This is a genomic window from Aliiroseovarius sp. (assembly GCF_965228805.1).
GTDB lineage: Bacteria > Pseudomonadota > Alphaproteobacteria > Rhodobacterales > Rhodobacteraceae > JASBTN01.
Genome location: NZ_CBDDIE010000003.1, coordinates 661,661 through 718,051, shown reverse-complemented (window position 1 = coordinate 718,051; position 56,391 = coordinate 661,661). Strand labels below are relative to the sequence as shown.

General features: G+C 64.3%; 52 protein-coding genes and 1 tRNA gene (2 of these 53 only partly in view). 18 read left to right on the top strand and 35 right to left on the bottom strand.

All coding sequences use genetic code 11. The annotated features are described in order from the left end of the window. The 3 genes from ACO07D_RS04675 to ACO07D_RS04665 all read left to right on the top strand — a co-directional run. On the top strand, nucleotides 1–1,037 hold the 3' portion of the coding sequence (locus tag ACO07D_RS04675) for an acetate--CoA ligase family protein (protein ID WP_421701798.1). The gene continues 1,027 nt to the left of window position 1, outside the view; 1,037 of the gene's 2,064 nt are visible here — the last part of the coding sequence; its start codon lies beyond the left edge, outside the window; the stop codon is at nucleotides 1,035–1,037. Between the two features lie 3 nt (nucleotides 1,038–1,040). Further along, the gene (locus ACO07D_RS04670) at nucleotides 1,041–1,862 is read left to right on the top strand and encodes an enoyl-CoA hydratase/isomerase family protein (protein ID WP_421701797.1); all 822 of its coding nucleotides are present in this window, start codon (nucleotides 1,041–1,043) and stop codon (nucleotides 1,860–1,862) included. Nucleotides 1,863–1,939: 77 nt separating this feature from the next. After that, entirely contained in the window at nucleotides 1,940–2,224 is a 285-nt protein-coding gene (locus ACO07D_RS04665; protein WP_421704987.1) for a LysR substrate-binding domain-containing protein, read from the top strand. Nucleotides 2,225–2,492: 268 nt separating this feature from the next. On the opposite strand, the gene ACO07D_RS04660 is transcribed toward ACO07D_RS04665, so the two are convergent. From ACO07D_RS04660 to tmpA, 10 genes are all read right to left on the bottom strand, one after another. After that, nucleotides 2,493–3,002 carry an NAD-dependent epimerase/dehydratase family protein gene (locus tag ACO07D_RS04660; protein WP_421701796.1) on the bottom strand — a complete coding sequence of 170 codons (510 nt, stop codon included), beginning with the start codon at nucleotides 3,000–3,002 and terminating at the stop codon, nucleotides 2,493–2,495. Nucleotides 3,003–3,362: 360 nt separating this feature from the next. Then, nucleotides 3,363–4,322, bottom strand: coding sequence for a hypothetical protein (locus tag ACO07D_RS04655; RefSeq protein ID WP_421701795.1), 960 nt, complete (start codon nucleotides 4,320–4,322; stop codon nucleotides 3,363–3,365). After that, the gene (locus ACO07D_RS04650; RefSeq protein WP_421701794.1) at nucleotides 4,261–5,454 is read right to left on the bottom strand and encodes a calcium-binding protein; all 1,194 of its coding nucleotides are present in this window, start codon (nucleotides 5,452–5,454) and stop codon (nucleotides 4,261–4,263) included. Before ACO07D_RS04650 ends, ACO07D_RS04655 begins: the two co-directional genes overlap by 62 nt. Continuing rightward, nucleotides 5,451–5,570 (bottom strand): hypothetical protein, encoded by a 120-nt coding sequence (locus tag ACO07D_RS04645; protein ID WP_421704986.1) that lies wholly within the window; start codon nucleotides 5,568–5,570, stop codon nucleotides 5,451–5,453. The genes ACO07D_RS04650 and ACO07D_RS04645 overlap by 4 nt, the downstream gene beginning before the upstream one ends. Before the next feature lie 239 nt (nucleotides 5,571–5,809). Then, entirely contained in the window at nucleotides 5,810–7,120 is a 1,311-nt protein-coding gene (locus ACO07D_RS04640; protein ID WP_421701793.1) for a calcium-binding protein, read from the bottom strand. 213 nt (nucleotides 7,121–7,333) lie between these two features. After that, the gene (locus ACO07D_RS04635; protein ID WP_421701792.1) at nucleotides 7,334–8,437 is read right to left on the bottom strand and encodes a calcium-binding protein; all 1,104 of its coding nucleotides are present in this window, start codon (nucleotides 8,435–8,437) and stop codon (nucleotides 7,334–7,336) included. A gap of 118 nt (nucleotides 8,438–8,555) precedes the next feature. After that, on the bottom strand, nucleotides 8,556–9,791 hold the full coding sequence (locus tag ACO07D_RS04630; RefSeq protein ID WP_421701791.1) for a mandelate racemase/muconate lactonizing enzyme family protein: 1,236 nt from the start codon (nucleotides 9,789–9,791) through the stop codon (nucleotides 8,556–8,558). Nucleotides 9,792–9,803: 12 nt separating this feature from the next. Continuing rightward, nucleotides 9,804–10,406, bottom strand: a complete 603-nt coding sequence (locus ACO07D_RS04625; protein ID WP_421701790.1) for an ureidoglycolate lyase — start codon at nucleotides 10,404–10,406, stop codon at nucleotides 9,804–9,806. Nucleotides 10,407–10,468: 62 nt separating this feature from the next. Then, on the bottom strand, nucleotides 10,469–11,059 hold the full coding sequence (tmpB, locus tag ACO07D_RS04620; protein ID WP_421701789.1) for a (R)-1-hydroxy-2-trimethylaminoethylphosphonate oxygenase: 591 nt from the start codon (nucleotides 11,057–11,059) through the stop codon (nucleotides 10,469–10,471). After that, nucleotides 11,056–12,183: a 2-trimethylaminoethylphosphonate dioxygenase gene (tmpA, locus tag ACO07D_RS04615; RefSeq protein ID WP_421701788.1), complete on the bottom strand. Its 1,128-nt coding sequence runs from the start codon at nucleotides 12,181–12,183 to the stop codon at nucleotides 11,056–11,058. Before tmpA ends, tmpB begins: the two co-directional genes overlap by 4 nt. 101 nt (nucleotides 12,184–12,284) lie before the next feature. Here tmpA and ACO07D_RS04610 point away from each other — a divergent pair, with 101 nt between their 5' ends. Then, nucleotides 12,285–13,163, top strand: coding sequence for a LysR family transcriptional regulator (locus ACO07D_RS04610; RefSeq protein WP_421701787.1), 879 nt, complete (start codon nucleotides 12,285–12,287; stop codon nucleotides 13,161–13,163). A 152-nt stretch (nucleotides 13,164–13,315) separates the two neighbouring features. Here the strand turns inward: ACO07D_RS04610 and ACO07D_RS04605 are convergent, their stop codons facing one another. The 12 genes from ACO07D_RS04605 to fabA form a co-directional block, all read right to left on the bottom strand. Beyond that, complete coding sequence (locus ACO07D_RS04605) at nucleotides 13,316–14,026, bottom strand: alpha/beta fold hydrolase (protein WP_421701786.1); 711 nt, start codon at nucleotides 14,024–14,026, stop codon at nucleotides 13,316–13,318. Continuing rightward, nucleotides 14,019–14,819: a 3-oxoadipate enol-lactonase gene (gene pcaD / locus ACO07D_RS04600; RefSeq protein ID WP_421701785.1), complete on the bottom strand. Its 801-nt coding sequence runs from the start codon at nucleotides 14,817–14,819 to the stop codon at nucleotides 14,019–14,021. The genes ACO07D_RS04605 and pcaD overlap by 8 nt, the downstream gene beginning before the upstream one ends. Nucleotides 14,820–14,855: 36 nt before the next feature. Next, nucleotides 14,856–16,052, bottom strand: coding sequence for an endonuclease/exonuclease/phosphatase family protein (locus ACO07D_RS04595; RefSeq protein WP_421701784.1), 1,197 nt, complete (start codon nucleotides 16,050–16,052; stop codon nucleotides 14,856–14,858). Nucleotides 16,053–16,513: 461 nt separating this feature from the next. Continuing rightward, on the bottom strand, nucleotides 16,514–17,485 hold the full coding sequence (locus ACO07D_RS04590) for a threonine ammonia-lyase (protein ID WP_421701783.1): 972 nt from the start codon (nucleotides 17,483–17,485) through the stop codon (nucleotides 16,514–16,516). After that, nucleotides 17,482–18,303 (bottom strand): alpha/beta fold hydrolase, encoded by an 822-nt coding sequence (locus ACO07D_RS04585; protein WP_421701782.1) that lies wholly within the window; start codon nucleotides 18,301–18,303, stop codon nucleotides 17,482–17,484. Before ACO07D_RS04585 ends, ACO07D_RS04590 begins: the two co-directional genes overlap by 4 nt. Further along, nucleotides 18,300–18,989, bottom strand: coding sequence for a haloacid dehalogenase type II (locus ACO07D_RS04580; protein ID WP_421701781.1), 690 nt, complete (start codon nucleotides 18,987–18,989; stop codon nucleotides 18,300–18,302). Before ACO07D_RS04580 ends, ACO07D_RS04585 begins: the two co-directional genes overlap by 4 nt. A gap of 145 nt (nucleotides 18,990–19,134) precedes the next feature. Continuing rightward, nucleotides 19,135–19,923, bottom strand: coding sequence for a metalloprotease (locus ACO07D_RS04575; protein ID WP_421701780.1), 789 nt, complete (start codon nucleotides 19,921–19,923; stop codon nucleotides 19,135–19,137). 371 nt (nucleotides 19,924–20,294) lie between these two features. Further along, nucleotides 20,295–21,083: an enoyl-ACP reductase FabI gene (locus tag ACO07D_RS04570; protein ID WP_421701779.1), complete on the bottom strand. Its 789-nt coding sequence runs from the start codon at nucleotides 21,081–21,083 to the stop codon at nucleotides 20,295–20,297. 5 nt (nucleotides 21,084–21,088) lie between these two features. After that, nucleotides 21,089–22,318 (bottom strand): beta-ketoacyl-ACP synthase I, encoded by a 1,230-nt coding sequence (gene fabB, locus ACO07D_RS04565; RefSeq protein ID WP_421701778.1) that lies wholly within the window; start codon nucleotides 22,316–22,318, stop codon nucleotides 21,089–21,091. Nucleotides 22,319–22,462: 144 nt separating this feature from the next. Next, nucleotides 22,463–22,618: a hypothetical protein gene (locus ACO07D_RS04560; RefSeq protein WP_421701777.1), complete on the bottom strand. Its 156-nt coding sequence runs from the start codon at nucleotides 22,616–22,618 to the stop codon at nucleotides 22,463–22,465. A 97-nt stretch (nucleotides 22,619–22,715) separates the two neighbouring features. After that, nucleotides 22,716–23,312: a thermonuclease family protein gene (locus ACO07D_RS04555; RefSeq protein WP_421701776.1), complete on the bottom strand. Its 597-nt coding sequence runs from the start codon at nucleotides 23,310–23,312 to the stop codon at nucleotides 22,716–22,718. A gap of 36 nt (nucleotides 23,313–23,348) precedes the next feature. Further along, the gene (gene fabA, locus ACO07D_RS04550; RefSeq protein ID WP_421701775.1) at nucleotides 23,349–23,858 is read right to left on the bottom strand and encodes a bifunctional 3-hydroxydecanoyl-ACP dehydratase/trans-2-decenoyl-ACP isomerase; all 510 of its coding nucleotides are present in this window, start codon (nucleotides 23,856–23,858) and stop codon (nucleotides 23,349–23,351) included. A gap of 188 nt (nucleotides 23,859–24,046) precedes the next feature. Between fabA and irrA the strand changes: the two genes are divergently transcribed. Continuing rightward, the gene (irrA, locus tag ACO07D_RS04545) at nucleotides 24,047–24,448 is read left to right on the top strand and encodes an iron response transcriptional regulator IrrA (RefSeq protein ID WP_421701774.1); all 402 of its coding nucleotides are present in this window, start codon (nucleotides 24,047–24,049) and stop codon (nucleotides 24,446–24,448) included. 261 nt (nucleotides 24,449–24,709) lie between these two features. On the opposite strand, the gene trpA is transcribed toward irrA, so the two are convergent. The 4 genes from trpA to ACO07D_RS04525 form a co-directional block, all read right to left on the bottom strand. After that, on the bottom strand, nucleotides 24,710–25,501 hold the full coding sequence (gene trpA, locus ACO07D_RS04540) for a tryptophan synthase subunit alpha (protein ID WP_421701773.1): 792 nt from the start codon (nucleotides 25,499–25,501) through the stop codon (nucleotides 24,710–24,712). A 77-nt stretch (nucleotides 25,502–25,578) separates the two neighbouring features. Beyond that, on the bottom strand, nucleotides 25,579–25,989 hold the full coding sequence (locus tag ACO07D_RS04535; RefSeq protein ID WP_421701772.1) for a hypothetical protein: 411 nt from the start codon (nucleotides 25,987–25,989) through the stop codon (nucleotides 25,579–25,581). A gap of 46 nt (nucleotides 25,990–26,035) precedes the next feature. Continuing rightward, entirely contained in the window at nucleotides 26,036–26,476 is a 441-nt protein-coding gene (locus tag ACO07D_RS04530) for a VOC family protein (RefSeq protein ID WP_421701771.1), read from the bottom strand. A gap of 23 nt (nucleotides 26,477–26,499) precedes the next feature. Then, nucleotides 26,500–26,916: a VOC family protein gene (locus tag ACO07D_RS04525; RefSeq protein WP_421701770.1), complete on the bottom strand. Its 417-nt coding sequence runs from the start codon at nucleotides 26,914–26,916 to the stop codon at nucleotides 26,500–26,502. A 90-nt stretch (nucleotides 26,917–27,006) separates the two neighbouring features. On the opposite strand from ACO07D_RS04525, the gene ychF reads away from it, so the two are divergent. The 3 genes from ychF (at nucleotide 27,007) to ACO07D_RS04510 (ending at nucleotide 29,479) form a co-directional block, all read left to right on the top strand. Continuing rightward, entirely contained in the window at nucleotides 27,007–28,104 is a 1,098-nt protein-coding gene (ychF, locus tag ACO07D_RS04520) for a redox-regulated ATPase YchF (protein ID WP_421701769.1), read from the top strand. Nucleotides 28,105–28,106: 2 nt separating this feature from the next. After that, nucleotides 28,107–29,168, top strand: a complete 1,062-nt coding sequence (locus ACO07D_RS04515; RefSeq protein WP_421701768.1) for a glycosyl transferase family 90 — start codon at nucleotides 28,107–28,109, stop codon at nucleotides 29,166–29,168. A gap of 221 nt (nucleotides 29,169–29,389) precedes the next feature. Further along, nucleotides 29,390–29,479, top strand: a tRNA-Ser gene (locus ACO07D_RS04510). A gap of 234 nt (nucleotides 29,480–29,713) precedes the next feature. Here ACO07D_RS04510 and ACO07D_RS04505 read toward each other — a convergent pair. From ACO07D_RS04505 to xylF, 3 genes are all read right to left on the bottom strand, one after another. Continuing rightward, a complete protein-coding gene (locus ACO07D_RS04505; RefSeq protein WP_421701767.1) occupies nucleotides 29,714–30,469 on the bottom strand; it encodes an ATP-binding cassette domain-containing protein in 756 nt (251 codons plus the stop codon). After that, complete coding sequence (locus tag ACO07D_RS04500) at nucleotides 30,466–31,767, bottom strand: sugar ABC transporter permease (protein ID WP_421701766.1); 1,302 nt, start codon at nucleotides 31,765–31,767, stop codon at nucleotides 30,466–30,468. Before ACO07D_RS04500 ends, ACO07D_RS04505 begins: the two co-directional genes overlap by 4 nt. Nucleotides 31,768–31,836: 69 nt before the next feature. After that, entirely contained in the window at nucleotides 31,837–32,862 is a 1,026-nt protein-coding gene (xylF, locus tag ACO07D_RS04495) for a D-xylose ABC transporter substrate-binding protein (protein ID WP_421701765.1), read from the bottom strand. Nucleotides 32,863–33,059: 197 nt separating this feature from the next. Here xylF and ACO07D_RS04490 point away from each other — a divergent pair, with 197 nt between their 5' ends. Beyond that, the gene (locus ACO07D_RS04490) at nucleotides 33,060–34,283 is read left to right on the top strand and encodes an ROK family protein (protein ID WP_421701764.1); all 1,224 of its coding nucleotides are present in this window, start codon (nucleotides 33,060–33,062) and stop codon (nucleotides 34,281–34,283) included. Between the two features lie 28 nt (nucleotides 34,284–34,311). Next, nucleotides 34,312–35,796, top strand: coding sequence for a CRTAC1 family protein (locus tag ACO07D_RS04485; protein WP_421701763.1), 1,485 nt, complete (start codon nucleotides 34,312–34,314; stop codon nucleotides 35,794–35,796). On the opposite strand, the gene ACO07D_RS04480 is transcribed toward ACO07D_RS04485, so the two are convergent. The 4 genes from ACO07D_RS04480 to ACO07D_RS04465 form a co-directional block, all read right to left on the bottom strand. Beyond that, entirely contained in the window at nucleotides 35,780–37,090 is a 1,311-nt protein-coding gene (locus tag ACO07D_RS04480; RefSeq protein WP_421701762.1) for a cytochrome-c peroxidase, read from the bottom strand. The genes ACO07D_RS04485 and ACO07D_RS04480 overlap by 17 nt on opposite strands. Then, the gene (gene xylA, locus ACO07D_RS04475; RefSeq protein WP_421701761.1) at nucleotides 37,091–38,401 is read right to left on the bottom strand and encodes a xylose isomerase; all 1,311 of its coding nucleotides are present in this window, start codon (nucleotides 38,399–38,401) and stop codon (nucleotides 37,091–37,093) included. Next, complete coding sequence (gene xylB / locus ACO07D_RS04470; RefSeq protein WP_421701760.1) at nucleotides 38,398–39,849, bottom strand: xylulokinase; 1,452 nt, start codon at nucleotides 39,847–39,849, stop codon at nucleotides 38,398–38,400. The genes xylA and xylB overlap by 4 nt, the downstream gene beginning before the upstream one ends. A gap of 205 nt (nucleotides 39,850–40,054) precedes the next feature. After that, nucleotides 40,055–41,011, bottom strand: coding sequence for a helix-turn-helix transcriptional regulator (locus ACO07D_RS04465; protein WP_421701759.1), 957 nt, complete (start codon nucleotides 41,009–41,011; stop codon nucleotides 40,055–40,057). Nucleotides 41,012–41,172: 161 nt separating this feature from the next. On the opposite strand from ACO07D_RS04465, the gene ACO07D_RS04460 reads away from it, so the two are divergent. Together ACO07D_RS04460 and ACO07D_RS04455 are read left to right on the top strand one after the other, a co-directional pair. Further along, complete coding sequence (locus tag ACO07D_RS04460) at nucleotides 41,173–43,134, top strand: TonB-dependent receptor domain-containing protein (protein ID WP_421701758.1); 1,962 nt, start codon at nucleotides 41,173–41,175, stop codon at nucleotides 43,132–43,134. A 203-nt stretch (nucleotides 43,135–43,337) separates the two neighbouring features. Continuing rightward, nucleotides 43,338–43,835, top strand: a complete 498-nt coding sequence (locus ACO07D_RS04455; RefSeq protein ID WP_421701757.1) for a nucleotidyltransferase domain-containing protein — start codon at nucleotides 43,338–43,340, stop codon at nucleotides 43,833–43,835. Between the two features lie 124 nt (nucleotides 43,836–43,959). Here the strand turns inward: ACO07D_RS04455 and ACO07D_RS04450 are convergent, their stop codons facing one another. Further along, nucleotides 43,960–44,832 carry a LysR substrate-binding domain-containing protein gene (locus tag ACO07D_RS04450; protein WP_421701756.1) on the bottom strand — a complete coding sequence of 291 codons (873 nt, stop codon included), beginning with the start codon at nucleotides 44,830–44,832 and terminating at the stop codon, nucleotides 43,960–43,962. A 107-nt stretch (nucleotides 44,833–44,939) separates the two neighbouring features. Between ACO07D_RS04450 and ACO07D_RS04445 the strand changes: the two genes are divergently transcribed. The 6 genes from ACO07D_RS04445 (at nucleotide 44,940) to ACO07D_RS04420 (ending at nucleotide 55,873) form a co-directional block, all read left to right on the top strand. Beyond that, nucleotides 44,940–46,481 (top strand): trimethylamine methyltransferase family protein, encoded by a 1,542-nt coding sequence (locus tag ACO07D_RS04445; RefSeq protein ID WP_421701754.1) that lies wholly within the window; start codon nucleotides 44,940–44,942, stop codon nucleotides 46,479–46,481. After that, nucleotides 46,481–47,917: an aldehyde dehydrogenase family protein gene (locus tag ACO07D_RS04440; protein ID WP_421701753.1), complete on the top strand. Its 1,437-nt coding sequence runs from the start codon at nucleotides 46,481–46,483 to the stop codon at nucleotides 47,915–47,917. The genes ACO07D_RS04445 and ACO07D_RS04440 overlap by 1 nt, the downstream gene beginning before the upstream one ends. Further along, nucleotides 47,914–49,212, top strand: coding sequence for an aspartate aminotransferase family protein (locus ACO07D_RS04435; protein WP_421701752.1), 1,299 nt, complete (start codon nucleotides 47,914–47,916; stop codon nucleotides 49,210–49,212). Before ACO07D_RS04440 ends, ACO07D_RS04435 begins: the two co-directional genes overlap by 4 nt. Next, nucleotides 49,209–51,593, top strand: coding sequence for a GcvT family protein (locus tag ACO07D_RS04430; protein WP_421701751.1), 2,385 nt, complete (start codon nucleotides 49,209–49,211; stop codon nucleotides 51,591–51,593). The genes ACO07D_RS04435 and ACO07D_RS04430 overlap by 4 nt, the downstream gene beginning before the upstream one ends. Then, nucleotides 51,593–54,004: a GcvT family protein gene (locus ACO07D_RS04425; RefSeq protein ID WP_421701750.1), complete on the top strand. Its 2,412-nt coding sequence runs from the start codon at nucleotides 51,593–51,595 to the stop codon at nucleotides 54,002–54,004. The genes ACO07D_RS04430 and ACO07D_RS04425 overlap by 1 nt, the downstream gene beginning before the upstream one ends. Before the next feature lie 198 nt (nucleotides 54,005–54,202). Continuing rightward, nucleotides 54,203–55,873: a thiamine pyrophosphate-binding protein gene (locus tag ACO07D_RS04420; RefSeq protein WP_421701749.1), complete on the top strand. Its 1,671-nt coding sequence runs from the start codon at nucleotides 54,203–54,205 to the stop codon at nucleotides 55,871–55,873. On the opposite strand, the gene ACO07D_RS04415 is transcribed toward ACO07D_RS04420, so the two are convergent. Further along, on the bottom strand, nucleotides 55,874–56,391 hold the 3' portion of the coding sequence (locus tag ACO07D_RS04415; protein WP_421701748.1) for a carbohydrate kinase family protein. 418 nt of this gene lie beyond the right edge of the window; the window shows 518 of its 936 coding nt (coding positions 419–936); its start codon lies beyond the right edge, outside the window — the gene reads right to left on this strand; it ends in the stop codon at nucleotides 55,874–55,876.

The following is a 56,391-nucleotide window of genomic DNA, read 5'->3' as shown; positions in this document are numbered from 1 at the left end:
CCAACCCTCTGGACATCTCGGACGCGCATGGCTGGGCGCGAGAGGAACAGCTGCCGATCTACCAGGCCTTTGCGCGGGATGATTACGACCTGTTTGTGCAGGTGATGTGCTATCCGCCCGAAGGGGGCTGGGACATGTCGACCTGGGACGCGACCACCGCAGCCATGGCTGAGGCCGCCGGGGGCCGCCCCGTCGCCTTCGTCAACACCCTGGCTGAAGCTCTGCCGCCCCAAGCCCGCGCGCGCATGATTGCCGCTGGCATGGCGCCGTTGCAAGGGTTGGAGGACGGGCTGCGCGCGGTATCCCATGCGGCGGCCTATGGGGCGCGGCGGGACACATTGGACCCCAACGCCATGATCCTGAACACAGAAGACAGTGCCCGGCCTGGCGGGCAAGGCCGGACATTGAGCGAAGCCGAGGCCAAGGCGCGCCTGGCCCGGGCCGGTCTGGACGTGCCACGCCAACGGGTGGTGGCGGGAACAGGGGCAGGGGGCTTGCCCGACCTCCCCGGACCGGTGGCGTTGAAGGCCCTGGTGCCTGGGCTATTGCACAAGACCGAGGCAGGCGCCGTGGCGCTGGATATATCGTCGGCGGACCTGCCCGGCGCGATCTCCGCAATGGCGGACCGGCTGGAGGCGCAGGACCTGACACCTGCGGGTTTCCTGGTCGAAGAGATGATCCCAGCCCCTGTGGCCGAATTGCTGGTCGGCTTGCGTCGGGTCGAGGGGATCGGCCTGGTCCTGACCCTGGCCGTGGGCGGTGTCGCGGTCGAGCTGATGGGCGACAGCGCCACCCTGATCCTGCCCGCCCCGCGCGGCGAGGTCGAAACCGCCCTGCGCGGACTGAAACTCGCGCCGCTTCTGACCGGCTATCGCGGTCGCCCCGCCGTGCCAATGGACAGGGTACTCGACGCGATCGAGGCCCTGGCCGCCCATGTCCGCAGCTATCCGGACATCACCGAGCTTGAAATCAACCCCCTGCTTCTGACCGAAACCCGCGCCGTCGTCGCCGACGCGGTGCTGACCCTGAAAGGCTGACCCATGACCACCTATGACCACCTGATCTACGAGGTCGATGCCGACCATATCTGCTGGCTGACCCTGAACCGGCCGGAGAAGCTGAACGCGATGAACCTGAAGCTGATCGGCGAGCTGCAGGCAGGGCTGGAGCGCGCCGATGCGGATGACGATGTGAACGTGATTGTCATCCAGGGGGCCGGGCGCGGTTTCTGCGCGGGCCATGACCTGGACGAGGATGCGGAAGAGGACCGCAGCTCGATCTATGAGTACCGGGCCCACTATTTTAAACAGTTCGATGAGTTCACCACCCCCTGGCGCGTGACCAAGCCGGTGATCGCCAGCGTGAACTCCATCGCCATCGGCAAGGGGTTCGAGCTGAGCCTCTTCTGTGATATCACCATCGCCAGCGATGACACGCGCATCGGCTACAACGAGGTGCGTTACGGTATCTCGGGCCACTGCATGTTCCTGCCCTGGCTGGTGAACATGAAGACCGCCAAGGACCTGCTGCTGACCGGGCGCGAGCTGACCGCCGCCGAGGCCAAGGAGATGGGGCTGATCACCGAGGTCGTGCCGCTGGCCGAGCTGAAGGAGGCCACGCACAGGAAAGCCCTTCTGATGGCGCGGATGCCGCGTGAGATGCAGCGCATGCACAAGATGTATCTGAACCGGGTCTACGAGATGCAGGGGCTGAAGACGGCCACGGATTATTACCTGGAACAGGTCGCGATCATGGGCGCCCAGCCGGTGCCGGAATACGAGGCGTTTTCCCGTTCCACCATCGAAAAGGGTCTGAAAGCCACGTTGGCCGAAGCCAACGCGCGCTATGAAGGATTGGACTGACGTCCACAGGTGCGTTGGTCCGCGCGTCGGGTCCTGCGTTCGAGCATCTGGCCGATGGGTTCGAAAGCGCCCGCACGGTGGGGCATGCGGCACGAGGTACGCGGACGCTCGCGGTGCCCGAACTTGCTTACCACTTGCTGCTCGTCAAGCATCTGCCGTCCTTTCAACGGCTTTACCCGGAGATCCAGGTGGAGATTTCCCTGACGGACGCACTGTCGGACATCCTGCAGGAGGAGCTGCACGCAGGGTTCCGACTGGGCGGATTGGCGGCGCCCGACATGATTTCCTTCAGCCTGACCGATCCCTTGAGCACCGCGGTGGTGGCCAACCCGTCCTACCTGAACGAACACGGCAGGCCGTAACTTCGCACGGACCTGCTGTCGCATAATTGCCTGCGCTACCGGTTCCAGAGTTCCGGCCAACTGGCCCCCTGGACCTTCTCCGGCACCGATGGTGTCTACCCGGTGGATGCGCCCGGCAGTCTGGTGGTAAATTCCCTACCGGTCACGATCGAAATGGCCGCCGAGGGGCTGGGCCTTGCCTATTCCTTCCGCACCTACTGCGAGGCTGCGCTGATCAGCGGCAGGGGCAAAGGGGGCCTGACCGACCACAGGAAAACCATGCCGGGCATCAATATCTACGTTCCCAAGGATACCGCGCCCATGTGCCGCTGCGCCTACTCATGCAGCACCTCAAACGGGGCAGAATCATGGACTGACACAGCCGTTGCCGTGAGCAGACAGATCTGCCCGGCGGAACACCGGGGCCATCGAGTAGATTTCCTTGTACCGCGAGCGTTACTGCGACTCCGAGGTTGGCGCCACAAGTCGAGTTCAACTGGCCGTTCAGGGTGCGGTCGAAATCGGCGTCCCCCATTGTGGCCAGTGCGGCCATGACGCCGTCGCCCGCCACGCTGATGATCGCATCCAGCGTGGCGGTCTTTGCAAACAGCGCGCGCAGGCTGGCCGGGTCGGGCATGTCGACATGTAATTCGCGCGACTTGCGCGAGGTTGCGATCAGGTCTTGGGCGGTTGACAGGGCGTGCGCGACCGCGCGACCGATCATGCCGGGCGCTCCGACAAGAAGGATCTTCCTAGGGGCGCTCCGATGTGTTGGGCGTGTGCTCGAAGGTTGTTGCAAAGGTTTTCAACGGCGCCTCTTTGGCGCTGCCCAGAAGCGGCGGGCCGTGCGAGGGCAACAGATGCCGGAAGTTCAGCGCCGCTCGGTTTAACGCATCCACCGCGCACTTGGTAATTCTTACTGCTCCGCTTATTTCATCTCCTGCTGGCACACACGTGGCACATGCGGACCTTGCAATCCCATGCAACAGGGTGAAGCTCGAACCCGCATATTCTACTTATAAAACATGGAGATATGATACGCCATGCAAGGCTGTGCGGCGTGGGTGAAATAGCACGCCGACAGGTTTCTAATCAGCAGGTTGAGGGGTCGAGCCCTCCAGGGATCGCCAGTTCACCACGAACGCAAAAGCCTCAAAGCTCAGCGGGCCAGGGTAATCGCAGTTGGATCCAGCCCTGCCGCACCGGCCACTTTCGCGACCTGGAAATCGCCCAAATAGATATCCGCACCCAAGCCATCGGGCCAGGCGACCACGCGCAGCTCGGCGTCGATGTCGTCTCGCAATACATCGTGAACAACCAACTGATCCTCACCTGGGTTGAAGTCGGTGATGGTGACAGGGTCGGGATAGGAACTGCTGGCGGTGAGCGAGTACGTGTCCGCTCCGGCCCCGCCCGTCAGCGTGCCTGCGTAGGCGGACAGGGTGTCATCCCCGTCCCCGCCAAGGGCGATATCGTCGGATCCCGAGCGCCAGCCAAGCTCGATCGTGTCATTGCCAGCCCCGCCGTCGAGGCGCCCCGTGCCCTCGATGATGTCATTGCCTTCGCCGCCGATCAGGTGGCCGTTGCCATCAATCGTGTCATTCCCGGCACCACCGTCGACCACATTGTAGGTCCAGGAGGAGGTGCGCAGGTCGTCATCCTGATCACCGCCGGTGATCGGCGTCGGGTTCGTGCCCAGGATACTCAGGTCCAGACGCACGGCCGCCGGGTCCAGCCCCGCCGCGCCAGTGACCTTGGCAATCAGAATGCCATTCACATAGATATCGGCCCCCGCGCCATCTTCCCAATCGACAACCTGCACCTGGGTGGAGAACGCGCCGAGGTCCCGCACGTCCCACACATCGGAGAACTCCAGCACATCCACGGCCGGGTCGAAATCGGTGATCTCGACTGGACCGCTGTCCGGCCAGGGCATGTAGACGTCGAACGTATCGGCGCCTTCGCCGCCGGTCATCACCAGGCCATGTCCGCCGGAAAGCCTGTCATCCCCGTCCCCACCATCCAGGATGGAGCCCTCGCCGCGCGCATAGAGGTCATCATCGCCCGCCCCCCCCGTCCAACATGCTGGAACCGGTGCCCTTGCTGACAAGAAGGTCATTGCCGTCCCCGCCCAGCATGAGGTCCTGACCATTGCCGCCAATCAGGGTGTCATCGCCTTCGCCGCCGTCCAGCAGGTCGTCACCGTCGGATCCGCTGAGACGGTCGTCGCCGTTGCCGCCCTCAAGCGTGTCATGGCCCGCGCCGCCGTAAAGGGTGTCATCCCCGCCCGTGCCGACCAAGGTTTCGTTCCACGGCAGGTCGGGGACCCCCAGGACAACCGTATCGGGGTCCAGCCCGGCAGCGCCTGTGACCTTGGCCACCAGCGTATCCCCCAGGTAGACGTCGGCGCCTGTGCCATCCGGCCAGTCCTCGACCCGCACGGCGCCGGGGTCGGGCAGGGCACGTGGCGTGTCAATGAACAGTGTATCCTCCGCCGGGTCGAAATCATGGATTTCGGGGACCTGCGGGCTGCCTTCGTGGTCCAGCACGAATGTATCCGCGCCGCTGCCGCCATAGGCCACGACGCTGTCTTCCGGCAGGTCATCCGAGTTCAGGATCAGCATGTCATCCCCGGCGCCGCCACGCAGGGTATTGACCTGGCCGTCCTCCTTGGTGTTGCCCCGATAGCTGTCATCCAGAGCCAGCACATCCGCGCCGTCACCACCATCGAGCTCGCCGCTGCCCACAAGCAGGTCGTTCCCGGTTCCACCATTCAGAATCCCAACGCCAGAAAGGTGGTCGTCGCCCGAGCCTCCATTCATGGTGGCCTCACCATACAAGCGGTCGTCGCCTGCGTCGCCATTCAAAGTTGAGCCGAAACTTCTGGTATACAGCGTGTCGTCGCCATCCCCACCGTTCAGGATATTGGCGTCACTGTCGGAGTCGAGGATGGTGTCGTTTCCACCCCCGCCGTAAACTACGTCATTGCCCTTGTCGCCATCCATCCGGTCATCGCCGTCGCCGCCGTGGAGCGTGTCGTCATCCTCTCCGCCGCGCAGGTCGTCGTTTCCCTCGCCGCCATAAAGGGTGTCTTCGCCCTGACCACCCGTCACTATATCATTGCCTGCGTCGCCGAATACGGTGTCGTCGCCCCGGTACCCCCGCACCACGTCGTTACCGCCCCCGCCATGGACCGTGTCATCGCCGCTGCCGCCGCTTAGATCGTCCCGCCCGTCGCCACCGTCGATCACGTTGTTGCCGCCGGCCCTTCGATCAGGTCATCGCCATTGCCACCCTCAAGGATATCGTGACCGCTTGCGCCGTTGATCGTGTCATTCCCATCGCCCCCCCCGCAGGTGGTCCGCAGCCTCCGAACCTTCCATCGTGTCGTTGCCGCTTGTGCCGTCCTCGGGCTCCGGGGCGGAAGAAGAGGACCCGTCTAGAAGAAAGGCCAGACCGGCCAAGGGAAACAGCAGGAGCAGAAGCGATGACATGAAAATACCAGGGGTGAGATTAAACCATGACGCGAAGATGTGAGGTTAACAAACGTCCGTCAAGGGCGCACCATGCGGCATAGTGCGCTGTTTCTCTGCTGGAAAATACTGTTCAGGATACCGAAACAGTTACGCTTGCCGGATCCATGCCGGCCCCGCCCGTAACCTTTGCCACCAGCACATCGGCCAGGTACACATCCGCGCCGGTTCCGTCAGGCCAATCCACCACCGAAATCTCCAGCGGGCCGGTGTAGTCGTCCGGGTTCAGGCTTCCGTCAATCGCGAGGCTGTCCTCGGCCGGGTTGAAATCGGTGATTGTGGCATGGGTCAGGTGCGGGTCGTATTGCGCGTCCACGACCAGGGTGAAGCTGTCCTGCCCGGAGCCCCCGGTCAGCGTGTCGTTGCCCTGGCTGATGATCTGGTCCCAACCGGCGCCGCCATCCACCGTGCTCCCAGCCTGCAGGTCCGCCAGGTTGCCCTTGCCCGCGGTCGAGATCACGTCGTTGCCCGCGCCACCGCGAATGGTGTTGGTGCCGCGCGAGTCGATGATAGTGTCCGCGCCGCCGTCACCGTTCAACTCGTCATCGCCAGCCCCACCGGCCAGCGTGTCGGCCCCGTCCCCGCCGCTGAGGAAGTCATCGCCTGCCTCGCCGACCAGGTCGTCATTGCCGTCCTGCCCGAACAGGCGGTCATTCCCTTCGCCACCGAATACGGTGTCATTGCCGTCATTGCCGCCCAGCACATCGTCGCCCAACCCGCCCGAGAGCGTGTCATTGCCCTCGTTACCCGAGAGGTTGTCATTGCCGGTGCCGCCATCCAGTTGGTCATTGCCGGAGCCACCGCGCAGGAAGTCATTGCCGCCGCCGCCGTCCAGCCGGTCATCGCCCTCGTCGCCGAACATGGTGTCATTCGCGTCGTCATCGCCGCCGTAGAGCTGGTCATTGCCTTCCCCGCCGTGCAGCCGGTCCTCACCCGCGCCGCCGTCCAGCCGGTCGTCGCCGTCGCCGCCCTGGAGTTCATCAAAGAAATCGCCGCCGTTCAGGATGTCGTTGCCCGCGCCGCCCAGAAGCGTGTCGCGGTCCGCTCCGCCGTTCAGCGTGTCATTGCCTTCGCCGCCCTCAAGCGTATCCCAGCCTTCGCCGCCGGTCAGGGTGTCGTCCCCGTCACCACCCTTCATGGTGTCATCCCCGGTGCCGCCATCGGCCACGTCATCACCACTGCCCGCGATCAACGTGTCATTGCCGTCGTTCAGGTCGTAGATACCGGGGTCGGTTTCGGTGGCATGGTCGAAACTGTCGTCGTCGGCGGTGCCGTCATATTCCTGCGGTTCCGGTTCGGGCTCGGGCTCCGGTTCCACGTCGTCAGACCCGCCGATAAGGGCGAGGCCGAACAGGGCGGGAAGAAGCAGGGCCAAGAACTCCATGACGAACAAACCTTTCAACGCGTTACGCGGCCGCGTCACAGCGCGCCCGGTTCACCCTCACTCAACCATGAAGGTAGGCCGAGGGTCGGGCCGGGGCAAGGAATTTGAAGGGCCGAAGCAGGGCGCGCGCCCAACTGTCGCGCCAAAGGGTTAACGCGGGTGGGCGGATTGGTCGGATTTGTGGCACCAATGGGGCGATGCCAGGCGGGATTGTCACGAATCCCAGAACGTGACATCCGACGGATCGAGCCCCTGGGCACCCGTGACCTCGGCCACGATTCGTCCATCCACCAGGATGTTGGCCCCGGTTCCGTCCTCCCAGTCCTCGACCGTGACCACGTGGTCACCGGCGTCGTCCTTCACCATCAGAACATCTTCGTCCGGCGAGAAGTCTGTGATCTTCACGGCAGCCTCGGGGGCAGCGTTGACCTGGAAGAAGTCGTTGCCCTCACCACCGGTCAGGGTGCCGCCGAAATTGGAGGCCGATAGGATGTCGTTCCCCGCCCCACCGATGCCGGTGTCACCCGCCCAGCCGATCCGGATAAAATCGTCCCCATCCCCGCCATCGACGAGGCTTGCCTGCTCATCGTCATGGCTGTTGATCCGTATGATGTCATCCCCCGCACCACCGTAGATCTGGTTGCTACCTCCGGCGTCGTAAATCTCGTCATCGCCTTCTCCACCGAACAGCTTGTCATCGCCCAAGCCGGCTGTAAGGATATCGTCGCCATCTCCGCCATCCAGCAGGTTATCATGGCTGCCGCCATTAAGTTGGTCCGCGCCATCGCCACCGTATAGCTCGTCGTTCCCGTTGCCGCCGCGCATGATGTCGTTCCCGCCACCACCGATCATGGTGTCGTTGCCATATTCGCCGAACATCCAGTCGCTGGCATCGCCGCCATCCAGCGTGTCATTGCCGTCGCCACCATAGAGATAATCGCGATCCGCACCGCCATAGAGCGTGTCATGGCCTTCGTCGCCGTGAAGGTCGTCATTGCCCTCGCCGCCGTGGATCGTGTCGTGCTGCGCCCCGCCATGAAGCTCGTCATTGCCCCAGCTGCCGTGCAGAGTGTCGCTACCCAGACCGCCGTGGATCGTGTCGTGGCCGCTGCCGCCCAACAGCAGGTCCGCGCCTCGCCCCCCGTCGATCGTATCGCCGCCGCGGCCCCCGTCGATCCTGTCGTCGCCATTGCCGCCTTCCAGGGTATCGGCTCCATCGGTGCCGTCGATTTGCTCGCCATCCGGACCATCGTCGGAAAAGGCGGTCAGGGCGATGCCGACGCCCAGCAGGGCGGGCAGAAGAAACAGGAGCGACATGGCGGCTCTCCAAAGCTAAAATCAACTTATAGTTAAGTTGAAATGAGCGAGTCTGGAAGCGGAAAATGCCCGTGTTTCCGGTCAGGAGACATCGGTTGCCCACCTGCTGGGATTGTTGTCATTCCGTGGCCGGTGCGCCGCCCTGGAAGTCGTTCTCGTCCACGTAATCGCAAGGCGCTTCCTGCATCTCCAGGTGCAGCCCTTCGCCGGTAAAGGGATGGGCGCGCGCCAAGTCCTCGTCGACCTCGATACCCAGGCCCGGCGCGGTGGGGGCGATGATGAACCCGTCCTCCCAGGTGATCGATTGCTTGATCAGCGCCAGGTGGAAATCGCCGCCCTTCTGGATGGTTTCGGCCATCAAGAGGTTGGGGATATTCGCGGCCAGTTGGATGTTCGCGGCCCATTCGATGGGGCCTGCGTAAAGATGTGGGGCCATCTGGGCATTGTAGACCTCGGCCAGGGCGGCGATCTTCTTGGTTTCCAGAATGCCGCCGGACCGTCCCAGCGCCGGTTGCAGGATCGTTGCCGCCCCCTGGCGCAGGACCTCGGCGAACTCGGCCTTGGTGGTCAGACGTTCGCCGGTCGCCACGGGGATCGAGGTGGCAGCGGCGACCTTGGCCATTTCGGGGATATTGTCGGGCGGAATTGGCTCTTCAAACCAAAGCGGCGAATGGGGTTCCAACGCCTGCGCCAGCCGGATTGCCCCGCCGGTCGAGAACTGCCCATGGGTGCCGAACAGCAGGTCCGCGCGGTCGCCCACCGCTTCGCGGATCGCCTTGCAGAAGGCCGCCGAGCGGGAAATGTCGCGCATCGCCGGCATATGCCCGCCGCGCGCCGTGTAGGGTCCGGCGGGGTCGAATTTCACCGCCGTGAACCCGTTCGCCACCATCTGCGCCGCGCATTCGGCGGCGAGATCGGGCGAGGTCCAGAAGTCGCTCATCGACTGGTGGGGCAGGGGGTAGAGATAGGTGTACGACCGGATGCGTTCATTCATCAGCCCACCCATCAGCGCATAGACCGGCCGGTCATGCGCCTTGCCCAGGATGTCCCAGCAGGCGATTTCAAGCCCCGAAAAGGCGCCCATGACGGTGAGGTCGGGGCGCTGGGTAAAGCCGGAGCTGTAAGCGCGGCGGAACATCAGCTCGATGTTCTCCGGGTTCTCGCCCTGCATGTGGCGTTCGAAGACGTCCGTGATGACCGCCCGCATGGCCTCGGGCCCGACCGAGGCGGCATAGACCTCACCCCAGCCCGTGATCCCGCAGGCGGTCGTGAGTTTCACGAAGATCCAGTAGCGGCCACCCCAGCCCGGAGCGGGCGGGGCTGTGACGATTATGTCGAGGTCCTGGAGCTTCATGAGCGGTCCTTTCTACATGTCCTTCACCATGTCTGCCCGAAGCGGGCAGCTCAGGTAAACTCCGAATTCTTTGCCGATGTCGGCGCTGACGCGGGCGTGCACGGCGCCCTGGCGATCCAGGAAGCGTTGGCTGTCCTCGACCGGAAAGATGCCCTCGTGCCAGATGCCGGGGTGGATGTAGAGCCCGCGTGTGCCGTCGCACCAGAAAGCCACGACCTTGTCGGGCGTCAGGTTGTCGCCGGGCAGCGCCGCAGGCACGATGAAGGGCTTGTTGTCCAGCGGCCAGAACATCTGCCCGCCGTCCGGGTGGTAGTTCATGTGCCACAGCAGAACCTGGTCGCGGGGCGCGGTCTGGCGGTCGGTTTGCGCTGTCTGCGGGTCGGCGGACCAGCCCAGAACATAGTGGCCCTTCACCGCCTCGTTCTCGCCGTAGAGCACATCGCCCTGCCAGTCACATTTGAACGTGCCCTCGACCCAGCCACCTTCGTCCCCGGTGCCCTCGTCGATCGGCCGCCAGCCCTGTTGCGGCCAGCGGGTGATCTCGATCTCGAACCCGTCTGGGTCATCGACCAGACAACCGTAGCCTTTCACGCTTTCCTCGGTCGCGCGGATCAACGGGACCTCGTGCCAGGGCAGGGAAGGCTTCGAGGACGCCTCGAAAATATACTCCGGCGCGCTTATGATGACCCCATGTGCTTGTCGACCATGCGCTGCACCATGGGTGCGAAATGGGCGAAATCCGGGGTTTCCATGTCTGCGCGCTTGCCCGCCTCGTCCAGGTAACGCACGGCGATGATCTCCTTGAGGTTGGGGTTCTGTTCGAACTCAGCCACCTCCTCGGCACTCATCGGCCCGCCCTGCAGCTCCAGCGTATGCACGGAAGCGGGGGAGAGGCGCTTGAAATACTCGGGCTTGGTGGCGCAGAGGTAGCGTTTCGCCGCCACGTGGTATTTCACGCAATCGGTAATGACCGGCGGGAAGAACGGGGCCAGCACCTCCTCCCCCGCGTCCTCGTGGTGGCGATCTTCGGTGTCATCCGGGTGGTAGGTGCCGAATTCCGAGGTGAAATGCCCGATGTCATGCAGAAGGGCGCCGACGATGATTTCCTCGGACTGGCCGTTCTGTTCGGCGATGGTGGCGCCTTGCAGCATGTGTTCGGCCATGGTGACGGGCTCGCCCAGGTATTCCTCGCCGCCGCGACGGGCGAAGATATCGCCGATGAAGGCGACGATGTTGCTGGCGTTCAGCTGGCTGAAATCCGGTTTCATTGCTCCGCCTCCAAGGCTGCGAGGGTCGACAGAACCCCGTCCATGTCGGAATAGCACCCCTGAAGCCAACGCGAGCCCTCGCCCGAATAGCCCTTGCGCGCGTGCAATACGCGGGTGTTGTCAAAGACGATCGCCTCGCCCGGTTCCATCTTGAAGGTCACCTCCATCGCCTCATCGTCGATGATGTCCGACAGGCGGCGGAAGGCGCGGTAATAAGTCTCCATCTTGTCAAACGGTACGTCGGTCAGCGGGGCCCAGGACCGCGAGTTGAAGCGGATCGCCTTGAGGATGCCCTCGGGCGACAGCTCGATCATCGGGCGGTGCGAATGCAGGGCGACGTCGGCGCTGCCGGTATAGGCAAAGCGGGCGGAATGACCGGCCAGCGCGGCGAAACCTTCGGGATCTTCCGCCAACAGGCGCTGGGCGCAGGCAAACCCGTCGACCAGCATGTTCTCGCCCCCTTCGGCGGAGTTATCGAGGCAGGACAGCACCTGCACGGACGGCACCGGGTCGCGGTAGGGGTTGTCGGTGTGGGCCTGCAGCCCCAGGCCGGTGTAGGCGAGGTTCACCGGGTTCACCTCGGTCCGGACCTCGAAATTGCGGCCGTAGTTGGTCTCGCGCACGAAGCCGAAGAGGGCGACGAGGTCGAAGAGCTCACCGGGTTTCGCGTCCATGCCGGTGACCTTGGCGAAACCGTACCTGCGCATATGGGTCAGCCAGGCGCGCAGGGCGGATTTGTCTGCCTTCATCTCGGGGTAGGAGCCGCTGGGGATATTGGCCATCAGCTCGGAGGCCCAGGCGGTGGCGCCTTCGGGCACGCGGGCGAGCGTCTGGTCCTGCGCGCGGTCATAGGCGTTGGCTTCAAGCCAATCGACGGGGAAAGTCACCGTCTTGCCCTCGGGGGCGAAGGTGACGTCCACGGTTTCGCCATTTGCCTCGGCGGACGAAATCGACAGGTCCGCCGGAATGTCGGCCATGGTGATCAGCCGCTGCTTGTTGCCGGGATCGCGGGTTTCCGCATCCAGCGCGTTGTCACGCAGCCAGATCGCGTGAAAACGGATGTCGCCGGAGGGGCCGGACAGGGTGAGCACATCGCCCGTGGGCGTGAGGGATACCTGGGTCATGTTCGCGTGTTTCCTTGGTGGAACTGATTGTCTCGACAGTGTGCCAAGGGGCGTCCATAAACTCCAATAAGGCTATCACCACCTGAGGGGCGGATTTGGTAATGCAAAATGTGGGCTTCGATCAGTTGCCGCTGGAATGGATCCGGGCGTTCGAGACGGCGGCGCGGTTGGGGTCGTTTACCGCCGCTGCTACGGAAACCGGCCTGACCCAATCCGCCATCAGCCAGCGCATTGCCCATCTGGAGAAACGCCTGGGCGCGCGGCTGTTTACCCGCGAGGCGCGACGCATAACCCTGACCGCGGAGGGCGAGGCCTGGCTGCCCCATGTGCAGGCGGCGCTCTCCGGGCTGCGCGACAGTTCCGAAGCGCTCTTCGGTGTGGCGCGCAACCGCCTGACCCTGTCCGCTAGCGCCTCGATCATCGAGCTTTGGCTGGTGCCGCGCCTCGCCCGCCTGACCGCCGAGACCGGCGCGCAGGTCAAGCTGCGCACCATGGTGGTGGCCAGTGACGAGGCCAAGGACGACACGGCGATCCGGGTGATTTATGGCAGCGGGGATTGGCCGGTGGCCTATAAACGCCCGCTCTACGATGAGGAGTTCGCCCTGGTCGCCACGCCCGAGTTGCTGGCCCAAGGACCGGTTGCCAGCCTGCCGCGCCTGGCGGTGGCCGGTCCGCGCCCCGGCTGGGGGCAATGGTGCGAGCAGACCGGGATGGCCACCACGCCGCTGCCCGAGCTGCGGTTCGATACGTTTTCCCTGGGGCTGGCGGCGGCGCGGGCCGGGTTGGGCGTTCTGATCGCCTCGCTGCCGCTGATCGCCGAGGATCTGGCGCGCGGCACGCTGGTGCGCGCCACCGACCATGTCTTGCCCCATCATGAGACCTATTGGCTGCTTGCGGCCCGTGAACGTATGTCGCGGCGGCAATGGGAGCGGCTGGGCGATTGCCTGACCGTTCCGCATGGGGTCAGTCGAACTGGATGACATCACGCCGGGCCGTGTCCTCGAAGGCACGCAATGGGCCGAACACATGGCACGGAGTAGGTGGATGGGTCTGCATGTCATGTCCCTGTTTTCCCCAACGATGGGAGGACAAACAGTCCCCGGCAAGTGTGTTTTCGACAGGGATGTCGCGATCAGGCCAGGTCCGTCACTGTATCTGCGAGCGCTTCCGGGCAGGCGAAGAAAGGGGAATGGCCGCAGTGGAGGTCACGAGTGCTGTCCCAATCCGCGCTCATCGTGACCTGGTAGTTCGGCGGGATGGTGGCGTCGCGCGTGCAGCGAATGTAGCTGCTGGGCACGGTGTGGCTGCCGGTAACGGCCGTGTTCGCGGGCAGGGTCGGTTCGCGGCATAGGTTGGCGCGGGCCAGGGGCAGCACCTCGGGACAGTCCTGATAAAGCAGGTCCTGGATGCGGTCGGGCTTGAAGGTGAACCAGGAGCCGTCCTCGGCAATGTCCAGCGCGCCGTCCAGGGGTTGATAGGGCCCCGCGCGGCGCATCTCGACCAGGGTTTTGCCGGGGGCGGGGACATAGGCGCAGAGGTAGATCAGGCGGCGGATCTTTTCCGGTGCCAGGCAGGCGGCCTGGGTGATCGGAAAGCCGCCCATGGAGTGGCCGATCAGGGTCACGGGCCCGCCGCCCATCGTGTCGATCGCGTCGAGGATCGCCTGAGCGTAACCCATCAGCGTCGCCTCGGCGAGGGGGGTGGTGTCGTCACCGTGGCAGGGCAGGTCGATGGCGCGGGCGCGGTGGCCGCGTGCCTCCAGTGCCGGGATCAGATCGCGCCAGCACCAGGCGCCGTGAGCCGATCCGTGCACCAGCAGGGTGTCAGGCACGGTTTCAGACATGGGCGATGTCGTGCAGGAACTCCGACACCAGCGCGCCGTAGACCTCGGGCGCTTCGATGGGTGACATGTGGCCGGTGTTCCGGATCAGCTCGAACCGGGCGCCCTTGATCAGGCCAGCCGTCTCGCGCACGAGGTCGGCGGGGGTTGATCCATCCTCGGTCCCCGCCGTGACCAGGGTGGGCAGGGTCAGGTTCGAGGTGCTTTCGTAAAGGTCGGTCTCGGAAATCGCGGCGCAGCAGCCCAGGTAGCCCTCGAGCGGCGTGGCGCGCATCCGGGCGCGGGCCTCGTCGACCAGCTCCGGTGCGTCGCGGCGGGTCCGACGGGAGAACCAGCGCTCCATGTTCGGTTCCACCACCGCCTCGATCCCGCCCTTGCGGATGGCGTCCATGCGCTCGTCCCAGACAGCGGGCGTGGCGATCTTGGCCGCCGTCGATGACAGCACCATGGCGCGCACCAGGTCGAGCCGTTCCGCTGCCACACCCTGGGCGATCATGCCGCCGATCGACAGGCCCAGGAACACGCAACCCTTGACCTCCAACCGGTCCAGCGCCCGGGATGCGTCCGCCACCAGGTCACCCATTGGATAGGGGCCGTCCGGGCAGGGCGATTGCCCGTGGCCGCGCATGTCCAGCGTGATGACGCGCAGGCCCTCGGGCAGATGGGGCAGCAGACCGTCCCAGGCGCGCAGGGAAGACCCCAGCGCATGGGCCAGCACCAGCGCAGGCGCGTCTTCGGGCCCGTGGCTTTCGGTGTGCAGTTTCAGGCTGCCTGGGTCGGGCGGAATGATGAACATGGCTCTTCTCCTATCCGCTCTCTTCGAAGATTCCGGTCAGTCCCGCAACCGGAAATGTGCCATGATCTGGCCGTGGTCCGAGGCGAGCTTGTTATAGGGCGCCTCGGGGTGGGAGCCATCGGTGATATGGTCGTTCAGCACCGAGAAATAGGTCATCTCGGCCACCCGGTCCGCATTGTCCGGGTGGAAATGACGGCTGAGCAGGATCTGGTCGATGGACTCGTAGACCCCGCCGAAGCTGGAGGTATAGACCATGTCGCGCAGGCTTTTACGCACGAAGAGCTTCTCGGCCGAATGAAGCCGCACGCTTTCGACTGCTTCGGTGATCGCCTTGGACTGATCCGCCGAATAGCGGTCATTCTTGGCCTCGGCATCGTGGCGTAGCATCCAGGCGTAGTTCTTGAAGGGCACCTCGCCGCAGATAATCTCGGAACTCACCGCGTGTTCGCCATCGTTGAAATCGCCAAGCGCGACCACCGGGTTTCCCTGGCGGATCTCGTCAACGATGAGCTTGCGCAGCACCCAGGCCTCGGCCATGCGCCGCACGGCGGACCGCAGGGAGCCAAGCGCGCGGCCGACCGGGTCATAGCGGGTCAGGTCCTCTTCGGGTGCGAACTCGGCGCCCTTCGGGGTGATGAACTCGCCCAGCTTGGATTTCAGGTGGCAATTGAACAGGGTCACGACCTGGCCACCCACGGGGATGCGCACCTTGAGGATCGGGCGCGACAGGCGGGTCAGCGTGTAGGAGCCCGCGTCCCCGTCGAGCCCGCGCAGCGCCGGGAAGGGAATGGTCAAGGGCTCGGGCAGGTCCTGGATCACCTCCGGTTCGCCGACGAAGCCCAGCCGCGACAGCACCGCCAGGCCGGGGCGCCGTTCCCCCGGCCCGCCGTCGGCCACGTTCGGGGCAAAGGCCAGGGCGGCATTGTCCCAGGGCTCCACTGCCAGTTTGCGGAAGATGACCTTGCGGTGATAGCGCTTGCCCTCGTCCGGGATGGTCGCCTTGTTATGGGCATGCGCGCGGCGACTGGCTTCGGCGACCACATCTTTGAGCGCTTCTTCTTCAAAGAGCTCCTGAAACCCCACCACATCGGCGTCGAGCGTCAAGAGCTGGTCGGCCATCCAGTCTTTCTTCCACGCGTATTCCTCAGGCGTGTATTCCTGGAACCGGTAGTATTCCTTGTCCGGGCCGATCAGGTTCTTGACGTTGAAACTGGCAATCGTGAACTCGGTCATATGGGCCTCCTGATCCGGTGTGCGGCTATTGTGTGTTGGGGAGTGTGACAAGGCAATGATGGATCCACACCAAACCACCCTGGACGCGGTTGTTCGGGTGAATGGCAGCGTGTAGCGTAAGTGCCGCCGAACCGCTCGATGTATTGCCAACGAGAAAGATACGCGCTTTGCAGAGAAGACAATACGGAAAGAAGGAAGTGATCCGGGCAACGGGCATTAGCGTCATTATCTGGTTGGCTGCGGTTGCCTGTGTTTACTTCCAACCCGATTTCGTTGTCGGGTCACGGTTTGCGTGGGTAATATACTTTGCGGCTTATACTGGCCCAATCCTTTTCCCTGCGGCAATCTGGTTCGACTATTGGCGTGCCAACTGGGATGATCGGCAGCAGAGCTGACAGACCCCTCGCACGCAGGGCTTCGGTTTGCCGCTTTGGTAGTTCAAGTGACTGCGCGCGTGGTATTCATGCAAATCTTTCAAGCGCCTGGGCAAAGACCTGGGCGTCGACATTGCCACCGGAGGTGACCACGGTGACCGCGTCGCCCGCAACCTGGTCCCGGTGGAACAGGGCGGCGGCCAGCGCAACGGCGCCGCCGGGTTCGATCACCAGTTTCAGCCGGGTAAAGGCGAGCGCCATGGCGCGCAGGCAGTCGTCTTCGCTGACCACCAGGCCGGGGCCGCAATAGAGGTCGATGACGGGCCAGGTCAGGTCACCCGGCTGGGGGGTAATGATCGCGTCGCAGAGCGAACCCGACAGGCGGGTATTGCGCTGGATCGCCCCGGCGGCTTGCGAGCGGGCAACATCGTCGAAACCTTCGGGCTCCACCGGGCGCACGCGCATGCCGGGCGCGTCAGAGGCGAGCGCCAGCGCGATGCCAGAGGTCAGCCCGCCGCCGCCGCAGGGCACCAGCACGTCACCGTCGGCGTAGCCGTGTTCGGCGGCTTGGGCGGCGATTTCCAACCCGACGGTGCCTTGGCCCGCGATGACCTGCGGCTCGTCGAAGGGTTTGACCAGGGTCAGGCCGCGATCCCCGGCCAGCTGCGCGCCGATTTTGTCGCGGTCTTCGTTCGCACGGTCATAAAGCACCACCTCGGCCCCCAGGGCGCGGGTGTTGTCGATCTTCAGTTTCGGCGCGTCTGACGGCATGACGATCACCGCCGCTACCCCGTGTTCGGCGGCGGCCAGGGCCACGCCCTGGGCGTGGTTGCCGGAGGAAAAGGCGATGACGCCGCGTGACCGGGTCGCATCATCCAGCGCGGCAATCGCATTGCGCGCGCCGCGGTATTTGAAACTGCCGGTATGTTGCAGGCATTCGGGTTTGACGAAGAGGCGCCGCCCGGCGATCTCGTCCAGGAAGGGCGAGGACAGCAGAGGCGTGACCCGGGCATGGCCGCGCAGGCGTCCCTGGGCTGTGCGGATCATCTCGATGTTCATCGCATCTCTCCCAGCCAGGCCTGGATCACCGAAAGCGCCTCGGGTTCATCCAGGAAGGGCACGTGGCCGCGCCCGGGTACGCGGGCGTAACCCATGCCGGGGTGGCGGCGGCGCATCTCGGCCACGGTGGCATCGGACAGAAGATCCGAATTGGCGCCGTGCACCAGCGCCGTGGGCAGGCCATTGAGCGCGTCAAAGAGCGGCCAGAGATCGGGCACGGGCTGGGCGCCCGCCTCGATCACCGCATCGCGCAGGGCGGGGTCGTAGCGGTTCTTGAGCCGGCCCGCATCTTCGCGGAACAGGTGATGCACCTCTGCCCGCCAGCGCTCCAGCGGCACGCCGTCGAAGCCGGTCATGAACTTGGCGCGGGCCTGGGCTGCGTCCTCGAAGGTGCGTGCGGCGGGCTCGCGCCCCAAGTAGCCCATGATCGTCTCGAGCCCATCCGGGTCGATCACCGGGCCGATGTCGTTGAGGCAGACACCGATCAGCCGGTCGCGTACCGTTGCGGCGAGCCCCATGGCAATCAGCCCTCCGCGTGAGGTGCCGAGGATGGCGGCGCGCTGCAACCCGAGGTGATCCATCAGGTGCAAGACATCCATCGCCTCGACCTGGATCGTGTAGGACTGGTAGGGCGCCCAGTCGCTATGGCCGCGCCCGCGATAATCCGGGCGGATCAGGCGCACGCCTTCCAGATGGGGCGCCACGAAGTTGAAATCGTCGCCATTGCGGGTCAGCCCGGCCAGCGCGATGACCGGCAGGCCTTCGCCCTCGTCGCGATAGGCGAGCGTCAGTCCGTCGGTGGATTGGAAGGTCTTCATGCGATGCCTTTCGCGATATCGGGAATGCCGGTTAGGTCGGTGAGGATATGTGCGGGGCGGTGGTCCAGCCGGTCGATGGGCAATCCGGCGCGGTTGACCCAGGCGGTGGTGAAGCCGAAACCGGTGGCGCCTGCCGCGTCCCAGCCGTTCGAGCTGACAAAGAGCACTTGATCCGGGGCGCAGCCGAACCGGTTGGGCACCAGCTGATAGACCTCGTCGGCGGGCTTGAAGATGCCGACGCTTTCGACTGACAGGCAGTCGTCCAGCAGTTTGGCCAGCCCCGCTGAGGTGACGGCGCCTGCCAGCATGTCGGGTGAGCCGTTCGACAGGATTGCGGTGTTGAACCCCGCGTCCTTCAATGCGGCAAGCATGGCGGGGACCTCGGGGTAGGCGGAGAGCTCCCAATAGAGTTGCAGCAGGCGTTCGCGCAGGGTGGGGTCGGAGAGGCCCTGCGTCTCCAACGCCCAATCGAGCCCGTTCTGGGTGACGGTCCAGAAATCCGTGTGCTCGCCGGTTATGGCGCGCAGCCAGGTGTATTCGAGCTGCTTGGCGCGCCAGTCGGCGGCGAGTTTGGGCCAGCATTCGGCCAGGGCCGCGTTGCCCGGTTCCTGGGCGGCTTCGCGCGCGGCGGCCGTCACGTCGAAGAGCGTGCCATAGGCGTCGAAAATGCAGGTGGTAATTGTCATGCGCGGGTCTCCCTCTCGGGGCGGAGGGTGGCACAGGTTAACCTACGGGGAAAGGGGGTAGAAATGCGCCCGGCCCGCCGCATCGACGAAGCACCCATCCACCCGCCCCGCTCCGCCGATGCGGCGGGCCAGGCGCGGAGGTGGGTCAGGAGAGCGGGATCAGCTTGATCACCCACCAGCCGCCCAGGAAGAAGGCGGCAAGGGAGGCGAACCACGCGGTGGCGGCGACGCGCCATTGGCGGGGCGACAGCCCCGGGCGCGGGTCGCCATCAGTGCGGTTGGTGATCAGGGCGAAACCGCCCACCAGCGCCAGCAGGGTCAACAGCACCGATTGCACAGTCATGGCGAACCCCAGCAGCGCCGCGGCCATGGCGGCGGCGGCCAGCGGGCCGAAGCGCGGGGCGCGGGCCTGCACCAGAAGACGCACGCAGCGGCCCCCGTCCAGTGGCCAGATCGGCAGGAGGTTCACGAAGTTGAGCGCGCCGGTGGCCAGAGCGAATTGCAGGAAGAGCTCGGCAGCGAGCGGGCTGGAAGAGGAAAGTGCCGGGGCGAGCGCAAAGCTCAGCACCATCGGGGCGAGCGATACGCCGGGGCCCATCAGGGCGATGAAGAAGGCATCGGCGTCGGTGGTTGGTTGTTGGTCGGAGATGCGCGCGCCGTTCCAGAAGGGTATCAGGCGGAACCGCGCGTCATGGTGGCCGACCAGACGATGGGCGATGACATGGCCGAATTCATGCAACAGGAAGGCGAGCAACAGGGCGAAGCTGAACAGCGGGTCCATGACCACGGCGATGGCCACGAAACAGGTGAAGCCCAGCACCACGCCCGCGCCGTTGAACCCCTGAAGCACCAGGGGCGGGCCGTCCACCAGCGCCGGGCGCACCATCAGAACGGTGGCCAGCATCAGCGTGCCTGCCAGGATCAGGAATGTCATGGCGCCTTTCCCCCATGGGTCGATCCGGATGGATTAACCCCGTGTTTACCCAGGTTCTTCCGGCATGGCGCGGATCGGGGATTCGGGCAAGGGCTTGTTGGGAACCAGACTGTTGACGCTTGGGCAATGTGGGGGGCATTGGGGGCTGTGACAACAGTCGGTGCCTTCGGTGCGGCGAAGTGCTTGGAGCAAGAAAATTGGCTAGGGGACTGCGGACCTGTGCGTGGGGCCAAGGACCACGCCGCGACCGTCGTCGATCCAGCAAGCCGCATGGCTGTCATCTTGCTACTGCACGCCGCGATCATATCCCGCAAGAGAAACCGCCGCGCCCAGGATGAAGGCGCGGCGGGTCCGCAGGCGTGGAAGCTGTTTTACAGGTTGTCGGATTGCGGCATGCCCAGCACGTGGTAGCCGCTGTCGACGGTAATGATCTCGCCGGAGGTGCAGGCGCCGTAATCGGACGCCAGGTAGACCGCCGTGCCGCCGATGGCTTCCAACGTGGCATTGGTACGCAGGGGGGCGTTCGCTTCCGTATGGCGGAAGGTTTTACGCGCGCCGCCGATGGCGGCCCCGGCAAGGGTTTTCATCGGACCAGGCGAAATCGCGTTCACGCGGATCCCATCGGGGCCCAGGTCATTGGCGAGGTAGCGCACAGAGCTTTCCAGCGCCGCCTTGGCCACGCCCATGACGTTGTAATAGGGCGTCACCCGGTTCGAGCCGCCATAGGTCATGGTCATGATCGTGCCGCCTTCGGTCATCATCGGCGCGATGCGGCGGGCGACCTCGATCAGCGAGTAACACGAAATATCCAGCGAGTTCTTGAAGTTCTCACGGCTGGTATCAACGAAGCGACCGGTCAGCTCGTTCTTGTCGCTATAAGCGATCGCATGGACCAGGAAATCGACCCGGTCCCAGTGGCTGGCCAGATCGGCGAAGCCCGCGTCCAGTGCCGCGTCATCGGTTACGTCCATGTCGACCAGGATCGACGAGCCCACGCTTTCGGCCAGCGGCCTCACCCGCTGCCCGAAGGCATCGCCCTGGTAGGAGAACGCCAGTTCCGCGCCCTCGTTCGCCATCGCCTGGGCAATGCCCCAGGCAATCGAGCGATTGTTCGCGACGCCCATGATCAGGCCGCGCTTTCCTTCCATCAAACCTGCCATACCGCTTACCCCTTGTACTTGCTCAGAATCATCGACCCGTTGGTGCCGCCGAAGCCGAAACTGTTGGTCATGACACTGTCCAGCCCTGCGTTTTCAACCAGTTCGGTTGCAATCTCTTCCGGCTTCAGCGCCGGGTCCAATTCCTCGACATTGATCGAGGGGGTGATGAAATCATCCTTCAGCATCAACAGGCAATAGACAGCTTCCTGCGCGCCGGTGGCGCCCTGGCTGTGGCCGGTCATGGATTTGGTCGAGCTGATCGGGGGCGTGCTGCCCTCGCCAAACACGCGGCGCACCGCTTCCACTTCGCCCACGTCGCCGACCGGTGTCGAGGTGCCGTGCGCGTTGATATAGCTGACGGTGCGGTCTTTGGGCAGGGTCTGCAGCGCCAGGCGCATGGCGCGTTCGCCGCCTTCGCCCGAGGGGGCGACCATGTCGGCGCCGTCCGAGGTGGCGCCATAACCGGTGACCTCGGCATAGATGGTCGCGCCACGGGCCAGGGCGTGTTCCAGGTCCTCCAGCACCACGATGGCGCCGCCGCCGCCGATCACGAACCCGTCGCGGTTGGCGTCAAAGGCGCGCGAGGCTTTCTCGGGCGTGTCATTGTACTTGGACGACATCGCGCCCATCGCGTCGAACAGGCAGGAGAGGGTCCAGTCCAGCTCCTCGCCGCCGCCTGCGAACATGATGTCCTGCTTGCCCATCATGATCTGCTCCGCCGCATTGCCGATACAGTGCAGCGAGGTCGAACAGGCCGAGGTGATCGAATAGTTGATGCCCTTGATCTGATAGGCGGTGGCCAGGTTGGCGCTGATGGTCGAGCCCATGCATTTCGGCACGGCAAAGGGGCCAATGCGCTTGGTCGCGCCGGATTTCAGCGCGGTCTGATGCGCCGAGAACATGGCCGAGGTTGAAGGACCACCGGAGCCAGCAACCAGCCCGGTGCGCGGGTTGATCACCTGATCCTCGCTGAGGCCTGCGTCTTCAATGGCCTGGCCCATCGCGATATAGGCATAGGCCGCGCCCGGCCCCATGAAGCGCAGCGTGCGCTTGTCCACATGCTGGGTAATGTCGATATCCGGCTTGCCCGCGATCTGGCTGCGGAACCCGTGTTCCATCATGTCCTCGTTCGCAGTGATCCCGGATTTCCCGGCTTTCAGAGAGGCCAGAACCTCTTCCGCATTGTTCCCAATAGCCGAGACGATCCCCAGCCCGGTTACGACGACACGACGCATGCGCGGTCTCCTTTAGATAAGCTTAAGACTGTGTAGGACAGGCGCGGGGTGGGGGCAAGGCGGGGAAGTTGGAAGGTGCCATTCCCTTTCCGTTTGCCGTGCTTTGGAAAGCTAAGGTGTGCGCACTGGCGCATTCAGTTCGAGTTATTTCGGCTTGGTTCGCATGCCACCGCCAACGCCGATCATGACGATGCCAAAGGCCAGGAAGTAGGGCGTGAAGTCTGTAAACTTCGCGAACCAACCAAGGACAACAAGTAGGACGCCGAATGTGATGGTGGCGTAGGCGATCAGGTTCTTCATTGGATTTGCTTTCGTTCAATTGTCGGTCAAAGAGTGGTTTCTGAATGCGATAACGTCGTGAAATGGGGCGGTAGCCCATGGCTCTGATGGTCTTGGGCTACTCCTTGGAGGCCTGCGCCCGCTGCTTGGCCTCGAATTGTTCCCAGACATGAATGCGGCCCTTTTGTCGGGCATCGGCCAACCACATTTTCTTGCGAGCGTTTGCGACTTCCAGGTGGCGATATTTTCCGCCTGAGAACTTCGGCCAATCAATCGCCAACCCGGCCTTGACCATCTCAGCGGATAGGTCGCGCCCGTCTTCCAAGTAACACTTGGCGACGGTGCGGCCATGGTCGTCCGTGTCGGTGATTTCTGCGCGGACATCTTTCCCCTTACACAGGGCAACAAGCTCCCATTTGGCCTTTTTACCGTAGGGGTGGTTCATTTCCGGGGCGTCAATGCCGAACAGCCGGATCTGGGTCTTCTGAATCTTGATGGTGTCACCATCCACGACAAATGCGCGACCGACCAGCTGTGGTTTGCTTGGTGTGGGTTTGGCACGCTTCGCATTGAAGGGATCTGGTTGCCGGGTTGATGGTCTTAGATCGGGAGTTTCAGGCGGTCGCGGCGGCCGCTGATAGGGTTTTTGAAGATTGATCCCAACGTAAAGGATCAGTGCGACAATCAGGAACCCTATCAGCAACTCGATAAACATAACCTAAGGCCTTGTTTGTGCCTTTCTGTACCAATCTCAGCTCTCGCTGAGCGCCACTTTCATGTCCTTGACCTCGTAGATCACCTCGCCGTCCGCCTCGACGATGCCGTCAGCGACGCCCATGGTCAGGCGGCGGGTTTGCACGGCCTTGGTGAAGTCGATCTTGTAGGTCAGCATCTTGCGGTCGGGGCGCACCATGCCCTTCAGTTTCACTTCGCCCACGCCCAGCGCATAGCCGCGGCCGGTCCAGCCGCGCCAGCCCAGGTTGAAGCCGGTCAGCTGCCACAGGCCGTCCAGACCCAGGCAGCCGGGCATGATCGGGTTGCCGGGGAAGTGGCAGTCGAAGAACCACAGGTCGGGGGTGATGTCGAACTCGGCCAGCACGTGGCCCTTGCCGTGGGCACCACCGTCAGCGGAAATATCGGTGATGCGGTCCATCATCAGCATGGGCGGTTCCGGCAGCTGCGCATTGCCGGGGCCGAACAGCTCCCCGCGTGCGCATTTCAGAAGATCGTCCCGGTCGAAGCTCGTCGGATAGTCCGCCATTCGGTGCTGCCCCATATCTTGTGTTGTGTCCCTTGCTCCCCGTCTATCACCGGGGTGAATGCGGGTGCAAGGGCTGGCGGGTCAAGCGGACAAGGTGTTTCGCGCGCCTCTCTTGCCTGAATGGGGCAATATGTCCTATATAATGCGGCAGGCTAGCGAATGGGATTCCACTTATGACCAGCGATGCGATGACAATTGGGGCGGAATGGCTGTCGGGCGCAGGGTTGCGACCGACGCGACAACGTTTGGCCCTGGCGTCTTTGCTGGTGGGCGATGGTCAGCATCGTCACGTGACGGCCGAGAGCCTCTATGACGCCACCCGTGACGCGGGCGAGAAGGTCTCGCTGGCCACGGTCTACAACACGCTACGCTCGTTCTCGGATGCGGGCCTGTTGCGCGAGATCACGGTGAATGGCGCGAAGAGCTATTTCGACACCAATGTCTCCAACCACCCGCATTTCTTTTGGGAAGACACCGAGGAGCTGATGGATGCCCCGGCGGAAGACCTGAAGATCGCCGCCTTGCCGGACGCGCCGCAGGGGGCGGAAGTGTCGAAGGTGGATGTGGTGATCCGGCTGCGCCGGGTCTGAGATCAGGACAATCCGCTGTGACGCGCCCGTGGGAGACCGCGGGCGTTTTTTTGTTTGTGGTGGGTGTTGCCAGGCGGTCTGCGCTGACGCGCAGGCTTGATGTCTCGGTCCCTGCGGGGGCAGGGCCCTCGGGTGGACGTGTGGGGCTGCCGTTGTGTCTGGTTGCCCGCATGTCCGTGCTGGACATGCGAAGGCCGCGCGAAGCGCGGCCACCGACATCAAAATTCTTCGAAGAATTTTCGCGGACCGCGAGCCGGAGCCTCAGCCCCGATGCGCCCCATCGGCCAGGGACTTCACGAAGGCCAACACTTCAGCCACCGGCTTGCCCGCCGCGATCTGGCTGACGATGGCGGAGCCCACGACGGTGCCGTCTGCCACCCCGGCAATCGCCTCGGCCTTCTCGGGCGTGTTCACGCCGAAGCCGACGATGACGGGAATGTCGGTCGCGGCCTTGATGCGCGCCACTTCCGGCGCCACATCCGCCGCCGAGGCTTCGGCCGCGCCGGTGATCCCGGTGATCGAGACGTAATAGACGAACCCGGACGTGTTCTGCAGCACCTTGGGCAGGCGCTTGTCATCGGTGGTGGGGGTCGCCAGGCGGATGAAGTTCAACCCGGCGGCCTGGGCGGGGATGCACAGCTCCTCATCCTCTTCCGGCGGCAGGTCGACGACGATCAGCCCGTCGATCCCGGCGGCCTTGGCGTCGGCCAGGAACTGGTCCACCCCGCGGTTGTAGATCGGGTTGTAATAGCCCATCAGCACGATCGGCGTGGTGTCGTCGCCCTTGCGGAACTCGGCCGCCATATCCAGCGTCTTCTGCAGGGTCATGCCGCCTTCCAGCGCGCGCTGCCCGGCCAACTGGATGGTCGGGCCGTCCGCCATCGGGTCGGTAAAGGGTAGCCCCAACTCGATGATATCCACCCCGGCGGCAGGCAGGCCCTTCATCACCTCCAGCGAGGTCGCCTCGTCGGTGTCGCCCGCCATGATATAGCTGACGAAGGCCTTCTTGCCTGCGGCTTTCAGGGCAGCGAACTTGTCGTCAATGCGAGTCATCGGGGCGTCCTTCTGAGTGTATCCGTCCCGATGTGCCCAAAGCGGGCGGGAAAATCAATCCCGCTCGACCTCTGCGGTTACCAAGTCGGGCGAAAGGTCATGACTTGAACCCGCTGCCTCCCAAAAGCGCCCCACCAAAAGGCAGAGCCGGTCAACATGCCGAAGACAAGCCCGAGGTTAGGGCCGAACCATTGGAAATCGGTCAGCGCCCAGAAGATGGGGGCGCAGATCAGAGTGCTGACCAACGGCGCAATCCACCAAGGCACCCTCTTGCGAAATGCCGCAAGCGGCAGCCAGATCAGCACTATCAGCCCTGTGATCCAGATCGAAAGATAGCCACCGAACAGCAGGTATACGACCAGCTCTTCCCAGAGGTGCTCAAGCGGTCTGTGCCAGCCGTCGTAGACGAGCCCCAAGAGGGTGTATGGCAGCATGCCAATCAGAAAGGCGACCAGTGCGCCACGAAGAATGAAAGCGAACTGAACCAAGGACGAACACCTTTTTCCCGGCAGGTTATGCCTATGAACGACAGTGTCAAGCCGGGTCGGTTGCCGGGTCGCTCATGTAATCCGCGCCATAGACATTGACCATCCAGGGCACGCCGAACTTGTCGCGGCAGATGCCGAAGCCGGGCGACCAGAAGGTCTCTGCAAAGGGCATGATGACCTCGCCGCCCTCGCTGAGCCCGGCAAAGACCCGGGCGGCCTCGTCGAAATCGGTCCAGCCGGTCTGAATATGCACGGAGGCGGGCGGCACGAAATCCGGCCCCGCATTGTCCGAGCCCATGATCTTGCGATCCCCCACGCGCAACTCGCCATGCATGACCTTGTCCAGCATCTCGGGCGGCATCTTGTCGGCCCCGGGCATCTCGGTGAACCGTTGCAGCACGGTCACCTCGCCGCCCAGCACCTTGGCGTAATGGGCAAAGGCTTCTTCGAGGTTGCCGTTGAAGGTCAGGTACGGGTTCAAATCCATTGTCTCAATCTCCTGGGGTAAAGTCATTCTGGGGCGACATCCGTCATGATCATCCAACGGATGCCGAACTTGTCTGTCAACAACCCGAAAAGCGGCGTCCAGAACATCGGCGTCAGCGGCATGCGCACATCCGCCCCGTCGGCAAGGGCGGCCCAGACACGCTGGGTCTCGGCCTCGTCGGGCAGGGCCAGGGTGACGTAAGAGCCGTCCATCGCCCGCATCTCGTCAAACGGGTCATCGGCGCCATAGATCCAGCCCTCGTCGATGGCAAGCGCACAGTGCATCACCGCATCATCCGGCGCGCCGGGCATCTTGGCGCGGTCCGCGTCCGGCATGTCGGAGAAGGTCATGATTTCGGGTGTGGAGCCGAAGAGTTCGCCGTAATAGGTCATTGCGGCGCGGCATTGGCCCTTGAAGAAGAGGTAGGCAATCGGTTGCATGGCTTTGTCCTCCCTTCGGGCAGTCTACCACGCTTGCGCAAAACCGCCCAAACCCATATGCACGGGCGCGACAAACATCAGGAGGCCGTCATGGGTTTCAAAATGGGTATCGTGGGTTTGCCGAACGTCGGCAAATCGACCCTCTTCAACGCGCTGACCAAGACGGCCGCTGCGCAGGCCGCGAACTTTCCCTTCTGCACGATCGAGCCCAACGTGGGCGAGGTCGCGGTGCCGGACGGGCGGTTGGACAAGCTGGCCGCCATCGCCAAGTCGAAGGAGATCATTCCGACCCGCATGACCTTCGTCGATATCGCGGGCCTGGTAAAGGGGGCATCCAAGGGCGAAGGGCTGGGCAACCAGTTCCTGGCCAACATCCGCGAGGTGGACGCCATCGCCCACGTGCTGCGCTGTTTCGATGACGGCGACGTCACCCATGTCGAAGGCCGCGTGAACCCGGTCGAGGATGCCGAAGTGATCGAGACCGAGCTGATGCTGGCCGATATGGAATCGATCGAAAAGCGCCTGCAGAACATCGTGCGCAAGGTGCGTGGCGGCGACAAGGAGGCGGTCCAGCAGGAACGCCTGATGAAGGCCGCGATGGAGGCGCTGGAGAACGGCCAGCCCGCCCGCACGGTCGAGGTCGACGATGAAGACCGCAAGGCCTGGAACATGCTCCAACTGCTGACCACCAAGAAGATCCTCTATGTCTGCAACGTTGACGAGGGGGATGCGGCCAAGGGCAACAAGTATTCCGACGCGGTCGCAAAAATGGCCGAGGAGCAGGGCGCGGCGTCCGTGGTGATCTCGGCCAAGATCGAGGAAGAGATTTCCCAGCTCGACGCCGATGACATGGAGATGTTCCTGGAAGAGCTCGGCCTGGAAGAGGCGGGCCTGGATCGTCTGATCCGCGCGGGCTACGAGCTTCTGCACCTGGAGACCTACTTTACCGTCGGCCCGAAAGAGGCCCGGGCCTGGACCATCCGCGAAGGCACCCTGGCGCCCCAGGCTGCCGGCGTCATCCACGGTGATTTCGAACGCGGTTTCATCCGCGCCGAGACGATCGCCTATGACGATTACATCACCTGCAATGGCGAAGGCGGCGCCAAGGAGGCGGGCAAGATGCGCGCCGAGGGCAAAAGCTACATGGTCAAGGACGGGGACGTGCTGCACTTCCTGTTCAACGCCTGATCATGCTGCGGCGTTGGCGCGCATCCCGCGGCCAGCGCCGCCAGCAGCAGCCGGTTTTGCCGAACCCTTCGGTCTGGTCCAACCGCCCCCTCGGTGTGACACCCGAAGAGATCGCGGCCAACCTCACCGAAGAGTTGCGCGAGTTGCGCCCGGACTTGCCTCCTCTGCGACTGGAGTTGGACCCGAGCCTACCGTTCTTCGATCTGATGCTGCGCCGCGACGGCGATGCGGTGCGGATGCGGGCTGGTGCTCGCCCGGGTGACCGGGTTCCGACAAATTTCATTCAGGGGCGGGCAGCGGCCCCGATCTGGTGGCTGCTGAATGCCTCCGAGTCGGTCGAAACCCTGTCGATCTCTCTTTCTGATGGTGACCAGCCCAGCCTGGCCGATTATGCCTTTTCGGCCTTCGATCCGGCGCGAGGCTTACTGCCGGACAGCTATTTCTTTCGCCGCCGTGGCTATCTGCGCATGCGCCACCACGCGCTCGCGAAAGCCGTGCCCTGGAACGAACGAGAAGAAGGCGTGATCTGGCGCGGCAGCGTGAACGGCCAGGGGCTCTACAGCCTCCTGCCCGAGATGGTGGACCACCCCGGCGTCAAACAACGCCTGCGCCTGGCGCTGAAAGCCCGCGATCTGGACGGCATCGATATGCGTTTCGTCGTGGGCGAGGGCACCGACCGCGCGGCACTGGAGGCGGCGGGCCTGCTCGGCGACCGCGTGCCTCCTGGTGGCTGGAGAAGGCGCAAGTTCGCCCTGGACGTGGATGGTTATTCCAACGCCTGGAGCAACCTCATTGAGCGTTTCCACCTGGGATGCTGCGTGCTGAAAGTCGACAGCGAATACGGCTTCCGCCAATGGTATTATGACCGTTTGGTCCCGTTCGAGACCCACGTGCCAGTCAAGGCGGACCTGTCGGACCTCGAAGAAAAACTCGACTGGATCCGCGCGAACGATGTCCAATGCCGGAACATCGCCGCAAACGGCCAAGCGCTTGCGCGGTCACTTGATTTCGAGAGCCAGACGCGATGGGCAGGAGAGACGATCACGCAGAGATGGGCAGGTTAGCCAAATCGTCTCTGCGACATCCGTTGAAGCTCTCATGCGGGTGTGTGGCCTCCGTCGTGGCAGCCAGAGCCTTCTGGCGGCGACCGATATCCCAGGACGGCGCCTGGCGCTCATCGTGATGCGTCTGCATTTTGGGATTGCCGTCACGCTGGCTTAAGAAAGGCACGGGGCAGGGGTTTTCGCTCTTGCCCCCACCGATCCATCCCGCTAAACGGGTCGGCGGAGACGTGGCCGAGTGGTCGAAGGCACACCCCTGCTAAGGGTGCAGACGGGAAACCGTCTCGAGGGTTCGAATCCCTTCGTCTCCGCCATCAATTTTTCGGTGCATATAACTCAGCAAAAGTAAATACTTGCGGCACGGCTGTTCTAGCCGTCATCCTATGTTTTCCGTCGCTGCGCTCTGGCTTCTGGATGCTTGGTGAGCCTCTGTCCGATCTCAGTCAGTTGGCCGGGTGAGGCTGTTTCGATGCCGCTCATGCGGCGCGGTTGCCGTTCGGACGGGTTTGGTTTGCTGCCGACTGGCGGCCCCCAGAGATTTTTGATCGTCAGGCTGCAGTTGTTTCGCCGGGTTGTTTGCCCAGGATGATCATGCTCAGCAGGTCATCATCAGTCACCTTGTCGATATCGACAGTACCGACCAGGCGCCCGTTTTTCATTACGGAAGCACGATCGCACAGCTCCATCACCTGGTGCACATCATGGTCAATCAGGAAAATGCCTATCCCTTCTGCCTTCAACTGCTGGATCAGTTCGGCGACCATCTGGGTCTCATGCGGGCCGAGGGCGGCAGTAGGTTCGTCCATGATCAGGATGCGGGCGTTGAAATAGACCGCACGGGCAATGGCCACCGATTGCCGCTGCCCTCCGGACAGGGCGGACACCGGCGCGCTGAATTTCTCGAAGTTCGGGTTCAGACGGCCCATGATCTTGCGGCATTCGGCCTCCATCCGGGCATCATCAACTAGTCCCAGTGACGTGATCAGCTCGCGCCCCAGGAACAGGTTCGAGGCCGCATCCAGATTGTCCGCCAGCGCCAGGGTCTGGTAGATCGTTTCGATATTATGGGAGCGCGCATCGCGCGGGTTGTTGATCGAGACCCTTTTGCCGTTCACGAAGATTTCGCCCCCGTCTGGGCGGTATGCGCCAGACAGCATCTTGATCAGGGTCGACTTGCCCGCACCGTTGTGGCCCAGAAGGCCGACAACCTCGCCCGGGTGCAGGTCGACCGATACATGGTCGACTGCCTTGATCCCGCCGAACGAAATCGACATGTCGCGCATTTCTACCAAGGGTGTCGTCATGTCGTGTCTCCCGTGCGCTTGCGATAGACGATGTCGATCCAGACTGCGACGACAAGGACCGCGCCGACGACGATGTTCTGAAACGGCGCGTCCACACCGACCATGGCCATGCCGCTTTGCAGGCTCTGCATGATCAGCGCGCCCAGGATGGCGCCGTAGATCGTGCCCATGCCACCAGCCAAGGCGGTGCCGCCGATCACGGCGGCGGCGATCACGCGCAGCTCGTCCAGCGTGCCGATATCGTTCGAGTGGTTGGTCAGGCGGGCCGACGCAACGACGGCGCTGAGCGCGCAGAGAAAGCCCATCAGCGCAAACACCTTAAGGGTCAGCATGCGCGTGTTGATCCCCGACAGTTCGGCTGCATCGGGATTGCCGCCGGTGGCGAAGATATAGCGGCCCAGTCGGGTGCGTTTGGCCAGCACGGTCATCGCGATGGCCACCGCGATCAGCAGGAAGACGGAGATTGGCAGGCCGTAGGCAGCGGTGAAGCCCTCGGGCATAACCTCGCCGCGCGCCTCGAACATGCGCTGCAGGCGGCGGGTGGGGATGTTGTAGCTGTTCAGCGTCCAGATGAAGCCCAGGATGGCCGAAGCGATTATCCCGGCCATGGTGAACTCGGCCCAGAGCGGCTTGACCGGGAAATCGTGGCTGATCTTGTTGCGGCGCGATGATGCGAGCCCCCACAGGGCAGCTACCACGGCCAACCCGCCGACCACCCAGGATAGGGTTGTGCCCAAGGTGCCATTGATCCCGCCGAAGCGGATGAAGGTGCTGTCCAACGGGCCGATGGTCTGTCCGCTGGTCAGATACCAGGCCACGTTGCGCCAGACCAGAAGCCCGCCCAGTGTCACGATGAAGGCAGGAATGGTCAGGTATCCGACAAGCCAGCCGTGAAAGGCGCCGATGATCGTGCCTGCGGTCAAGCCGATCAGGATCGTGATCCAGGGCGTCAGGCTGTGGTCCAACCCCAGGCCCAGCCATTTGGGCAGAACCAGCGTCTGGGTCATCGCCATGATCGCCGAGCAGGTCGCCAGAAGCGCGCCCACCGACAGGTCGATATGGCGGGTGACGATCACGAAGACCATCCCGGTGGCCATGATCGCCACGCTGACGGTCTGGATCGTCAGGTTGAAGATGTTGCGCGGGGTCAGAAATCGCCCGTCCGTCAACAGGTCGAAACCGATGCACAACAGGACGAATGCGCCGATCATGCCCAACAGGCGGGTGTCCAGCTCAAGCATCTGAAAGATGTTGCGACGGGGTTGGGCGGTGACGGAGGCGTGGGACGTGTCACTCATGCCATTTTCCTGGGTCAGAGGGCGGTCGCCCCATGATAGCACAGGGCGACCGGGTTTCGTGAGTGTGGGTCAGTTGCAGGGGGCCGGTCCGCCGGACACGCCCTGACACAGGGCCTCCTGGCTGATCCAACCGGCGTCCACCACGACCGAGAGGTTCCCGGCGGTGATCGGGACCGGGGCCAGGAACTTGGCGGTCATTTCGGTGCCCGCCGGGCTGGTCCAGGCGCCTGCTCCGTCAATGGAGTCCATCATGGCTCCACCCGCCAGGGCCACCGCGATCTCGCCCGCAGCGCGGCCCAGTTCGCGCGCATCTTTCCAGACGCTGACGGTCTGATGCCCCTTGGCCACACGGTTCAGCGCGGCGTGGTCGCCATCCTGGCCGGACACCGGAATGCCTTCCATGCCCTGCGCCGTCAGCGCGGCGACGACGCCACCGGCGGTGCCGTCATTCGAGGCGACCACGGCGTCGACGCCGTTGTCGGTGGCGGTCAGGATCTGCTCCATGTTGCGCTGTGCATTCGCAGGCAGCCAGCCGTCCGTATAGGCCTCGCCGACGATCTCGATATCGCCCGCATCAATGGCGGCCTGGATGATCTCCTGTTGTCCGCCGCGCAGGAAATCCGCGTTCGGGTCGGTGGGGGAGCCCTTGATCATCACGTAGCGCCCAGTGGGTTGGGCCGCGAACACGGCGCGGGCCTGCATGCGACCGACTTCGACGTTGTCGAAGGTTAGGTAGAAGGCGCGCGGGTCCTCGATCAGGCGGTCATAGCCAACGACCGGAATGCCCTCATCCGCAGCAGCCTGAACCGCCGGGCCAATGGCCTGGGTGTCCTGCGCCAGGATGATCAACGCGTCCACGCCCTGGGCAATCAGGCTTTCCACATCCGACAGCTGTTTTGCCGACGAGCTTTGCGCATCCGCCGAGACATATGTTGCACCGGCCGCGTCCAAGGCCGCTTTGATCGCCGCCTCATCCGTCTTCCATCGTTCTTCCTGAAAATTCGACCAGCTTACACCGACCGTCACTTCGGCCGTCGCCATCGTGGCCAGCGCGGCCCCGAATACTGCGGCCGTGAGCCCTGTAATCTTTTTCATGATGTCCTCCCAAACATGTCCTCGTGCCGCTCCGTTCAGTCGGATTCGCGGCTGACATCTCAAATCGTAGCATTATTTATTTTAGTCATCCAAATAAATAATGTCCTTCCCTGGAAAGCGTGCTACACAGGCATGGCTTGCACGCGCGGCTAAAAAATAGCTATGCGGGGATGGGCGCATTGGGTGGAGAAGACAACGTGGCACCGAGTGACAAGTCGACAAATGGAGCCGACCAGCGCGAGTCGGGCCGCGCCCAGGTGTTGGGCGTAATCCGCAAGGTCGGCCAGGTCGCCCGCATTGATATCGCCCAGGAAATCGGAGTCAGCCCGGCGACGGTCACGGCGCTGACCTCGGAGTTGCTGGCCGCTGGCCTGATCGAGGAAATCGCCCCTGAAGCGGTGCCCGGCAAACCCACAGGCCGTGGACGCCCCCGCGTGGCGCTGCGCCTGCGCGGCGCGGCTCATCTGATTGCCGGGATCAAGGTCGCGCACAGCTCCTTGTCGGTGGCCCTGGTCGATTTTCAGGGCAAGACCCTTCACGAACACACGGCACCGATGCCCGACCCCAAGCTCAATGCTCAGGCGTTGGTCCAGATCATCCGCGATACGCTGATCAAGGCCCTTGCCGGTATCGACAAGACGCTGAGCGACCTTTCAGGGGTCGGTCTGGGTGTGGCGGGTGTGATCGATGCGCCGAACGGGTTCGTGCATTGGTCACCGACACTGACCCAGCGCAATGTACAACTGCGCAACATGCTGCAACAGGCAATCGACCTGCCGATTTTCATCGACAATGACGCAAATCTGGTCGCCAAGGCCGAACAGCTGTTCGGTGAGGGGCGGGGGGTCAAGGACTTCATCGTGGTGACAGTTGAGCATGGCGTTGGCATGGGCATCGTGATCGACGGGCAGATCTATCGCGGCACCCGCGGATGTGGCGCCGAATTCGGTCATACCAAGGTGCATCTGGACGGTGCCCTGTGCCGCTGTGGGCAACGCGGGTGTCTGGAGGCGTATGTTGCCGACTACGCCCTGTTGCGCGAGGCGCAGCTGGCTGTGCCGCCGCCCGGTGAGGGTGTTGAAACTCAACTGGCCCAGTTGTCCATGGCGGCCAAAGCCGGTGACAGTACCGCTCAGTCGATTTTCGACCGTGCAGGGCGGATGTTTGCGCTGGGGCTGGCCAATATCGTGAATATTTTCGACCCCAAGCTGATCATCCTGTCCGGCGAACGCATGCAGTTCGATTACCTCTATGCCGATCAGGTGATCGCCGACATGAAATCCATGGTGGTGCAGGTCGACAGCCCCCCGCCCGAGGTGCGCATCCACAAGTGGGGCGACCTGATGTGGGCGCGCGGCGCGGCGGCCTATGGGATCGAGGGGGTCACCGATCTGGCCGTGCGGGCGATGTCCAATGCTTAGGGCCGGGCTTATCGCCCTTTTGCCCGGCATGTCCCTGGCCAACCCCCAATTTGCCCCTGTTCAGGTGGAGGATCACGTCTATTCAGGCGGATGGGAGCATTTCGTGGGCGGCGGCGTGGCCGCGTTCGATTGTGACGATGACGGGTTTACCGACCTCTTCGCCGCCGGTGGTGCGGCCCCTTCGGCGCTCTATCGCAACCGGGGCAGCGTGCGGATCGGCTTTGACAAGGACACGCCCGAAGCGCTGGCCCTGACCGGTGTCACCGGGGCCTATCCGCTGGATATCGACGGTGATGGCTGGCTGGATCTGGCGGTGCTGCGTGTCGGGCCGAACCTGCTGCTGCGCGGTGGACCGGATTGCAGCTTCGCCCCGTTCCAGATGGAGTTTGCCAGCGAAGACCGCTGGACCACGGCCTTCTCGGCGACCTGGGAGGGCGATACTCTGCCCACTCTCGCTTTCGGCAACTATGTGGATCGCAGCGACCCCGAGGGACCGTTCGAGGCCTGCGACGTGAACATACTCTACCGTCCGGTCGCGGGGCGGTATGTGGGCACCACGCTTACCCCCGGCTTCTGCGCACTGTCGGCGCTGTTTTCTGATTGGGGGCGCCAGGGCCGAGCGGACCTTCGTTTGAGCAACGACAGGCATTACTTTGTGCGCGGCGGCGCCGAACAGATGTGGGCGATGGAGGAGACTGCGCGGCTTTATATGCGCGAAGAGGGCTGGCAGACACACAGCCTCTGGGGCATGGGGATTGCCAGTCGGGATGTCACGGGGGATGGTCTGCCCGAGGTCTATCTGTCCTCGATGGGTGATCAGAGGCTCCAGATGCTGGTGCCCGAGGCCGGTGGACCACATTTCCGCGACGTTCCTTTCAATTGGGGCACCACCGCCCATCGCCCGCATCTGGGCGATGATGGACGCCCCTCGACCGGCTGGCATATTGCCTTTGGCGATGTACAGAACGACGGGTTGGACGATGTGTTCATCGCAAAGGGCAATGTCGAACAGATGCCTTCGAACGCGCTGGAAGACCCGAACTCTTTGCTGGTCGCCGGGCCGGGTGGTTTCACGGAAGCGTCTGTTCAGGCGGGCGTGGCTTCGACAGCGCGCGCACGAGGGGCGGCGTTGACCGATCTGAACAACGATGGGCTGTTGGACCTTGTGGTGATGAACCGCCGCGCGCCGATGGAGATTTGGCAGAACGTGACACAGGACGCCGGTCATTGGTTGCAGGTGAAGCTGCTGCAACCGGGTCCGAACCGCCATGCCATTGGCGCCTGGATCGAGTTGCGCAGCGACGACCGCGTTCAGACCCGCGAGCTGACCGTGGGCGGCGGCCATGCCGGGGGAACCCATGCCTGGGAGCATTTCGGGTTGGGCCCTGCGAGGCAGGCCGAACTGCGTGCGATCTGGCCTGATGGCGCTGTGTCCGACTGGCAGGTACTCAAGGCTGATCAGCTGAGCGTCCTGCGGCGCCAAGGCTCCTCATTCGTCATTGATCCACGTTAAGTCCGCTGGGCACGGTTTCTGGCACGCCCAGCCGCCCGGTTGCGCTGGTCGGATCGGTCAGCGCGCCGAGGAAGGCGAGCAGGGCATCGACCTGTGCATCGGACAGCGTCATCGGCGCCAGCTCGTTCGCCGCAGCAATCGCCGCCAGTTCCTCGGCATCGGTCAGAACCGCCATGTCCCCGGCTGTCGCCCCAGCAAATTCCGGTAGAAGGACCTGGGTTGGGTCATAGGTTCTGAGCGCGGCAACCGGGTCCAGGTGATGGCGCACCACGGCCTCAAGCGTCGCGTAGGCTCCGGAATGTCCATAGGGCGCGGTCAGCGCGACGTTGCGCAGGCTGGGGGTGCGGAAGCGATAGGCATCTTCAGCCCGCCCGGTCACCCTGATCCGGCCCGTGTCGCGGCTGTGGGTTTCGAACCGCTCCGCCTTGCCCGGTCCGATCTGCGGCATGGCGATGGCGTGAAACCCGTGGTCGGTCTGAAACGGGCCAGAGTGGCAGCTGTCGCAACCGGCGGGACCATAAAACAGCTCCATCCCGGCCAGCGCCGCGCCGGAAAGCGGCTCGGCCCCATCCAGATGCCGGTCGAACGGGCTGTCCGTCGCACGCCATTCCGCAGCGATGAACTCGGCCATTGCATTGGCGATGTCGGTGAAGCGGATCGGCCGACCTCCGATGACCGCGTCGAAACGGTAGCGATACTCGGGGATCGCCGCGACCTTGCGCGCGATCAGATCCCAGGCCCCGCCGTCATGGGCCAGCATACCCAGGCGCACGGCCTGGCTGATTTCGTTCTCACTGTAGTGGCCCGCCATTTCATCGGCCGAGAGCACGGGGAACATCGTCTGAGCCGCCAGGACGCCGGTGAATCCGCCGACCATCTCCTGACCGAGGGGGGTGCGAATGCCGCCTGGTTTGGTGGCATCCGCTTCCAGGCGGCCGTCATGAAACAGGCTGGTGAACTCCAGCGCACCCAGGTTGAACAGGGCGGGTGCGTTGCGGGGAATGCGCTGTTCGGGCAGGTTCGTCGGGTCAATCGCCCGCTCGATCCCCAGACCGGTCGCCCCATCCCCCAGCCCAAGGCTCAAACCGTCCGAAGTGCCCAGCCTGGGGTGGTGGCAGGTCGCGCAGGAGACGCTGTTGCTGCCTGACAGTATCGGATCGAAAAACAAAAGCCGCCCCAGCGCGACCGTTTCGGGGGACGTCGGCATGAAATCGGCATCTGTGACCGGATGGGGCAGGGGACCGGCCATGGCCAGCCCTGACCAGAGACCCAGGATCCACCCGACCAGCCGCATTTACACGAACCTGTTGATCAGGTTCTCGAGGTATTCCTGCTTACCCGAGACGGGCTGCGGGCTCAGCTCATTGCCTTCGACCAGAACCAGCAGGTCTTCCAGGCTGCGCTGCCCGGACAGAATGGCCTTGGGTTCAGCTCCATTCCAGCCGGAGTACCGGTTTTCAACGAAGGCGTCATAGGTGCCGTCCTCGATCAGGGCCGCCGCCGCCTTCAGTCCGCGCGCGCAGGTGTCCATGCCACCGATATGAGCGATCAGCAAATCCTCGGCATCGAGCGATTGGCGCCGCAGCTTGGCGTCGAAATTGGTTCCGCCTCGACCGAACCCGCCGCCTTTCAGGATGTGATAATAGGCCAGCGCCACTTCGGGCACATTGTTGGGAAACTGATCCGTGTCCCAGCCGGATTGGTAGTCGTTCCGGTTCATGTCGATCGAGCCAAAGATGCCCAAGGCCTGTGCCGTGGCGATTTCATGCTCGAAAGAGTGTCCGGCCAGGATTGCATGCCCCTGTTCGATGTTGACCGTAACCTCGCCTTCCAGCCCATGGCGTTTCAGGAAACCGTAAACGGTGGCCACATCGAAGTCATACTGGTGTTTCGACGGCTCCTGCGGCTTGGGTTCGACCATGATCTGACCCGGAAAGCCGATCTTGTGCTTGTATTCGACCACCATGTTCAGCATGCGCCCCATCTGTGCATCCTCGCGGGCCAGGTCGGTGTTCAGCAGTGTCTCGTAGCCTTCGCGCCCACCCCAGAGCACATAGTTCTCGCCGCCCAGCCTGTGGGTCGCGTCCATGCAGGTCTTGATGGTGGCCCCGGCATAGGCAAACACCTCGGGGTCCGGGTTGGTGGCGGCGCCTGCCATGTAACGGCGGTGTGTGAACAGGTTGGCCGTGCCCCAGAGCAGCTTGACCCCGGTGCTGGCCTGTTTCTCGCCAAAATAATCGCAGATATCGTTCAGCGCGCGGGTGTTATCGGCGAAGCTGCCCAGTTCCGGGCGTACATCGGCGTCATGAAAGCAATAATACGGGACGCCGAGCGCCGTGAACATTTCGAATGCCACATCGGCCTTGAGGCGTGCAAGCGCCATGGTGTCGGCCGGGAACCAGGGCCGTTCGAAAGTCTGCCCCCCAAAAGGGTCCCCACCTGGCCAAGCAAAGCTGTGCCAATAGGCGGCGGCAAAGCGCAGGTGGTCTTCCATCCGCTTGCCGAGGATCAGCTCGTCCTTGTCATAGTGGCGAAAGGCCAGTGGGTTGGTGCTGTCGGGTCCCTCAAAGGGGATGTGGTCGACGGGAAAGTATCCGGTGCTCATGTGATCGCCTTTATCGCGGGGTAAAGCGTGCGGAACCGGGCATAGGCGCCTTCATAGGCGTCGCGCAGATCGGCACGTGGGTGAATGGTTCGGGAGATGGCCGGGCGGGCCATGATCTGATCAGGTGCTGCGCCCGTGTGACCGGCCATCGCCAGGCGGGCCGCGCCCAGGGCGGCGCCGAAATCGCCCGCTTCGGGCAGGTCAAGTGGCAGGTCCAGCACCGTGGCGATCAGTTCGAGCCAATAGGGGGAGTTCGCCCCGCCCCCGATGGCCAGCACACGTTCAAGCTCGGTTCCGGTGGATTTCAGTGCTTCAAGATTGTCTCGCAGTGCGAAGGCAACCCCCTCCATCACCGCACGGGTCATGGCGGTGCGGTCGCTGTCCATGCCAAGGCCCAGAAAGGCCGCACGAATTCCGGCGTCATTGTGCGGCGTGCGCTCGCCGGACAGGTAGGGCAGGAAGAACAGTGCGCCGGGCTGGTCGAGCGTCTCGGGCAACAGGCCAGCCAGCGCGGCCGGTGTCGCGCCGGTCTGCGCCGCCAGCCAGTTCAGGCAGTCGGTCGCGGCCAGGATCACGCCCATCTGGTACCAGGTGTCCGGGATCGCATGGCAGAAACTGTGCACCGCGCTGTCAGGTCGGGGGGCAAAGCTGGACTTGGCCGCCAGCAGGACGCCTGAAGTGCCAAGCGACACGAACCCATCCCCTTCGCCAAAACAGCCGACCCCGCAGGCGGCTGCGGCGTTGTCCCCGCCGCCGCCGACGACGGTTACGCCGGGCGAAACGCCCCATTCTGCCGCCAGGCTGCTGCGCAGCTGTCCCGAGGGTGCCGACCCTTCCACCAGGCGCGGCATCTGATCGGGCCGCATGCCGCTTTGTGCCAGCAACGGCGCGGACCAGTCGCGCGCGCCGACGTCCAGCCAGGAGGTGCCCGCTGCATCGGACATGTCCGACACGTGCTCGCCCGTCAGCCACAGGCGCAGGTGATCCTTGGGCAGAAGGACCTTTGCGACCCGCTCGAAAAGAGCAGGCTCATTGTCGCGCACCCAGGTGAGTTTCGGTGCGGTAAAGCCTGGAAAGACGATATTGCCAGACAGGTGCCGGAAGTCGGGCAAGCCGTCCAGATGTGCGGCCTGTGCCGCGGCGCGGGTGTCGTTCCACAACATGCAGGGGCGCAGTACCCGGTCGGCCTTGTCCAGCAGGGTGGCGCCATGCATCTGGCCCGACAGGCCGATGGCCTTCAGCCCGGAGAACGCGTCGGGGTGGTCACGTTTCAGCTCCGCCACGGCGGCCGCGCAGGCGGTGATCCAGTCCGCCGGATCCTGTTCGCTCCACCCCGGATGGGGGTGAGAGACAGGATAGCTGCGGTCTGCGGATCCAACCGGCACGCCATTGCCGTCGATCAGCAAGGCCCGCAACCCGGACGTCCCCAGATCAAGACCCAGATACATGTTTCCCCCAAGTTCGGTTATTATTTTAGATACTAAAAATAATGAAGTGAATCGGGAAACCTGTCAACGTGCGAGTTGATTTCGTGGGAACCTGCGCAAGTCAGACCGGCGGGTCTGGCGGTGCGGCATTTGGGGGCGCCTTGGCCCGGCGTCGAGGGAAAACGTCGCCCCGGATACATCCAAATGCAGGGTGTAGAAGCGGAGGTCAGTTGCGGCGGGTGCGTGCCTGTGAGGGGGGCATTCCATGCAATCGGCGAAAGGCGGTGGCGAAGTTCTCTGGACTGGCGTAGCCCGCCATCCGCGCGGCCTGTGACACGGAGGCCTGGTTCGCGGCCAGGGCGGCGCGTGCCTCTTCCAACCGGACTCGGCGCACATAGGCCAGTGCCGAACAGCCGTGTCGGGCACGAAACAGGCGGCGCATGGTCGACTGGCTGACACCACCGACATGCGCGAGATCTGCCAGGGTCGGCATTGGTCCCGGGGCCCGCGCAATATCTTCCATCCGGGTCAACTGGCCCATTTCGCGGCGGCTCAGCGATGTGTCTCCCCCTCGGCCCAGAGCCTTTTCGAAACTGCCTGCTACCAGACCCAGCGCCGCTGCCTCCGCCTGTAGGCGTGCAATGGGATCGTCAAAGCCTGCCTGGCTCGCCAGCCTTTCCATGGCGGCGACCTCCTGCGGTGTGGCCACTGCCTCGAACCGGCCAAACACGTCAGCCGTGTCATCCGCCACCTTTACGAAGCTCAAGTCGTTTTCGTCCAACCACTCATGCGACATCAGGATGCTGATCTTGCGCACATAGTCGCCCGGGGCAGAACTGCGCCGGAACTCGGCCGGGTGACGCACCGAAGTCAGAACGATCCGCACCGGCTGTCCCTCGCTATGGCCAAGCCCCAGGTCCTTGCCGTCCAGGCTGGCTTCGGCCCGGCCTTCGAGGAAACAGTGAAGCACCACCCCCGGCGCCCGTTCGACCCGCGTGTGGAAATCGCGCCGGGACCGCGCGTTCAGCGTGTGCAGGCCGAAGCCTTCGCGAAGTTGCAGTGCGGTCAGGGTTCCGTCGAACAGCCGATCTTTCGGCAGGTCTGATGTCTGGAACCAATCCTCCCGTGTGTTTCGCGTCGCAGGTGAAAAAGGCCCGCCGCCCCGTTTGCCATGCTGTTCCATGTGTGCCGATCCCCTGCAGACGATGCCCCGATCCGCTTGCCGGTTCGTCAATTTGGCTGTTGCGCAAAGCATTCTGGATGGTGCGCAAAGATCACTGGCTGGCAGGGTGCTCGTGCATTTTCTAGATATCCTACAATAAAAGTCAACTATTGGGGGACCCCATGACGCACTCTCGAACGCGCCTGATCCTGCTGGCCAGCACGGTGCTTGCCGGCCCCGCAATCGCGCAGGATACCGACGTTACGCTTTTGGATGAACTTCGGATCGAGGCCCCGGGTGCCCAGGGCCTGCTGGGCAATGCCGAAATCACCGAGGACGAGATCGAGGCCCGCAACCCTGCCTCGATGCAAGATGTCTTCGTCGGTGAAAGCGCGATCACCAGCAGCGGTGGCGCGGCGATCGGGCAGAAGGTCTTTGTCAACGGGATCGAGGAAAGCCTGCTGTCGGTCACCATCGATGGCGCGCGGCAGAACAAATCCGCCTTCCACCATACCGGCAACATCCTGCTGGATCCGTCTCTGTTGAAATCGGTCGAGGTGAGTTCCGGTCTGGCCCCCGCAGATGCGGGCTCTGGCGCGATGGCGGGCTCGATCGCCTATGAGACCAAGGACGCGCGCGACCTGCTGGAGGTCGGCGAAACCATGGGCGGCCTGCTGACCGTCGCGGCGGGCACCAACGGGCGCGACGCGCGTGGCACGCTGAGCGTTTTCGGCGAGAACGCCGGGTTCGAATACCTGCTGAGCGGCACTCGCGTGATCGGATCGGATTACGAGGATGGTGATGGCGTCACCGTTCCGGGAACCGAGCCGGAACTGTCCAGCTACCTTGCGAAGCTGGCCTTTACCACCGAAGAGGGCAACCGTCTGAGCTTCTCGGCCTCGCAGACCGAGGACACCGGGATGCGCGCGGCACAGCAGAACTTCTTCGGCGATTACTTCATCCGTCCGGATTTCTTCGGCGTGGTGACCGGGCCAACCGTGTTGATGGAGGGCTTGTCGCGGCGCACCTCCTATACGCTGACCTATGCGGACGATACCCCGGGTGGGATATTCGCGCCGACCGCACAGATCGCCTATAATGAACAGAAGGTCGACGTAATCGGCACCTGGGGCGTCAACAAGAGCTTGAGCGGCTTCTTCAAGAACGAGTTTGAACTGGGCAATGGCACGGTGACCGCCGGGGTCGATTTCTTTGATGAATCTGCCGAAGGCTATTACAACGAAGCGGTTGGGCCTGACACTTTCATGGGCAAGGAAAGCCACCGTGGCTTCGGTCTCTTCGCCCAGGCGCGCCAGGATCTGGGTGACCGGGTGTCGGTGTCCTATGGCGCGCGCTTCGATGTGCAGGACTTTACTGGCGCAGATGGGTCGGAGTTCAGCGATAATGGGATCAGCCTGAATGCTGCGGCCGATTTCATTCTGACGGACACGCTGACGCTGACCGCCGGTATCGCCTCGACCTGGGGTGGCTATGAACTGGGTGAAGCGGCGCTGATCAACTACAACAGCTCCTGGGCCTATGCCGGGCTGACCACCTCGCGTGCCGAAAGCGCCCGGGTCGGTCTGCGCTATGAAAACGGTGGCTGGGATATCAGCGGGGCCGTGTTCCAGACCCATGCCAGGGATCTGAGCGCGATCCTGCCTGCGTTCCCGGTCTACGACCGTGCGGCCACCACTGACATCAAGACCACCGGTTTTGATGGTTCCATCGGCTATGATTGGGGCAACGGCATGGCCCGCCTGAACTACACCTATGCCGATGTTACCGAAAACGGCGATCCGATCAGCGGCACGCGTTATTACTTCGGGCGTCCGATGGGGCATATCATCGGGTTGGAGGCGGCTTGGCAGGCCACGGATAGCCTTCGTATTGGTGGCAGCGGGCAGGTCGCCTTCAAACACACCGATGTGGCGACGGGCGAAGCACCGCTGGATGGCTACGAGGTGTTCAACCTCTATGCCGAGTTCATTCCAGCGAATATCGACGACCTGAAGATCCGGCTGGATGTCGACAACCTGTTCGACAGTACCTACGTGGCGCGAGGCGCTGATATCTCGTCGCGGGCAATCGACCTGACCGAACCTGGCCGTACCATCGAGCTGACCGCCACCTGGCGCTTCTGACGAAGGTTCCCAGTGCCAGCGAAGCGCCCGGCGGCTGCCGGGCGCATTCGTGTTTCCGAACGGAGCGGCAACCCGGAAGCGGGATGATCTTGCCCATGCTGCACGTCTCTTCGTGATAAATGTGATCTTGCGCGGCTGAGATAGCTGCGGTTTCCTCTGAAATCACAGGGCCTTGCGCCCGCAGCAGTACGGGGGAGCGTTTCATGGTGGCATCGGCGCATTTTGTTGCGGAGCTGGTTGCACGGATCGAGGGGCTGGGCTGTGCCCTGTGGCTGGATGGTGGCTGGGGCGTGGACGCTCTTCTGGGAGAACAGACACGGCCCCATGGGGATGTCGATATCGTGGTTGAGGCGTGCGACCTGAACCGCATTCGCGATGCGCTGAGCGACCGGGGCTTCACCCTGGCGCAGCGGGAAGACACCCGCCCCTGGAATTTTGTGCTTGCGGATGCCCACGATCAACAGATCGACTTTCACGTCATAACCTTCGACAGCGATGGCAACGGGATCTATGGGCCACCGGCGAACGGGCAGGCCTACCCGGCCGAGGCTTTCGCCGGTCGAGGCCGGGTCGCAGCGCAGCCGGTAAGCTGCATGTCCGTGACCTTTCAACTCGCGAACCGAAGCGGGTACGAGTTGCGTGACAAGGATCACCACGATCTGGCCCGGCTGCGGGCGCGGTTCGGTGGGGTGGAAAGTTAGCCCATGAAACTCATGTGTCACCACGGCCCGGGCAGCCAGTCCAGCAGAGGGGGCGGTTTAGCACGCCTGATCCGGGCTCAACCGGACAACGACTGGATCAGTTGCGGCCCGCTGCCCCGCGGTATCACTGCGCGGCGGAGAGAAGCCAATCGTGCACCACCTGGACCGATCGTCGTGCCGTGCGCCCGTGATCGAGCATCTCGACCACATAGCCGTGGGTCGGGGTGATGTCCTCGCCGAAGAGGCGGGCGATGCGCCCCTCGGCCAGGTCCGCTTCGACCAGGGGCAACCAGCCCAGAATGGCACCCTGACCTTCGATGGCGCCGCGGATCAGCACATTGGCGTCTTCGAAGATCGGGCCACGCAGGGTCTCGGGCGGCTCGACGCCCATGGCCATGAGCCAGTCGCGCCAGCCCCAGTGGTCGCGCTGATGCAGGATCGGGCTGTGCAGCACATCCTCCGGCGCGTTGAACGGCCCTTGGCGGGCGATGAATTCGGGGCTGGCCACGGCGACCGGTTGCAGTTCCAACAGCACCGGAGTTCCGCGTGGCACCTCTGTCAGGCGGGTCCAGCGGATGACGATATCGGCGTCACCCCGGGCCAGTTGCTGCGGCATGTAGGTGGGTAGGACTTCCAAGTCGATGCCGGGATGGGCGCTCCAGAAATCGCTGATGCGCGGCATCAGCCAGCGGGCGGTCATGATCGGTCCGACCGCCAGGCGCACGCTGCGTTGCGGTTTGGCCTGAAACGAGTCCACCGCCTCCTGCAATAATCCGAAGGCCGTGGTGGTGGCCTGGGCCAGGCGCTTGCCATCCTCGGTCAGGGTGACATTGCGCCCGACCCGGTCGAATAGGGACGCCTGCAGCACCTCCTCCAACCCGCGAATGTGATGGCTGATCGCCGTGGCGCTGACCGACAGCGCTTCGGCGGCGGCACGAAAGCTGCCCAGCCGGGCGGCGGCATCGAAGGCACGCAGGGCAGAGAGGGAGGGGAGCATGGATATCCTTTGTCAAGTTTGACTCATCTGTTGCTGAGCAGGCTGCTTTTGTAAAGCCCTGCGGTTCGTGGTCTCCTCCACGCATCACATAGACGCGCGTGGGAAAAATGTCGGACACACAACGCAGACGGGGCCGCAGAAGCCGCCTGGCCGAACCGGTCATAGTTGAGGAAAACCCACCGGTCTGGCCGGGGGTGGAAGCCGGGCGGTTCAAGCCGCTTTCGGAGCCAGAGGTCGCGTTGATCGAGGAAAGCGCCCTGTCTTTGCTGGAAACGCTCGGCCTGAGCCAAGCGACGCAATCGATGATCGACAAGGTCACGGCCGCCGGGGGATCGCTGGATACCGAGGGCCGGTTGCTGTTTCCGCGCGACCTGGTGCACTGGGCCATCGAGGGCGCGAGCCGAGGTTTTACCCTCTGCGGGCAGGACCCGGCCAATGACCTGAAGATCGACAAGGCGCGGGTGCACATGTCCAGTGGCGGGGCGGCGCCCGGCGTGTTCGATCTGGAGACACATGCCTATCGCGACTCGACCGTGCAGGACCTCTATGACGCTGCGCGCATCGTTGACCGGATGGAGAACATTCACCACTTCAGCCGCTCGGTCGTTGCGCGGGATATCGAGGACCCGGCGGTGATGGACCTGAACACCGCGTACGCCTGCCTGGCGGGCACGTCGAAACACGTTTCGATCTCAATCACCGAACCCGAGAATGTGGCGGCGGTGGCGGAGCTTTGTTACCGTATCGCCGGGGGAGAAGCGGCGTTTCGTGCGCGGCCCTTCCTCACGGTGATGGTCTGCCACGTGGTGCCGCCGATGCGCTTTGCGACCGAAGCCCTGGACGTGCTGGAGGCGGCGATCCTGGCGGGGTTCCCGGTGCAGCTGATCAGCGCGGGGCAGGCGGGGGCCACCAGTCCCGCGACCATCGCCGGTTCGCTGGTGCAGGCGGTGGCGGAAACCCTGGCCGGGTTGGTCTTTGCCCGGCTGGTTGACGCCGATGTCAAAGCCATCTTTGCCCCGAAACCCCTGGTCGCCGATCTGCGCACCGGCGCGATGTGCGGCGGGGGCGGCGAACAGGCAATCCTGATGGCGGGCGCGGCCCAGATGGGGCGGCATTGGGACCTGCCCACCAGCTCGATCGCCGGGATCACCGATGCCAAGCGGCTGGATGCGCAGTATGGGGCCGAGAAAACACTGGCAGTAGCCATGGCGGCCCATGCGGGCTCGAACATCGTCACCCAGGCGGCTGGCATGATGTCGAGCCTTCTGGCGGTCAGTCACGCGGCCTATGTCAGCGACAATGACCTGTTGGGCAACATCCTGCGCACCATTCGTGGGGTGGAGGCCACGCCCGAAACCATCGCTGCCGAGGTGATCGCCGGGGTCTGTCGCGGCGAAGGCCATTACCTGGGCGAGGAACATACGCTCGGGCGGATGAAATCGGATTACTTCTACCCGGATCTGGGCGACCGCCGCACCCCGCGCGAATGGGAAGAGGACGGTGGCAAGCGGGTCGGCGACCTGGCCCGCGACAAGGCGCGCGAGATCCTGGGGGAACACCATCCGGGCCATGTTCCGGATGGCTTGGACAAGGCCCTGCGCGCGGAGTTCGACATACGCCTGACCCGCACGCAGATGGGGCGCGGGTAATGTCCGGCTTGCCTGAGGCCTGTTTGTGGATTGACGGCGCTGACCACCCCGGTCGGGGGGCGGCGCGTTGCCTGGTCGACCCCGCGATCGAGGCGCCGCTATCCCCGTTCCGGGAAGCTGATGCGGATCAGGTGGCACAGGCTGTTGCGACGGCTTCGGCGGCTCTGCCGCGTTGGGCGGATACCCTGCCAAGGGATCGCGCGGCGGTGCTGTTTCGCCTTGCCGACCTGATCACCCAAGACGCCGACCGCCTGGCCCGGATCGAGGCGGTGAATGTGGGCAAACCCCTGTCCCAGGCGTGCCGGGACGTGGGGCGGGCGGCGGATTACTTTCGTTTCTACGCAGGCGCCTGCGACAAGCTGAATGGCGAGACGATCCCGCTTGGCCCCGACCAGACGGCGCTGACCGTGGCCGAGCCCGTGGGGGTCACGGCGCATATCCTGCCCTGGAACTACCCGATCTCGACCCTGGCGCGCGGCGTGGCCCCGGCGCTGGCGGCAGGGGCGACGGCGGTGGCGAAACCGTCAGAGCTCACCCCCTTCTCCGCCGTTGAACTGGCCCGGCTTGCCACCCAGGCGGGGCTGCCGGACGGGGCTTTCAACGTGGTGCTGGGCGGCGGCGAGACCGGCGCGGCGCTGGCCGGGCAAGAGGGCGTGGCCCATGTGACATTCACTGGCTCCACCGCGACCGGGCGCAAGGTGATGCAGGCGGCCTCGACCCCGGTGGCGGGGGTGACGCTGGAGCTGGGTGGCAAATCCCCGGTGATCGTGCTGGAGGATGCGGACCTGGATGCCGCCGCCGTCGGTGTCTTGCGCGGGATCTTCTTCAATGCGGGCCAGGTTTGTGCCGCCGGGTCGCGCTTGATCTGCGCCCGGGGCGTGCATGACGCGCTGATTGCGAAACTGGCCGAGAAGGCGCGCGCGATGCGCCTGGGCAACCCTCTGGACGACCCGGACATGGGGCCGTTGGTCTCGGCCGCGCAACTGGCGCGGGTCGAAGGCTTCGTGGAACGGGCCAAGGCGCAGGGGTTCACCTGCGCGCTGGGTGGGCAGCGGGTTGACCGGCCCGGGTTCTTCTACCCGCCCACGATCTTTACCGACATCCCGCCCGAGGCCGAGATTGCGCGCGAAGAGGTTTTTGGTCCGGTGCTGATCACCCACCTTTGTGACGGGGCCGAAGATGCGCTGCGCATCGCCAATGACAACCCTTACGGTCTGGTCGCCGGAGTCTATACCCGCAGCCATGACACCGCCCTGTGGCTGGCGCGCCGCCTTGAGGTCGGGCAGGTCTTCGTCAACGGCTTCCTGTCGGGTGGCGACACGGTGCCTTTCGGCGGCGTGAAACACTCCGGCATCGGGCGGGAAAAGGGGCTGGCGGGGCTCTCTGCCTACCTCGCGCCGAAATCCATCATCCTCAACCACGCGGGGCCGACATGAGCCAGACGAACGCCGATTGGGCCGCCCGCGCGCGCGCCGTCATGCCCGGTGGGGTCAGCCACGAGCTGCGTTACCGTGCACCATACCCGGCCTATTTCACCCGCGCCCAGGGGGCCGAGAAATGGGATGCCGACGGCAAGCGCTACATAGATTTCAAACTGGGCGCGGCGAGCCAGCTGCTGGGCCATGCCCACCCGGAGATCGTCGAGGCGGTGGCCCGGCAGATGGGGCAGATGCCCTACACCGGCGACTGCCACCCGCTGGAGGTCGAATGGGCCGAATGGCTCTGCCGCCTGTTTCCCTCCGCCGAACGGGTGCGGTTCACCGGGTCGGGCACCGAAGCCACCATGCTGGCCCTGCGCCTGGGCCGTGCGCATTCGGGCCGCGACAAGGTCCTGCGCATCGACGGGCATTTCCACGGCTGGCATGACATGTTGCTGAAGGGCGCCAAACCCGGCGCCAATACCGCGCCCTCGCTGGGGGTGCCGCAGGTGGTCAGCGACCTGACGGTTGTGGCTCCGCCCTCGGTCGAGGCGATCGCGCAGATACTGGCAGACGACCCGCAGATCGGCACGGTGTTTGTCGAGGCGTCGGGCGCCAATTATGGCTCTGTCCCGCTGCCGGAGGGCTTTCTGGAAGCGATCCGCGCGCTCACTGCGGACACCGGGCATGTGCTGATCTTTGACGAGGTGATCACCGGTCTGCGCTGGTCCCCTGGCGGACGTCAGGCGCGCGACAATGTGGTGCCGGACCTGACCACGCTGGCCAAGGTCGTGACCGGCGGCTTGCCCGGCGGCGCGGTGGTTGGCCGCTCTGACATCATGGAGCTTCTGTCCCCTGCCCAGACCCGCGACGGGTTGTCCCCGCCGGTCAGCCACAAGGGCACGTTCAACGCCGCGCCGATGGTGGCCGCGGGCGCCGTCAAGGCGATGGAGATCCTGTCGACCGGCGGCGTGCAGGCCCATGCCGATGCCATGGCCGCCCGGCTGCGCGACGGGTTCAATGCCACGTTCAAACGCCACGGGGTCACCGCGCTGGCCTATGGCGACAGCTCCACCTGTCACCTTTTCTTCGGCGGCACCTCGATCGACGGGCTGGATGCCGCCGCCATCCGCCGCACCCCGCCTGCGCTGGTGAACGCCCTGCGCGATGGGCTTCTGGAACGCGGCGTGGACTTCATGTCCTTCACCTCCTGCGTCACCGGCCTGCCGCACACGCCCGCCCTGATCGACGAGGCCGTCGACCTGTTCGACGATGCCATTTCCGCGCTCATCCGTGATGGAGTTCTGACATGAGCCTGCCTTCCCAAGCCCGCACCGTCGTGATCGGCGGCGGCGTTATCGGCTGTTCCATCGCCTATCACCTGGCCCGCGAGGGGCGGAAGGATATCGTGGTGCTGGAGCGGTCGAAACTGACCTCAGGCACCACCTGGCACGCCGCCGGGCTGGTGCGCCGCCTGCGCCCCTCGGCGACGCTGACCAAGCTGATCAACTACTCGATCGACCTTTATGGCGAGCTGGAGCGCGAGACCGGCCAGGCCACCGGCTGGATCCAGACCGGCAGCCTGACACTCGCCACCAATGAAGACCGGCTGACCAATATCAAACGCCAGGTCAGCTTGGGGCGCGCCTTCGGGCTAGAGGCCGAGGTGGTCGATGCAAAGCGCGCCAAGGAACTGTGGCCGCTCATTGAAGTGGACGACGTGATCGGCGCGGTCTGGTCGCCAGCGGACGGGCGGGTGAACCCCTCGGACGTGGCGCTGGCCCTGTCCAAGGGCGCCCGCGCGCGCGGTGTTCAGATCTTTGAAGACACCCGCGTCACGGGGCTGCAAAAGAAGGGCGGGCGCATTTCCGGCGTCGAGGTCGGCGACCATGTGATCGAAGCCGACGAGGTGGTGATTGCGTGCGGCCTCTGGTCCCGCGAGGTGGCGGAAATGGCGGGCGCGCATATGCCGCTCTATGCCTGTGAGCATTTCTATATCCTGACGAAACCGCTGCCCGAGGTGCAGGCGCTGGGCAAGGGCGCGCATCTGCCGACGCTGAATGATCAGGACGCCTTCCTCTATGCGCGCGACGATGTCGAAGGGCTGCTGGTCGGCTCGTTCGAACCTCACGCCAAGGGGATTTCCACCCGCGACCTGCCTGCCGATTTCAGCTTCGACCTGCTGGACGAGGATTGGGATCACTTCATGCCGATGATGGAAAACGCCCTGCGTCGCATCCCGGCCTTGGAGCAGGCCGAGGTGCGCATGCTGCTGAACGGGCCGGAGAGTTTCACGCTCGACAGCCAGTTCATGCTGGGCGAAAGCCCCGAGGTGCCGGGCCTGTTCCTGATGGGCGGGATGAACTCGACCGGCATTGCGCTGGCCGGTGGGGCTGGCAAGGCGATGGCGGAATGGATCATCACGGGCGAACCGACGATGGAGCTGAATGAAGCCGACATTCGCCGCTTCTCGCCGGAAATGAATGTGCTGGGCGCGTTGGAGGCGCGTATCCCCGAGGTCCTGGGCCGCCATTATGACAACCCCTATCCGGGCCGCTCGATGGAGACCGCGCGCGGCCAGCGCCGTTCCCCGATCCATGCCGGGCTGGTGGCGGCAGGCGCGCGGTTTGAAAGCCGTGGCGGCTGGGAACGCGCGGTGCATTTTGGCGGCGAGGCGGCGCATCTGCCGCTGAGCTTCGGGGTGCCCGCCTGGCGTGATCAGGTCGGGGCGGAGGTCGCGGCTTGCCGAAATGGCGCGGCGATCCTGGACCAATCGGCCTTTGGCAAGATCATGGTGCAGGGGCCAGACGCTTGCACCTTCCTGAACCGGCTCTGCGCTGCCCAGATGGACATCGCGCAGGGGCGCATCGCTTATAGCCAGATCCTGAATGCGCGCGGCGGGGTGGAAAGCGACGTCACCGTGCAGCGCCATGGGCCGGACGCCTATCTGGTCATTTGCGGCGCGGGCGAGGTTGTGCGCGACCTCAAGCGCATGCGCGAGACGCGGGGCGATCTGCGCGTGGAATTCACCGATGTCACAAGCGGTTACGCGGTGATCGGCCTTGCGGGTGCCAAGGCGCGAGAGGTGCTGCAAGCGACTACGAACGCCCCCGTGCCCGATCTGAAACGCTTCCACTTTGCCCCTATCGAGGTGGGGCTGGCGCGTGGTTGGGCCGGGCGGCTCAGCTTTACCGGCGAGGAAGGCTATGAGCTCTATATCCCCGCCGACATGGCCATGGCCGCGCATGAGGCGCTGGTCGCGGCAGGGGCCAGCCACGCCGGGCTTTATGCATCTGGATCGCTGCGCATCGAAAGCGGGTTTCGTGCCTTTGGGCATGAGCTTACCCCCGGCACCACGCCGATGGAGGCGGGCCTCGGCGCCTTCTGCGCGATGGGCACCGGCTTTGTCGGCGAGGAGGCCCTGCGCGATCACAACCCGACTCGCCGGATCGTTACCCTGCTGTTTGACACCCCCGAGGCCCTGCCGATCCACGATGAACCGATCTATGCGGGCGGTAAGGTCATCGGCCAGGTCACTTCTGCCGCCTGGAGCTATCGGTACGCGCGCTCCGTCGCGCTGGCGATAATCGACCTGCCGCCGGGTGGCGACCTGCCCGAAAAGGTCGAGGTTGAAATCGCCTGCACCCGCTATCCCGCCACCGCCAGTTTGAAACCCGCCAAGGAGGCGTTTTGATGTCCGACACCATTCGCAGCACGCAGGTTGCCATCATCGGCGGCGGCATCATGGGCGTGGCCACCCAGTTTCAGCTGGCCGAAAACGGCTGGACCGACACGATCCTGTTCGAAAAGGCCGAGCTTACCAGCGGGTCGACCTGGCACGCCGCCGGACAGATCGCTCATGCGGTCGGTTCGCGCATCGCGGGCTGGATCAACAAGACCTCGATCGAGACCTACAAGCGGGTTGAGGCCGAGACGGGCCAAAGCATCGGTTGGCATGAGGTCGGTGGCTTCCGCATTGCCACCACGGATGACGAGGTCGACTGGATGAAGTCGATCATGGGGGTCGGCAAACTGCTCGATCTGCCGATGGATCTGGTCGGGCCGGAAGAGGTCGCGCGGGTCAATCCCTTCTACAAGGTGGATGATGTGAAGGCTGCGGTGCGCACCTTCGAAGACGGCCATATCGACCCCTCTGGCGTGACCATGGCCCTGGCCGCCGCCACCCGCGCGCGCGGGGCAAAACTCGAACGGCACAACCGGGTGATCGGAGCGAGCCGCAAGGGTGATATGTGGCTCCTGCGCACCGAAAAGGGCGATGTTTTGGCCGAGCACGTGGTGATCGCGGCCGGGTCTTACGCGAACCAGGTTGGCGAGTGGTTCGGGCTGAAGATCCCCTCCGTCTCTTGCCTGCACCACTACCTGGTCACCGACACCGTGCCCGAGTTTGAAGGCCGCCCGGAACTGCCTGTCATGCGCGACAATGCCTATGGCGGCTATATCCGGCAGGAACAGCGGTCGGGCCTGATTGGGATCTACGAGGGGCATGTTTGCCCAACGGTTTGGGAGATGCCGGACGGTGCGCCCTGGGCCGCCGAAAACGAGCTGTTCGAAGCGGATTATGACAGTATTGGCGATTTCCTGATGGTCGCCTTCGACAAGATGCCGATCCTGGCCGATCTGGGCATCAAACGCGTGGTGCGCGGCGCGATTACCCATACGCCGGATGGCGGCATGCTGGTCGGGCCGTCGGGCGCACCGAATGTCTGGCTGTCCTGCGGGTCTTCGATCGGGCTGGCCTGGGGCGGTGGCGCCGGCAAGGTGCTGGCTGATTGGATGGTACATGGCGAGACGGAGGTGAATACAAGGTCGATGGACCCGCGCCGCTATGGCGATTTCTCGACCGATCACTACATTGTCGAACGCACCAAGGACGAGTTCATGCGCCGCCATGACACGCCCTGTCCCGGCAAACAGTTCCACAGCCTGCGCCCGCTCAACCGCCATCCGCTTTATGACAGGCTCGCCGCGAAGGGCGCCGTGTTCGGCGAGGTCGCGGGATGGGAGCGCCCGCGCTATTTCGGTGAGGTTGGCGAGGTCGAGAAGATCGGCTGGGGGCATCAGGGCTGGCACGACAATGCCACCCGCGAGGCCAAGGCCACGCGGGAGGCGGCCGGCGTGATCGACCTCTGCGCCTTCGCTCAGTTCGAGATCACCGGCAAGGACGCAGGCGCGCTGCTGAACCGGTTGTCGGCCAATACAATCCCGCAGGAGGACGGGCGGATCTCGCTGAACCACCTGCTGACAGAAAAGGGCAAGTTCGAGACTGAAATCACCATATGGCGCATCGCGGAAGACCGATATTTCACCGGCTCTGCCATCGCCCGTGCCAACCCGGACTTCGACTGGATCAGGAGCCACACCCGGGCGGGAGAGGATGTCCAGATTGTGAACCGCTCCGCCGATTGGGGGATGCTGGCGCTGTCCGGGCCCAACAGCCGCAGAATCCTTGCAAGCCTAACAGATGCGGATCTTTCCAACGCTTCTTTCCCCTGGCTGTCAGGGCAGGAAATCGAAGTGGCAGGCGTCACATGCTATGCGCTTCGTGTTGCCTTTACCGGCGAGCTGGGCTGGGAGCTGCACATGCCGCTGGAACATGCCGCGCAGGTTTACGATGCCTTGTTTGAAACCGGCGCCGAGCATGGGCTGACGGACCTTGGCTCTTACGCCTTCAATGGTTTGCGCATGGAAAAGGCCTATCGCGCATCCGGCGAGCTGACCACGGATGTTGGCCCCTACGATGTCGGGCTGGAACGCTTCGTGCGTGCAAAAGACCGAGATTTCCTTGGCCGTGACGCGCTGCTGGAGGCCAATCCCGGCTGGGAGCTGTTCTACGCCGAACTGCACAGCGAGGACATCGACATCCACGGCGGTGAGCCGGTGCTTCAGGATGGTCAGCCCGTCGGTCTCACCACTTCCGGTGGCTATGGGTACACGGTCGGCAAGAGCCTTGGCTGGCTGTTTGTCCGCAAGGGCACGCCCAAGACCGGGCTTCAGGTGCAGCTTCTGAACCAGACCTACGACGTGACGGTGCAGGACGACGCCGTCTTTGACCCGCAGAACCTGCGTCCGCGGGCGGATGCATGACCGTGGCCGGGCCGCGAAGAACCGGGGCGAAGGTGATTGCCCTCACCCCTGCCCGGTCCTCGGCCGCAACATTGGGCAAAACGGCTGACGGCTGCTTTGCTGGAGAGAACACCGGGGCGGCGCTTTACCGCCCGCAGAAACGAACCGCCAAGGGTGCGATCCTCCGCCCGGTCCGGCGGACCCTGTAAGGAGGGAAACATGACCGATCAGATCACCGGCGGCGAGGCCGCCTACCGCGTGCTGAAAGCCAATGGCATCAACACAGTCTTCGGCCTCCTGGGTGGCTCGATGTTGGAGCTTTACGACGCCATGTATCAGGGTGGCGACATCGCCTATGTCGGCGCCCGCGATGAACGGGCGGCGGGGCACATGGCGGATGCCTGGGCACGCATGACCGGCAAGCCCGGAGTGGTGCTGGGGGCGCAGGCCGGGCCGGGCGTGGTCAATATCGTCACCGCCGTGGCCGAGGCGCAGCTGGCCTATTCGCCGATGGTGGTCATCGCGGGGGCCATCACCCGTGCCGATCAGTGCAAGGACACCTTCCAGGAGGTCGACCAGGTCGCCCTGTTTGCGCCGATCTCGAAACGTTCGGTCATGGTGACGGACCCCTCGCGCCTGGCCCCGATGCTGGAGGACGCCATCCGCCTGGCCAACACCGGGCGGCGCGGGCCGGTGGTGCTGCATGTGCCGCGTGACCTCTTCGCCGCCGAGGTTCCTGCCAGTGATCCGGCACCGGTGAACATCGCCCGCCCAGGGCCTGCCGCCCCGGACGCCATCGACGCCATCGCAGCCATGCTCGCAGAGGCGGAGCGCCCGGTGATCTTTGCCGGTGGCGGGTTCAAATGGGGCCAGGGGCGGGATGCCTTGACGGCGCTTGCCGAGGCACTGGAGGTGCCCGTCGTGGCCTCCACCGGCCATGCGGATGTGATGCGTCATGGTCATCCCTGGTTCGCAGGCCAAGCCGGGCCGCGCGGCAACCGGGTGGCCTCGCGCCTGACCAAGGAGGCCGACGTGATGGTCGTGCTGGGCGCGCGGCTGGGGTTCAACTCGACCTTCCATTCGAACGACTACGTGGGGGCGGATACGCGCATCGCCCATGTGGATGTCGATGGTGCGGCGGTCGGGCGCTATTTCCCCGCCGAGATTGCGGCGCAGGGCGACGCCCGCCTGACCGCTGAGGCGCTGGTCTCTGCCCCCAAACCCGCCTGCGACGCCTGGCGGGATGCCTTCCGCGCGGATATGGCAAGCTTGACCGCTGAACGGGCCGAGGAGGCCGCGATCGACACCCTGCCGATGCACCCTCGCCGCGCATTGGCTGAAATCCGTGAGACGCTGCCCGAGGACGCCATCGTCACGCTGGACACCGGAAATACCTGCCTGCAGGCCGCCGACCGGCTGGCTCACTACGCGCCGATGAGCCTGATCACCCCGCTCGATTTCGGCCTCGTAGGCTTCGGTCTGGCCGCCGCCATCGGTGCCAAGGCCGCCGCGCCCGAGCGCCCGGTGGTGGCCGTGATGGGCGACGGCGCCGTGGGCTATACGATGATCGAGATCCAGACCGCCGTCTCGCACCGTCTGCCCATTGTCATCGTTGTGCTGGATAACCAGGCTTGGGGGGCCGAGAAGGCCTATCAGCAGGAGTTCTATGGGGGGCGTCTTCTGGGCGCTGAAATCACCTCGCCACGCTACGACAAGTTTGCCGAGCTCTGTGGTGGCAAGGGGATCTGGGTCGACGGACCCGGCGATTTGGGCCCGGCCCTGACCGAGGCGCTGGCCAGCGGCGAAACCACGGTGATCCAGGGGCGCATCGACCCGGCGGCTTTGATGACCTTGCGCAAGGATCTGTTCAAGGCGCCGGAGGAGGACTGATCAGCCTTCTGCCAACTCGTGCGCCCAGGGCGGGTTGGCCCCGGCGCGCGAGACGGTGATGGCGGCGACCTTCGCGCCATGGGACAGGGCGGCTTCGACCTCGTCCGAGGTCAGATCGCGCAGCGCTTCCTTGGATAGGCGGCCAAGTTCAGAGAGTTTGGCCAGCACGCCCGCGTTGAACGTGTCCCCCGCGCCGACCGTGTCCACGACCTGAGCCTTCTGTGCGGGCACGGTGACCTGAGTGCCGTCTGCGAGCAGCCCCGTGGCGCCCGCGCTGCCGCGGGTGACGATCACGAGGCTGGCGCCCTGACCGCTGAGACCGGCGGCCTTCTGCATCACCGGCTCTGGGCCGGGGATCAGCCAATCCAGATCCTCGTCCGACAGTTTCACGATGTCGCTGGCCGCGATCATCGCCTTCAGCCGTGCGCGATAGGTGGGCTCGTCCTGGATGAAGCCGGGGCGAATGTTCGGGTCGATCATCACCGCGCGTGTGTCGCCCTCGCAGGCCAGCAGCGCGG

Bases quoted from the DNA above. Each gene is read 5' to 3' on its own strand.
- ACO07D_RS04670 (WP_421701797.1), top strand. From the start codon at position 1,041: ATGACCACCTATGACCACCTGATCTACGAGGTCGATGCCGACCATATC.
- ACO07D_RS04655 (WP_421701795.1), bottom strand. From the start codon at position 4,322: ATGACCTTCTTGTCAGCAAGGGCACCGGTTCCAGCATGTTGGACGGGG.
- ACO07D_RS04640 (WP_421701793.1), bottom strand. From the start codon at position 7,120: ATGGAGTTCTTGGCCCTGCTTCTTCCCGCCCTGTTCGGCCTCGCCCTT.
- ACO07D_RS04635 (WP_421701792.1), bottom strand. From the start codon at position 8,437: ATGTCGCTCCTGTTTCTTCTGCCCGCCCTGCTGGGCGTCGGCATCGCC.
- ACO07D_RS04630 (WP_421701791.1), bottom strand. From the start codon at position 9,791: ATGAAGCTCCAGGACCTCGACATAATCGTCACAGCCCCGCCCGCTCCG.
- tmpB (WP_421701789.1), bottom strand. From the start codon at position 11,059: ATGAAACCGGATTTCAGCCAGCTGAACGCCAGCAACATCGTCGCCTTC.
- tmpA (WP_421701788.1), bottom strand. From the start codon at position 12,183: ATGACCCAGGTATCCCTCACGCCCACGGGCGATGTGCTCACCCTGTCC.
- ACO07D_RS04610 (WP_421701787.1), top strand. From the start codon at position 12,285: ATGCAAAATGTGGGCTTCGATCAGTTGCCGCTGGAATGGATCCGGGCG.
- ACO07D_RS04605 (WP_421701786.1), bottom strand. From the start codon at position 14,026: ATGTCTGAAACCGTGCCTGACACCCTGCTGGTGCACGGATCGGCTCAC.
- pcaD (WP_421701785.1), bottom strand. From the start codon at position 14,819: ATGTTCATCATTCCGCCCGACCCAGGCAGCCTGAAACTGCACACCGAA.
- ACO07D_RS04595 (WP_421701784.1), bottom strand. From the start codon at position 16,052: ATGACCGAGTTCACGATTGCCAGTTTCAACGTCAAGAACCTGATCGGC.
- ACO07D_RS04590 (WP_421701783.1), bottom strand. From the start codon at position 17,485: ATGAACATCGAGATGATCCGCACAGCCCAGGGACGCCTGCGCGGCCAT.
- ACO07D_RS04585 (WP_421701782.1), bottom strand. From the start codon at position 18,303: ATGAAGACCTTCCAATCCACCGACGGACTGACGCTCGCCTATCGCGAC.
- ACO07D_RS04580 (WP_421701781.1), bottom strand. From the start codon at position 18,989: ATGACAATTACCACCTGCATTTTCGACGCCTATGGCACGCTCTTCGAC.
- ACO07D_RS04575 (WP_421701780.1), bottom strand. From the start codon at position 19,923: ATGACATTCCTGATCCTGGCAGGCACGCTGATGCTGGCCACCGTTCTG.
- ACO07D_RS04570 (WP_421701779.1), bottom strand. From the start codon at position 21,083: ATGGCAGGTTTGATGGAAGGAAAGCGCGGCCTGATCATGGGCGTCGCG.
- fabB (WP_421701778.1), bottom strand. From the start codon at position 22,318: ATGCGTCGTGTCGTCGTAACCGGGCTGGGGATCGTCTCGGCTATTGGG.
- ACO07D_RS04560 (WP_421701777.1), bottom strand. From the start codon at position 22,618: ATGAAGAACCTGATCGCCTACGCCACCATCACATTCGGCGTCCTACTT.
- ACO07D_RS04555 (WP_421701776.1), bottom strand. From the start codon at position 23,312: ATGTTTATCGAGTTGCTGATAGGGTTCCTGATTGTCGCACTGATCCTT.
- fabA (WP_421701775.1), bottom strand. From the start codon at position 23,858: ATGGCGGACTATCCGACGAGCTTCGACCGGGACGATCTTCTGAAATGC.
- irrA (WP_421701774.1), top strand. From the start codon at position 24,047: ATGACAATTGGGGCGGAATGGCTGTCGGGCGCAGGGTTGCGACCGACG.
- trpA (WP_421701773.1), bottom strand. From the start codon at position 25,501: ATGACTCGCATTGACGACAAGTTCGCTGCCCTGAAAGCCGCAGGCAAG.
- ACO07D_RS04530 (WP_421701771.1), bottom strand. From the start codon at position 26,476: ATGGATTTGAACCCGTACCTGACCTTCAACGGCAACCTCGAAGAAGCC.
- ACO07D_RS04525 (WP_421701770.1), bottom strand. From the start codon at position 26,916: ATGCAACCGATTGCCTACCTCTTCTTCAAGGGCCAATGCCGCGCCGCA.
- ychF (WP_421701769.1), top strand. From the start codon at position 27,007: ATGGGTTTCAAAATGGGTATCGTGGGTTTGCCGAACGTCGGCAAATCG.
- ACO07D_RS04515 (WP_421701768.1), top strand. From the start codon at position 28,107: ATGCTGCGGCGTTGGCGCGCATCCCGCGGCCAGCGCCGCCAGCAGCAG.
- ACO07D_RS04505 (WP_421701767.1), bottom strand. From the start codon at position 30,469: ATGACGACACCCTTGGTAGAAATGCGCGACATGTCGATTTCGTTCGGC.
- ACO07D_RS04500 (WP_421701766.1), bottom strand. From the start codon at position 31,767: ATGAGTGACACGTCCCACGCCTCCGTCACCGCCCAACCCCGTCGCAAC.
- xylF (WP_421701765.1), bottom strand. From the start codon at position 32,862: ATGAAAAAGATTACAGGGCTCACGGCCGCAGTATTCGGGGCCGCGCTG.
- ACO07D_RS04485 (WP_421701763.1), top strand. From the start codon at position 34,312: ATGTCCCTGGCCAACCCCCAATTTGCCCCTGTTCAGGTGGAGGATCAC.
- ACO07D_RS04480 (WP_421701762.1), bottom strand. From the start codon at position 37,090: ATGCGGCTGGTCGGGTGGATCCTGGGTCTCTGGTCAGGGCTGGCCATG.
- xylA (WP_421701761.1), bottom strand. From the start codon at position 38,401: ATGAGCACCGGATACTTTCCCGTCGACCACATCCCCTTTGAGGGACCC.
- xylB (WP_421701760.1), bottom strand. From the start codon at position 39,849: ATGTATCTGGGTCTTGATCTGGGGACGTCCGGGTTGCGGGCCTTGCTG.
- ACO07D_RS04465 (WP_421701759.1), bottom strand. From the start codon at position 41,011: ATGGAACAGCATGGCAAACGGGGCGGCGGGCCTTTTTCACCTGCGACG.
- ACO07D_RS04460 (WP_421701758.1), top strand. From the start codon at position 41,173: ATGACGCACTCTCGAACGCGCCTGATCCTGCTGGCCAGCACGGTGCTT.
- ACO07D_RS04455 (WP_421701757.1), top strand. From the start codon at position 43,338: ATGGTGGCATCGGCGCATTTTGTTGCGGAGCTGGTTGCACGGATCGAG.
- ACO07D_RS04450 (WP_421701756.1), bottom strand. From the start codon at position 44,832: ATGCTCCCCTCCCTCTCTGCCCTGCGTGCCTTCGATGCCGCCGCCCGG.
- ACO07D_RS04445 (WP_421701754.1), top strand. From the start codon at position 44,940: ATGTCGGACACACAACGCAGACGGGGCCGCAGAAGCCGCCTGGCCGAA.
- ACO07D_RS04440 (WP_421701753.1), top strand. From the start codon at position 46,481: ATGTCCGGCTTGCCTGAGGCCTGTTTGTGGATTGACGGCGCTGACCAC.
- ACO07D_RS04435 (WP_421701752.1), top strand. From the start codon at position 47,914: ATGAGCCAGACGAACGCCGATTGGGCCGCCCGCGCGCGCGCCGTCATG.
- ACO07D_RS04430 (WP_421701751.1), top strand. From the start codon at position 49,209: ATGAGCCTGCCTTCCCAAGCCCGCACCGTCGTGATCGGCGGCGGCGTT.
- ACO07D_RS04425 (WP_421701750.1), top strand. From the start codon at position 51,593: ATGTCCGACACCATTCGCAGCACGCAGGTTGCCATCATCGGCGGCGGC.
- ACO07D_RS04420 (WP_421701749.1), top strand. From the start codon at position 54,203: ATGACCGATCAGATCACCGGCGGCGAGGCCGCCTACCGCGTGCTGAAA.